The sequence below is a fragment of the Streptomyces luteolifulvus genome (genome assembly GCF_008806595.1).
Lineage (GTDB): Bacteria > Actinomycetota > Actinomycetes > Streptomycetales > Streptomycetaceae > Streptomyces > Streptomyces luteolifulvus.
Genome location: NZ_VZRB01000005.1, coordinates 147,343 through 203,835, shown reverse-complemented (window position 1 = coordinate 203,835; position 56,493 = coordinate 147,343). Strand labels below are relative to the sequence as shown.

Annotated in this window: 49 protein-coding genes and 1 pseudogene (1 of these 50 only partly in view); 31 read left to right on the top strand and 19 right to left on the bottom strand. The window is 71.6% G+C overall.

Translation table 11 applies throughout. The features are described from left to right. Positions 1-992: 992 nt before the first annotated feature. Together F7R91_RS09765 and F7R91_RS09760 are read right to left on the bottom strand one after the other, a co-directional pair. On the bottom strand, positions 993-1,628 hold the full coding sequence (locus tag F7R91_RS09765) for a CBS domain-containing protein (protein ID WP_225320584.1): 636 nt from the start codon (positions 1,626-1,628) through the stop codon (positions 993-995). A gap of 18 nt (positions 1,629-1,646) precedes the next feature. Next, positions 1,647-2,108, bottom strand: a complete 462-nt coding sequence (locus tag F7R91_RS09760) for a cyclic nucleotide-binding domain-containing protein (protein WP_150946622.1) — start codon at positions 2,106-2,108, stop codon at positions 1,647-1,649. 333 nt (positions 2,109-2,441) lie between these two features. Here F7R91_RS09760 and pflB point away from each other — a divergent pair, with 333 nt between their 5' ends. The 3 genes from pflB (at position 2,442) to F7R91_RS09745 (ending at position 7,942) form a co-directional block, all read left to right on the top strand. Beyond that, on the top strand, positions 2,442-4,703 hold the full coding sequence (gene pflB, locus F7R91_RS09755; protein ID WP_150946620.1) for a formate C-acetyltransferase: 2,262 nt from the start codon (positions 2,442-2,444) through the stop codon (positions 4,701-4,703). 5 nt (positions 4,704-4,708) lie between these two features. After that, the gene (gene pflA / locus F7R91_RS09750; protein ID WP_150946873.1) at positions 4,709-5,437 is read left to right on the top strand and encodes a pyruvate formate-lyase-activating protein; all 729 of its coding nucleotides are present in this window, start codon (positions 4,709-4,711) and stop codon (positions 5,435-5,437) included. A gap of 120 nt (positions 5,438-5,557) precedes the next feature. Next, complete coding sequence (locus tag F7R91_RS09745) at positions 5,558-7,942, top strand: phosphoketolase family protein (protein WP_150946618.1); 2,385 nt, start codon at positions 5,558-5,560, stop codon at positions 7,940-7,942. A 22-nt stretch (positions 7,943-7,964) separates the two neighbouring features. Here the strand turns inward: F7R91_RS09745 and F7R91_RS09740 are convergent, their stop codons facing one another. Together F7R91_RS09740 and adhE are read right to left on the bottom strand one after the other, a co-directional pair. Continuing rightward, on the bottom strand, positions 7,965-8,429 hold the full coding sequence (locus tag F7R91_RS09740) for a pyridoxamine 5'-phosphate oxidase family protein (RefSeq protein ID WP_150946616.1): 465 nt from the start codon (positions 8,427-8,429) through the stop codon (positions 7,965-7,967). A 107-nt stretch (positions 8,430-8,536) separates the two neighbouring features. After that, positions 8,537-11,215, bottom strand: a complete 2,679-nt coding sequence (gene adhE / locus F7R91_RS09735) for a bifunctional acetaldehyde-CoA/alcohol dehydrogenase (RefSeq protein WP_150946615.1) — start codon at positions 11,213-11,215, stop codon at positions 8,537-8,539. A gap of 282 nt (positions 11,216-11,497) precedes the next feature. Between adhE and F7R91_RS09730 the strand changes: the two genes are divergently transcribed. Beyond that, positions 11,498-12,184 (top strand): response regulator, encoded by a 687-nt coding sequence (locus tag F7R91_RS09730; RefSeq protein WP_150946613.1) that lies wholly within the window; start codon positions 11,498-11,500, stop codon positions 12,182-12,184. 156 nt (positions 12,185-12,340) lie between these two features. After that, positions 12,341-14,068, top strand: coding sequence for a sensor histidine kinase (locus F7R91_RS09725; protein ID WP_150946611.1), 1,728 nt, complete (start codon positions 12,341-12,343; stop codon positions 14,066-14,068). A gap of 34 nt (positions 14,069-14,102) precedes the next feature. On the opposite strand, the gene F7R91_RS09720 is transcribed toward F7R91_RS09725, so the two are convergent. Continuing rightward, positions 14,103-14,534, bottom strand: a complete 432-nt coding sequence (locus F7R91_RS09720) for a hypothetical protein (RefSeq protein WP_150946609.1) — start codon at positions 14,532-14,534, stop codon at positions 14,103-14,105. A 28-nt stretch (positions 14,535-14,562) separates the two neighbouring features. Next, complete coding sequence (locus F7R91_RS09715) at positions 14,563-16,371, bottom strand: PAS domain S-box protein (RefSeq protein WP_230989792.1); 1,809 nt, start codon at positions 16,369-16,371, stop codon at positions 14,563-14,565. A gap of 422 nt (positions 16,372-16,793) precedes the next feature. Here F7R91_RS09715 and F7R91_RS09710 point away from each other — a divergent pair, with 422 nt between their 5' ends. Together F7R91_RS09710 and F7R91_RS09705 are read left to right on the top strand one after the other, a co-directional pair. Next, positions 16,794-17,621 carry an SGNH/GDSL hydrolase family protein gene (locus tag F7R91_RS09710; RefSeq protein WP_150946605.1) on the top strand — a complete coding sequence of 276 codons (828 nt, stop codon included), beginning with the start codon at positions 16,794-16,796 and terminating at the stop codon, positions 17,619-17,621. Positions 17,622-17,645: 24 nt separating this feature from the next. Further along, the gene (locus tag F7R91_RS09705) at positions 17,646-18,230 is read left to right on the top strand and encodes a PadR family transcriptional regulator (RefSeq protein WP_150946604.1); all 585 of its coding nucleotides are present in this window, start codon (positions 17,646-17,648) and stop codon (positions 18,228-18,230) included. An 82-nt stretch (positions 18,231-18,312) separates the two neighbouring features. On the opposite strand, the gene F7R91_RS09700 is transcribed toward F7R91_RS09705, so the two are convergent. Then, the gene (locus F7R91_RS09700) at positions 18,313-19,758 is read right to left on the bottom strand and encodes a glyceraldehyde-3-phosphate dehydrogenase (RefSeq protein ID WP_150946602.1); all 1,446 of its coding nucleotides are present in this window, start codon (positions 19,756-19,758) and stop codon (positions 18,313-18,315) included. A 185-nt stretch (positions 19,759-19,943) separates the two neighbouring features. On the opposite strand from F7R91_RS09700, the gene F7R91_RS09695 reads away from it, so the two are divergent. Beyond that, positions 19,944-20,342 carry an SseB family protein gene (locus F7R91_RS09695; RefSeq protein WP_150946600.1) on the top strand — a complete coding sequence of 133 codons (399 nt, stop codon included), beginning with the start codon at positions 19,944-19,946 and terminating at the stop codon, positions 20,340-20,342. 10 nt (positions 20,343-20,352) lie between these two features. Here the strand turns inward: F7R91_RS09695 and F7R91_RS09690 are convergent, their stop codons facing one another. Both F7R91_RS09690 and F7R91_RS09685 read right to left on the bottom strand, forming a co-directional pair. Further along, positions 20,353-20,742 carry a MarR family winged helix-turn-helix transcriptional regulator gene (locus F7R91_RS09690; RefSeq protein WP_150946598.1) on the bottom strand — a complete coding sequence of 130 codons (390 nt, stop codon included), beginning with the start codon at positions 20,740-20,742 and terminating at the stop codon, positions 20,353-20,355. A gap of 58 nt (positions 20,743-20,800) precedes the next feature. Continuing rightward, entirely contained in the window at positions 20,801-21,169 is a 369-nt protein-coding gene (locus F7R91_RS09685; RefSeq protein WP_150946597.1) for a VOC family protein, read from the bottom strand. Between the two features lie 395 nt (positions 21,170-21,564). Between F7R91_RS09685 and F7R91_RS09680 the strand changes: the two genes are divergently transcribed. The 14 genes from F7R91_RS09680 (at position 21,565) to F7R91_RS44505 (ending at position 34,053) form a co-directional block, all read left to right on the top strand. Beyond that, the gene (locus tag F7R91_RS09680; RefSeq protein WP_150946595.1) at positions 21,565-21,852 is read left to right on the top strand and encodes a helix-turn-helix domain-containing protein; all 288 of its coding nucleotides are present in this window, start codon (positions 21,565-21,567) and stop codon (positions 21,850-21,852) included. Between the two features lie 71 nt (positions 21,853-21,923). Next, entirely contained in the window at positions 21,924-22,886 is a 963-nt protein-coding gene (locus F7R91_RS09675) for an SMP-30/gluconolactonase/LRE family protein (RefSeq protein ID WP_150946593.1), read from the top strand. Positions 22,887-22,987: 101 nt separating this feature from the next. Next, positions 22,988-23,449, top strand: coding sequence for a fluoride efflux transporter CrcB (crcB, locus tag F7R91_RS09670; protein ID WP_150946592.1), 462 nt, complete (start codon positions 22,988-22,990; stop codon positions 23,447-23,449). Then, on the top strand, positions 23,446-23,841 hold the full coding sequence (locus F7R91_RS09665) for a DUF190 domain-containing protein (protein ID WP_150946590.1): 396 nt from the start codon (positions 23,446-23,448) through the stop codon (positions 23,839-23,841). Before crcB (F7R91_RS09670) ends, F7R91_RS09665 begins: the two co-directional genes overlap by 4 nt. Further along, on the top strand, positions 23,838-24,212 hold the full coding sequence (gene crcB, locus F7R91_RS09660) for a fluoride efflux transporter CrcB (RefSeq protein WP_150946588.1): 375 nt from the start codon (positions 23,838-23,840) through the stop codon (positions 24,210-24,212). Before F7R91_RS09665 ends, crcB (F7R91_RS09660) begins: the two co-directional genes overlap by 4 nt. Before the next feature lie 70 nt (positions 24,213-24,282). Continuing rightward, entirely contained in the window at positions 24,283-25,119 is an 837-nt protein-coding gene (locus F7R91_RS09655; protein ID WP_150946585.1) for an undecaprenyl-diphosphate phosphatase, read from the top strand. 108 nt (positions 25,120-25,227) lie between these two features. Next, positions 25,228-25,959: a FadR/GntR family transcriptional regulator gene (locus F7R91_RS09650; protein WP_150946584.1), complete on the top strand. Its 732-nt coding sequence runs from the start codon at positions 25,228-25,230 to the stop codon at positions 25,957-25,959. Between the two features lie 28 nt (positions 25,960-25,987). Next, positions 25,988-26,119 carry a hypothetical protein gene (locus tag F7R91_RS43790; RefSeq protein ID WP_269144743.1) on the top strand — a complete coding sequence of 44 codons (132 nt, stop codon included), beginning with the start codon at positions 25,988-25,990 and terminating at the stop codon, positions 26,117-26,119. A 43-nt stretch (positions 26,120-26,162) separates the two neighbouring features. Then, complete coding sequence (locus tag F7R91_RS09645) at positions 26,163-27,179, top strand: asparaginase (RefSeq protein ID WP_150946582.1); 1,017 nt, start codon at positions 26,163-26,165, stop codon at positions 27,177-27,179. Between the two features lie 297 nt (positions 27,180-27,476). Then, a complete protein-coding gene (gene aspA / locus F7R91_RS09640) occupies positions 27,477-28,889 on the top strand; it encodes an aspartate ammonia-lyase (protein WP_150946580.1) in 1,413 nt (470 codons plus the stop codon). A 45-nt stretch (positions 28,890-28,934) separates the two neighbouring features. Continuing rightward, the gene (locus F7R91_RS09635) at positions 28,935-29,858 is read left to right on the top strand and encodes a glutaminase (RefSeq protein ID WP_408056020.1); all 924 of its coding nucleotides are present in this window, start codon (positions 28,935-28,937) and stop codon (positions 29,856-29,858) included. 58 nt (positions 29,859-29,916) lie between these two features. Continuing rightward, positions 29,917-31,236 carry a hypothetical protein gene (locus F7R91_RS09630; RefSeq protein WP_150946577.1) on the top strand — a complete coding sequence of 440 codons (1,320 nt, stop codon included), beginning with the start codon at positions 29,917-29,919 and terminating at the stop codon, positions 31,234-31,236. A gap of 103 nt (positions 31,237-31,339) precedes the next feature. Further along, a complete protein-coding gene (gene mptB / locus F7R91_RS09625) occupies positions 31,340-32,734 on the top strand; it encodes a polyprenol phosphomannose-dependent alpha 1,6 mannosyltransferase MptB (protein ID WP_150946575.1) in 1,395 nt (464 codons plus the stop codon). Then, positions 32,731-34,053: a glycosyltransferase 87 family protein gene (locus F7R91_RS44505; RefSeq protein ID WP_456243064.1), complete on the top strand. Its 1,323-nt coding sequence runs from the start codon at positions 32,731-32,733 to the stop codon at positions 34,051-34,053. The genes mptB and F7R91_RS44505 overlap by 4 nt, the downstream gene beginning before the upstream one ends. An 86-nt stretch (positions 34,054-34,139) precedes the next feature. On the opposite strand, the pseudogene F7R91_RS09615 reads toward F7R91_RS44505, so the two are convergent. Continuing rightward, positions 34,140-35,018: pseudogene (locus F7R91_RS09615) on the bottom strand (D-alanyl-D-alanine carboxypeptidase family protein); the annotation flags it as partial. 111 nt (positions 35,019-35,129) lie between these two features. Beyond that, complete coding sequence (rho, locus tag F7R91_RS09610) at positions 35,130-36,269, bottom strand: transcription termination factor Rho (protein ID WP_150946571.1); 1,140 nt, start codon at positions 36,267-36,269, stop codon at positions 35,130-35,132. Positions 36,270-36,661: 392 nt separating this feature from the next. On the opposite strand from rho, the gene F7R91_RS09605 reads away from it, so the two are divergent. Both F7R91_RS09605 and F7R91_RS09600 read left to right on the top strand, forming a co-directional pair. Then, the gene (locus tag F7R91_RS09605) at positions 36,662-37,906 is read left to right on the top strand and encodes a cytochrome P450 family protein (protein WP_150946569.1); all 1,245 of its coding nucleotides are present in this window, start codon (positions 36,662-36,664) and stop codon (positions 37,904-37,906) included. A gap of 195 nt (positions 37,907-38,101) precedes the next feature. Beyond that, positions 38,102-40,963 (top strand): SpoIIE family protein phosphatase, encoded by a 2,862-nt coding sequence (locus F7R91_RS09600; RefSeq protein WP_150946567.1) that lies wholly within the window; start codon positions 38,102-38,104, stop codon positions 40,961-40,963. 90 nt (positions 40,964-41,053) lie between these two features. On the opposite strand, the gene F7R91_RS41945 is transcribed toward F7R91_RS09600, so the two are convergent. Then, positions 41,054-41,713, bottom strand: coding sequence for a glycoside hydrolase family 16 protein (locus F7R91_RS41945; RefSeq protein ID WP_191971419.1), 660 nt, complete (start codon positions 41,711-41,713; stop codon positions 41,054-41,056). Positions 41,714-41,732: 19 nt separating this feature from the next. Here F7R91_RS41945 and F7R91_RS41940 point away from each other — a divergent pair, with 19 nt between their 5' ends. Beyond that, positions 41,733-41,969, top strand: coding sequence for a hypothetical protein (locus tag F7R91_RS41940; RefSeq protein WP_191971418.1), 237 nt, complete (start codon positions 41,733-41,735; stop codon positions 41,967-41,969). Between the two features lie 753 nt (positions 41,970-42,722). On the opposite strand, the gene F7R91_RS09590 is transcribed toward F7R91_RS41940, so the two are convergent. Beyond that, positions 42,723-43,127 carry a nuclear transport factor 2 family protein gene (locus F7R91_RS09590; protein WP_150946562.1) on the bottom strand — a complete coding sequence of 135 codons (405 nt, stop codon included), beginning with the start codon at positions 43,125-43,127 and terminating at the stop codon, positions 42,723-42,725. A 113-nt stretch (positions 43,128-43,240) separates the two neighbouring features. Here F7R91_RS09590 and F7R91_RS09585 point away from each other — a divergent pair, with 113 nt between their 5' ends. Then, positions 43,241-43,966, top strand: a complete 726-nt coding sequence (locus F7R91_RS09585) for a class I SAM-dependent methyltransferase (RefSeq protein WP_150946560.1) — start codon at positions 43,241-43,243, stop codon at positions 43,964-43,966. 17 nt (positions 43,967-43,983) lie between these two features. Here the strand turns inward: F7R91_RS09585 and F7R91_RS09580 are convergent, their stop codons facing one another. Beyond that, on the bottom strand, positions 43,984-46,062 hold the full coding sequence (locus F7R91_RS09580; protein ID WP_150946558.1) for an ATP-binding protein: 2,079 nt from the start codon (positions 46,060-46,062) through the stop codon (positions 43,984-43,986). Positions 46,063-46,165: 103 nt separating this feature from the next. Between F7R91_RS09580 and F7R91_RS09575 the strand changes: the two genes are divergently transcribed. Continuing rightward, positions 46,166-47,053, top strand: coding sequence for an MEDS domain-containing protein (locus F7R91_RS09575; protein WP_150946557.1), 888 nt, complete (start codon positions 46,166-46,168; stop codon positions 47,051-47,053). Positions 47,054-47,104: 51 nt separating this feature from the next. Here F7R91_RS09575 and F7R91_RS09570 read toward each other — a convergent pair whose 3' ends face one another. The 3 genes from F7R91_RS09570 to F7R91_RS09560 all read right to left on the bottom strand — a co-directional run bounded on the left by F7R91_RS09570 (position 47,105) and on the right by F7R91_RS09560 (position 49,773). Then, on the bottom strand, positions 47,105-47,839 hold the full coding sequence (locus tag F7R91_RS09570; protein ID WP_150946555.1) for a GntR family transcriptional regulator: 735 nt from the start codon (positions 47,837-47,839) through the stop codon (positions 47,105-47,107). 229 nt (positions 47,840-48,068) lie between these two features. Beyond that, positions 48,069-49,037, bottom strand: a complete 969-nt coding sequence (locus tag F7R91_RS09565) for an acetylxylan esterase (RefSeq protein WP_150946553.1) — start codon at positions 49,035-49,037, stop codon at positions 48,069-48,071. A gap of 154 nt (positions 49,038-49,191) precedes the next feature. After that, entirely contained in the window at positions 49,192-49,773 is a 582-nt protein-coding gene (locus F7R91_RS09560; RefSeq protein WP_150946871.1) for an Rv1733c family protein, read from the bottom strand. 422 nt (positions 49,774-50,195) lie between these two features. On the opposite strand from F7R91_RS09560, the gene F7R91_RS09555 reads away from it, so the two are divergent. Continuing rightward, positions 50,196-51,029 carry a putative protein N(5)-glutamine methyltransferase gene (locus F7R91_RS09555; protein WP_150946551.1) on the top strand — a complete coding sequence of 278 codons (834 nt, stop codon included), beginning with the start codon at positions 50,196-50,198 and terminating at the stop codon, positions 51,027-51,029. 54 nt (positions 51,030-51,083) lie between these two features. Here the strand turns inward: F7R91_RS09555 and F7R91_RS09550 are convergent, their stop codons facing one another. Continuing rightward, positions 51,084-51,842 (bottom strand): hypothetical protein, encoded by a 759-nt coding sequence (locus F7R91_RS09550; RefSeq protein ID WP_191971417.1) that lies wholly within the window; start codon positions 51,840-51,842, stop codon positions 51,084-51,086. A gap of 160 nt (positions 51,843-52,002) precedes the next feature. Here F7R91_RS09550 and F7R91_RS09545 point away from each other — a divergent pair, with 160 nt between their 5' ends. Beyond that, entirely contained in the window at positions 52,003-53,382 is a 1,380-nt protein-coding gene (locus F7R91_RS09545; RefSeq protein ID WP_150946549.1) for an RNA-guided endonuclease InsQ/TnpB family protein, read from the top strand. A gap of 138 nt (positions 53,383-53,520) precedes the next feature. Here F7R91_RS09545 and F7R91_RS09540 read toward each other — a convergent pair whose 3' ends face one another. Further along, positions 53,521-55,608 carry a SpoIIE family protein phosphatase gene (locus F7R91_RS09540; protein WP_150946547.1) on the bottom strand — a complete coding sequence of 696 codons (2,088 nt, stop codon included), beginning with the start codon at positions 55,606-55,608 and terminating at the stop codon, positions 53,521-53,523. Positions 55,609-55,937: 329 nt separating this feature from the next. On the opposite strand from F7R91_RS09540, the gene F7R91_RS09535 reads away from it, so the two are divergent. Together F7R91_RS09535 and F7R91_RS09530 are read left to right on the top strand one after the other, a co-directional pair. Then, a complete protein-coding gene (locus F7R91_RS09535; RefSeq protein WP_150946545.1) occupies positions 55,938-56,306 on the top strand; it encodes a hypothetical protein in 369 nt (122 codons plus the stop codon). 100 nt (positions 56,307-56,406) lie between these two features. Beyond that, on the top strand, positions 56,407-56,493 hold the 5' portion of the coding sequence (locus F7R91_RS09530; RefSeq protein ID WP_150946543.1) for an NADPH-dependent 2,4-dienoyl-CoA reductase. It continues 1,929 nt past the right edge of the window; only the first 87 of its 2,016 coding nucleotides appear in the window; it begins with the start codon at positions 56,407-56,409; its stop codon lies off the right edge, out of view.

Below are 56,493 nucleotides of genomic sequence, written 5' to 3'. Positions count from 1 at the left end.
GCGTGCGGGCGCGCTGGCTGCGGTGCCGATCCAGTCGGGTGGTTCGGCCGCAGGGGGTTTCGAGGCTTGGCTTGCGCGTGATCCCTCTTCCCCGGAGGGGGAGGCGCGGCGGTTGCCCTCGGTTGAGGGCCGCTTGCCGATTTGCCGCTTGCCGCGGCGACGGCTTGCACGGCGTCTCTGGTGCGGGGCCCCTGCTTTGCGGAGGGACGAGGGCGTCCGCCCGTCGGATCAGGGCTTGCCTGCCCAGTTCCGGTCTGTCGCGGCGACGGCGTGCGGGCGCGCTGGCTGCGGTGTCGATCCAGTCGGGTGGCTCGGTCGCAGGGGGTTTCGAGGCTTGGCTTGCGCGTGATCCCTCTTCCGCGCAGGGGGAGGCGCGGCGGCTGCCCTCGGTTGGGGCCCGCTTGCCGACTTGCCGCTGCCGCGGCGACGCCTTGTACGGCGTCTCTGGCGGGGGCCCCTGCTTTGCGGAGGGACGAGGGCGTCCGCCCGTCGGATCGGGGCCTGCCTGCCAAATTGCGGTCTGTCGCGGTGACGGCTTGCACGGCGTCTCTCGCGCGGGGCCCCTGCCTTGCGGAAGGGCGAGGGCAGCCGTCCGCGGGTCAGGGCCTGCCTGCCGGATTCTGTCGGCCGCGCGGCGCCTGGTATGCGTGCTTGCTGTGTTGCCGAACCGCGAGCGTCGTTCCTGCGCGGGCCCCGCGGCGCCTTGCGATTGGGGGCTCGGCGTCGCTCGCGCGGGGACCCTCGCCCCGCGCAAGGCGGCAGCCCTCGGATCAGTGCCCGCCTGCCGCATAACCGTTCCGCCGTGACGAAGCCTGGCGCGTGGTTGCCGCGTCGACGAAGCGCCCGCGTGGCTCGGCCACGCGGGCGCTTCGGCGCACCGCGATCGCACGCCGGCTTCGTGCGCACCAGGGAGCCCATGACGTCGCGCGCCCGCCCTCAGGGCGGACGCGCGGGTCAGAGCGGCGCGCCGCAGCCGCGCACGGCTGCCGGGCTCACGGATGGGACAGGTCGAAGCGGACGTCGACCACGCCTGCGATGCTGCGGACCGCCTGGGCCAGTACCGGGACGAGTGCGCGGTCGCGCAGGGTTCCGCTCAGGGTTGCCACCCCGCCCGTCACGCCGAGCGTCACCGCCGAAGCGGTCGGTACGCGGGCCAGGACGGTCCGGCGGATCTCGTCGGCCAGTTCCTCGTCGGACCGCAGGAACACCTTGAGCAGGTCACTGCGGCTGACCACACCCTGCAGCATGCCCACCGCGTCGACGACAGGCAGCCGCTTGACGCGGCGGCGCGCCATGATGCGGGCCGCTTCGGCGAGCGGGGCGTCCGCGTGCACGGTGACGGCCGGACTGCTCATCAGCTCGCCCGCGGTCACCGCTCCCGCCTTGACCAGGTCGGCCAGTTCGCTCATCGGCCCGGTGAGGCCGCGGAACTCCTCCTTCGCCAGCAGATCGGCCTCGGACACCACACCGACGACACGGCCCTCGCCCTCCAGGACCGGCAGCGCGCTCACCTTCCACTGGTCGATGAGCTCCACGAGTTCCTTGAAGGGGGCGTCACGGCCGACGGCGACGACGGTGTGGGTCATCACATCGCTCACCGTGCGTGGCGCATGCGAAGGTTCGGACATCAGTGCCTCCTCGGGTCGCTACCTGCTGCCACTGCCGTACGGGGCGTACAGGTCCAGCAGACGGGTCCGGGTCGCCTGGAGCCGGTGTGCCAGCACCTGGCTCACCCAGTGCTCTATCGCCTGCGCGAACTCAGGTTCGTCCGCGCACATCATCCGTACGGCGACGGCGTCGAACTCATGGGCGCGCACCGGTGTGGCGGCCTCGGCGCCCAGCTGCCAGGTGTACGGCTCGAACAGCCAGGACCAGCCGACGAGGTCACCAAAACCGAGGGTCTCGATGACCGGTGACCGGCGTCCGGGCACATGCATGTCGAGGGCGACGCAACCACTGCGCACGATCCAGAACCGGTCGGCACGCCCACCCTCCTCGAACAGGCGCGTGCCTTGCGGGATGTTGACCTCTCGTGCGATGCGCATCAGCCGGGAACGGTGCTCGGCGGACAGCGACCGGAGCAGGTTCGGAGTCACGGAAACGTTCATGGCTGTCTCCAGGGGTTAGGACCATCCGCTTCCAGCGTCTGCCCGCCCGCCGCCCCGGGCCATGGGCCACCCGGTCCCCCGCGAGGGCCCTTCGGCACCGACGGCGCGCCCAGGGCCTGTCGTTCGGATCACGCCTGGGCCCACACGACGGACCCTGGCCGTCCGCCGCCCGAACGCCTCGGTCGGCCGCCCTGGTCACCGGGGCCGAACGGCCCGCGCGGGAGGGGACGCGTGGCACCCGACCCGTACGCCGACGGGCCCTGCCCGTCACCTCGGCGGGCGACGAGCATCGACAGTGCAGAGATCCTGTGCCGATCTAGGGAGAGACTGGCGATGACGGCAACGGTGACGGCCGACCCCACCAGGGCGGCCGAGGCATGGCGAGGCTTCGCAGGCACCCGCTGGCAGGAACGCATCGACGTGCGTGACTTCATCCAGGCCAACTACACGCCCTACGAGGGCGGCGCGGCGTTCCTGGCCGGCCCGACCGAGCGCACGCTCGCCGTCTGGCGCAAGGTCAGCTCCCTGTTCCCCGAGGAGCGGCGCAAGGGAATCCTGGACGTCGACCCGGGCACCCCGTCGACGATCACCTCGCACCGGCCGGGCTACATCGACCGTGACCGGGAGCTGATCGTCGGTCTGCAGACGGATGCCCCGCTCCGGCGGGCGATCATGCCCAACGGCGGTCTGCGGATGGTGCAGAACGGCCTGGAGGCCTACGGCTACCGGGCCGACCCGTTCGTCAGCCGGGTGTTCGGGACGTACCGCAAGACCCACAACGACGGTGTCTTCGACGCGTACACCCCCGAGATGCGGGCCGCCCGCAAGGCGGGCATCATCACCGGGCTCCCGGACGCGTACGGCCGCGGCCGGATCATCGGCGACTACCGGCGCGTCGCGCTGTACGGCACGGACCGGCTGATCGCAGCGAAGCGTGCCGAGCGGGCCCTGCTGGACGCGCGGCCCTCCACCGCGGACGTCATCCGCGACCGGGAGGAACTGGCCGAGCAGATCAGGGCGTTGGGCGAGCTGACCCGGATGGCGGCGACCTACCACTGCGACGTCTCCCGCCCGGCCACCAACGCCCACGAGGCGGTGCAGTGGCTGTACATGGGCTTCCTGGCGGCGGTCAAGGAACAGAACGGTGCCGCGATGTCGCTGGGCCGCACGTCCACGTTCCTGGACGTCTATCTCCAGCGGGACCTGGACGAGGGCGCCGTCGACGAGTCGCGTGCGCAGGAGCTCGTCGACGACTTCGTGATCAAGCTGCGGATCGTACGGTTCCTGCGCACCCCCGAGTACGACGCGCTGTTCTCGGGCGACCCGACCTGGGTGACGGAGTCCATCGGCGGCATCGGTGAGGACGGGCGCCCGCTCGTCACCCGCACGTCCTTCCGCTACCTCCAGACCCTGTACAACCTCGGCCCCGCCCCGGAGCCCAACCTGACCGTGCTCTGGTCGCCGCGACTGCCGGCCGGGTTCAAGGACTTCTGCGCCCGGGTGTCCATCGACACCAGTGCCCTCCAGTACGAGTCGGACGAACTGCTGCGCCCGCGCACCGGCGACGACACCGCGATCGCCTGCTGTGTCTCCGCGATGGCGGTGGGCCGGCAGATGCAGTTCTTCGGAGCGCGGGTCAATCTGGCCAAGGCGCTGCTGTACGCGATCAACGGCGGCCGGGACGAGATGACCGGCGAGCAGGTCGCGCCCGCGATGCCCGCGCTGACCGGCGAGTACCTGGACTACGACGAGCTGACGGCGGCGTACGACCGGATGCTGGACTGGCTGGCCGCCACCTATGTGAACGCGCTCAATGTGATCCACTACATGCACGACAAGTACGCCTACGAGCGCCTGGAGATGGCCCTGCACGATCACCCCGTGCACCGCTTCATGGCATGCGGGATCGCCGGTCTGTCGGTGGCCGCGGACAGTCTGTCCGCCGTCAGGTACGGCCGGGTGAAGGTCATCCGGGACGCCACGGGACTGGCCGTGGACTACGAGACCGAGGGCGACTGGCCGGCATACGGCAACAACGACGACCGCGCCGACGCGCTCGCCGCCGAGCTGGTGGACTCGTTCATGGCGAAGGTCCGCAGGCACCCCGCCCACCGCGACGCCGAGCACACCCAGTCGGTGCTGACCATCACCTCCAACGTGGTCTACGGCAAGCACACCGGCAACACCCCCGACGGCCGGCGCGCGGGTGCGCCCTTCGCGCCGGGCGCCAACCCGATGAACGGCAGGGACCGGCACGGGGTCGCAGCCGCCGCGCTGTCGGTCGCGAAGCTGCCGTACGAGCACGCCCGCGACGGCATCTCCCTGACCACGACGATCACCCCGGAGGGTCTGGGGCACCACCCGGACGAGCGTGCGGGCAACCTGGTCGGCATCCTCGACGCCTACACGGCCTCCGGCGGATTCCACATGAACGTCAACGTCCTGGACCGGGCCACGCTGGAGGACGCCATGCAGCACCCGGAGAAGTACCCGGAGCTGACCATCCGGGTCTCCGGATACGCGGTGAACTTCGTCCGCCTGACCCGGGAGCAGCAGCTCGACGTGATCAGCCGTACCTTCCACGGAGCGCTGTGAGCACCATGGACACCGGCCGGATCCACTCCTGGGACCTGTCCACCGGCGTGGACGGTCCCGGGACCCGGTTCGTCCTCTTCGTCAGCGGCTGCCCGCTGCGCTGCCTGTACTGCGCGAATCCCGACACCTGGCACATGAGGGACGGGCGCGAGGCGACCGTCGACGAGGTGATGGCCGAGATCGAGAAGTACCGCGGCTTCATCACCGCGGCCGGGGGCGGGGTCACCGTCACGGGCGGCGAACCGCTGCTCCAGTCGGACTTCACCGGTGCCGTCCTGCGCCGCTGCAAGAAGGCCGGACTGCACACCGCCCTGGACACCTCCGGCTTCCTGGGCGCCCGCGCCACCGACGAACTCCTCGCCGACACCGATCTGGTGCTGCTGGACATCAAGTCCTTCGACGTCGCCACCTACCGGAAACTGACCGGCGGCGACCTGGCCCCCACCCTGAATTTCGCCACCCGCCTGGACCGGCTCGGGGTGCGCATGTGGATCCGGTACGTCCTGGTCCCGGGCTGGACGGACGACCCGGAAGCCATCGACGGCCTGGCGAAGTTCCTGGCGGGCCTGGGCAGCGTCGACCGGGTGGACGTGCTGCCCTTCCACCGGCTCGGCGCGCCGAAGTACGAGGCCCTCGGTATCCCGTTCCCGCTGCGGGACACCCGGAGCCCGGCGCCCGAGCTGGTCCGGCGGGTCCAGGAACAGTTCCGGGCGCAGGGGCTGACCGCCGTCTGAACGCGCGCGGGGGAGTGACCCGGTCGGCCCTGTCGGGAAACGGGCTGACTGACGGAGAGTGGAAGACACGGACCGTCACACAGCTCAGACCGGCACCCCGATCCGGAAGGGATCTCTCCCATGTCCGTCGACACGCAGCAGGAGCCCGTCCAGCTCACCGACGACGAGCTGAGCACGCTGGACGCCCACTGGCGCGCAGCGAACTATCTGGCCGTCGGCCAGATCTACCTGATGGCCAACCCCCTGCTCAAAGAGCCGCTGCGCCCGGAGCACGTCAAGCCGCGGCTGCTCGGCCACTGGGGCACCTCCCCGGGCCTGAACCTCGTGCACACCCACCTCAACCGTGTCATCAAGGCCCGTGGCCTGGACGCCCTGTGCATCTGGGGCCCCGGCCACGGCGGGCCGGCGGTGCTGGCCAACTCCTGGCTGGAGGGCTCGTACACCGAGACATATCCGGACCTCACCCAGGACGAGGCCGGCATGGCCCGTCTCTTCAGGCAGTTCTCGTTCCCCGGAGGCGTGCCCAGCCATGTGGCACCCGAGACACCGGGGTCGATCCACGAGGGAGGCGAACTGGGCTACGCCCTCTCGCACGCCTACGGTGCCGCCCTCGACAACCCCGGCCTCCTCGTCACCTGTGTCATCGGCGACGGCGAGGCGGAGACCGGTCCGCTGGCCGCCTCCTGGCACTCCAACAAGTTCCTCGACCCCGTGCACGACGGCGCCGTCCTGCCGGTCCTCCATCTCAACGGATACAAGATCGCCAACCCGACGGTCCTCGCCCGGCTTCCCGAGGCAGAGCTCGACGACCTCATGAGGGGGTACGGTCACGACCCGATCCATGTGACCGGCGACGACCCGCTGACCGTGCACCGGGCGATGGCCGCCGCGATGGACACCGCCCTGGACCGGATCGCCGCCGCCCAGCGGGCCGCCCGCGAGGACGGCGCCACCGAGCGCCCCCGCTGGCCGATGATCGTGCTGCGCACCCCGAAGGGATGGACCGGCCCGGCCGAGGTCGACGGCCTGCCCGTGGAAGGCACCTGGCGCTCCCACCAGGTCCCGCTGTCCGCCGTCCGGGACAACGCCGACCACCTGCGGCAGCTGGAGGCCTGGCTGCGCTCGTACCGCCCGCAGGAACTGTTCGACGAACACGGCCGCCCCCGCGCCCAGGTGCTGGCCTGCGTCCCCGCCGGAGACCGAAGGCTCGGCGCCACCCCGCACGCCAACGGCGGACTGCTGCTGCGTGAGCTGCCGCTGCCGCCGCTGGAGCGGCACGCCGTCGAGGTCGACAAGCCGGGCGCCACACTCCACGAGCCCACCCGGGTGCTGGGCGGAATGCTCGAGGACGTCATGCGGGCCACCACCGAGCGGCGCGACTTCCGTCTCGTCGGCCCCGACGAGACCGCCTCCAACCGGCTGCAGGCCGTCTACCAGGTCAGCGGCAAGGCCTGGCAGGCCGGGACCCTGGACGTCGACGAGCACCTCGACCGGCACGGCCGGGTGATGGAGATCCTGTCCGAACACACCTGCCAGGGCTGGCTGGAGGGATACCTGCTGACCGGCCGGCACGGACTGTTCTCCTGCTACGAGGCGTTCGCGCACCTCGTCGACTCCATGGTCAACCAGCACATCAAGTGGCTGCGCACCACCCGCCGCCTGTCCTGGCGGGCCCCCGTCGCCTCCCTCAACTACCTGCTGACCTCGCATGTGTGGCGGCAGGACCACAACGGCTTCTCGCACCAGGACCCCGGCTTCGTCGACCACATCCTCAACAAGAGCCCCGAGGCGGTCCGCGTCTATCTTCCGCCGGACGCCAACACCCTGCTGTCGGTGGCCGATCACGCACTGCGCAGCCGGGACTACGTCAATGTGATCGTCGCCGGCAAACAGCCCTGCTACGACTGGCTGTCCATGGATCAGGCCAAGGCCCACTGCGCGCGGGGCGCCGGTATCTGGGACTGGGCCGGCACCGAGGACGGCACCCGGGAACCCGACGTGGTGCTCGGCTGCGCCGGCGACGTACCCACCCAGGAGGTCCTGGCGGCCGCCCAGCTGCTGCGCCGTCACCTGCCCGAACTCGCCGTCCGTGTCGTCAACGTCGTCGACATCGCCCGGCTGATGCCGCGCGAGGAACACCCGCACGGCATGACCGACTTCGAGTACGACGGCCTGTTCACCCAGGACAAGCCCGTCATCTTCGCCTACCACGGCTACCCGTGGCTGATCCACCGTCTCGCCTACCGGCGCACCGGCCACCGGAACCTGCATGTGCGCGGCTACAAGGAGATCGGCACCACGACCACGCCGTTCGACATGGTCGTCAGCAACGACCTCGACCGCTACCGCCTGGTCATGGACGTCATCGACCGCGTCCCCGGCCTCGCGGTGCGCGCCGCCGCCGTACGCCAGGAGATGGAGGACGCCCGGCAGCGCCACCACGACTGGATCCGCGTCCACGGCGTCGATCTGCCGGAGGTCGCCGACTGGACCTGGGACGGCTGACCCTTCCTCGGCGTGGAGCCGTTCAGGCGTTGGCGCGCTGATCGGTCGCCACGAGCCGGATCCCGGTGATCAGGTCGGGGCGGATACGGATCGCGTAGTCCATCGACTGCTCCACCCAGGGGTGCAGCCTGGCCCGGTAACGCGCCAGCTCCTGCGGATCGGTCACGAGATGGGCGTAGCCGGTGACCACCACGCTCCAGCCGAGATGCGTGTCCGGGTCGATGGCGTCGGCCTCGTAGGCGACGACCACGCCCGGACCGCCGGCCGGACGGGTGCGGGAGGTCAGGGCCGCGCGCTCATGGGTGCGGATGACGATGTCGCCGCCGTCCAGGATGTGGTTGACCGGGCGGACGGTCGGCAGGGCGTGCTGGGTGAAGACGACCCTGCCCAGGGAGACGCTGCCCAGCAGCCGCAGGGCTTCGTCGCTGCCGAGCTCGATGCTCTGGCGTGGTCCCGCCGTGAGGGGCCGGAGGTTTTCGAGGGTCATGGATGCTTCCGTAAGGGGTTCGTCGCTCGCTGCCGATCAGGCCAGTGGAACGCGCCGGAGCAATGGTGTGCCAGGGCCGAACGGCCCTGGCACACCTCTGCTGGGCCCTACGATGCGGCGGGGGCCTGGTCCCGCCCGTAGTAGGCCGCGCGCATCAGGTCCCGCATGTCGTCGAGCACGGGCATACGGGGGTTGGCGGGCGCGCACTGGTCCTCGAAGGCGTTGAGTGCCTGCTGGGGAAGTGCGTCGAGGAAGGTCCGCTCGTCGACCCCGAGAGCCCGGAAGGACGGCTCGATGCCCGCGGTGTCGCGCAGCCGCTCCACGGCACCGGCGAGGGACTCCACGCCCTCCTGCGGGGTGGCGGCGGGCAGACCGAGGGCGCGGGCGATGTCCTGGAAGCGCTCGGGCGCGCGGTAGTGCTCGTACTTGGGCCAGCCCGTCAGCTTCGTCGGGACGGTGCCGTTGTAGCGGATCACATGCGGCAGCAGGACCGCGTTGGTGCGCCCGTGTGCGATGTGGAAGGTGGCGCCGAGCGTGTGGGACATGGCGTGGACGATGCCGAGGAAGGCGTTGCCGAAGGCCATGCCCGCGATGGTGCCGGCGTTGTGCATCTTCTCCCGCGCCTCGGGCGAGTTCGCGCGGTCGTTCACCGCGGCGTCCAGGTGGTCGAAGATCAGCCGTATCGCGTGCAGCGCCAGGCCGTCGGTGAAGTCGTTGGCGTACACCGACACATACGCCTCGATGGCGTGGGTGAGGGCGTCGAAGCCGCTGTCGGCGGCCAGCGCCGGGGGCAGCGCGGTGGTCAGCAGCGGGTCCACGATGGCCACGCTGGGGGTGAGCGCGTAGTCGGCCAGCGGGTACTTCTTGCCGCTCGCGGGATCGGAGATGACGGCGAAGGGCGTGACCTCGGCGCCGGTGCCGGACGTCGTCGGCACGCACACGAGCCGGGCGAGGCTGCCGAGCACCGGGAAGCGGAAGGCACGCTTGCGGATGTCGGAGAACTTGTGCCGCATGTCCGCGAAGTCGATGTCCTTGCCGAGCGCGTGCTGCTCGTACAGCAGCCACATCACCTTGGCCGCGTCCATCGGCGAGCCGCCGCCCAGCGCGATGATCGTGTCCGGGCGGAAGTCGCCCATCAGCCGGGCGCCGCGCTCGACGGAGTCGATGCTGGGCTCGGGTTCGACGTTGTCGATGACCTGGATCGTCACCGGCTCGCGGCGGCGCTGAAGGACACGGGTGACGCGGTCGACGAAGCCGAGGCGGGTCATCGTCGCGTCCGTGACCACGGTGACGCGGTGGACGTCCGGCATGGACGTCAGATAGCGGATGGCCTGCGGCTCGAAGTAGATCTTGGGCGGCACCTTGAACCACTGGAGGTTGTTGCGGCGGGTGGAGACCCGCTTGATGTTCAGCAGCTGGGCGGCGGACACGTTGTTCGACACCGACGTGCTGCCCCAGGAACCGCAGCCGAGCGTCAGCGACGGCAGCAGGCTGTTGTAGATGCCGCCGATGGCGCCCTGCGAGGACGGCGCGTTGACGATCACCCGCACGGTCTTCATGCGCTTGCCGTACGCCTCCGCGAGCCCGGGCTCCTCGGTGTGGATGACGGCGCTGTGCCCCTGCCCGTGGAAGGCGACCATGTCGGCGGCCAGGTCGAAGCCCCGCTGTGTGGACTCGGCGCGCAGCACGGTCAGGACGGGGCAGAGCTTCTCACGGGTCAACGGCTCGTCCGGGCCCACGTGTCCGGCCTCCACCAGGATCAGCGAGGTGCCGTCGGGCACGCTGAAGCCAGCCTGCCGCGCGATCCACTCGGCGCTCTGCCCGACGGCCGCCGCGTTGACCTTGGGCTCGCAGCCGCCGCCCGGGGCCTTGCCGGCCGGGAAGAGGAACTCCTCCAGCTTCGCCTTCTCCTCGGGAGTCGCCAGGTGGGCGTGCAGCCCGGCGAATTCGGTCAGGGCGGCGTCGTAGATCTCCTCGTCCAGGATGACGGCCTGCTCGGACGCGCAGATCATGCCGTTGTCGAAGGACTTCGACAGCACCAGGTCGTTGACGGCCCGGCGCAGCTTGGCGCTCTTGTGCACATACGCGGGCACGTTGCCCGCGCCGACGCCGAGGGCCGGCTTTCCGGCCGAGTAGGCGGCCTTGACCATCGCGTTTCCTCCGGTCGCCAGGATCAGCGAGACGCCGGGGTGACGCATGAGCGTGCCGGTCGCCTCGACGGACGGGGTCTCGATCCACTGCACGCAGTGCTCCGGCGCGCCCGCGGCGACGGCGGCGTCGCGCACGATGCGGGCGGCCTCCGTGCTGCAGCGCTGGGCGGAGGGGTGGAAGGCGAACACGACCGGATTGCGTGTCTTCAGTGCCATCAGCGCCTTGAAGATCGTGGTGGAGGTCGGATTGGTGACGGGGGTGATCGCGCAGACAACCCCCACCGGTTCCGCGATCTCCACCATGTCCTCGATGTCGTCGCGGGCGACGACGCCCACGGTCCTCATCGGGCCCATGCTGTGGGTGACGTGCTCACAGGCGAACATGTTCTTGGCCGCCTTGTCCTCGAAGACCCCGCGGCCGGTCTCCTCCACCGCCAGGAGCGCCAGCCCGGTGTGCTGGTCGAGAGCGGCGACCGAGGCCTTCTTCACGATGTGGTCGATCTGCTCCTGGGTGAGGGTGTCGTAGTCGGCGAGCGCTTTGAGACCGGCCGCCACCAGCTGGTCCACGGCCATGGCGATGTCGGACGGCGCGTCGGGGCCGGCAGTGACCGCGGAACCGTCGTCGTGTCGGGTCATGGGGGTGCGCCTCCGTTGTCGGGCGCCGCCGGGGTGACCGGCGGCGTGCAGGCGGCATCGGCGGGTCCGTGCCGCTCCGCCTCCACCCTGGCCCGGGCCGGGTCCGCGCCCCAGACGACGATGGACCCCAGTGCGGGCCGACCGGCCCCGGCCGGGGTGGGGTGGATCGGGGGCCGTTGGTCCCTGGCCGTTCGGCCCGGATGCGGGCAGGATCTTGGTGGGTAGGAGTGTTGTCGTCCGGTGGCCGGGCGGTGGTGTGCGAGGTGTGAGAGGTGGCGTCTGATGGCTCAGGGTGAGCGGCCCGGTGACCCGATCCGGGTCTTCCTGCTGGACGATCACGAGGTGGTGCGGCGGGGGGTGCATGATCTGCTGGACGACGAGCCGGACATCACGGTGGTCGGTGAGGCGGGGACGGTGGAGCAGGCGCTGGTGCGGGTGCCGGCGTTGCGTCCGCAGGTGGCGGTGCTGGATGTGCGGCTGCCGGACGGGGACGGGGTGAGTGTGTGCCGGGAGCTGCGGTCGCGGATGCCGGAGCTGGCGTGTCTGATGCTGACGTCGTTCGATGACGAGGAGGCGTTGCTGGACTCGATCATGGCGGGGGCGTCGGGGTATGTGCTGAAGCAGATCCAGGGGTCGGATCTGGTGTCGGCGGTGCGGACGGTGGCGGCGGGGCAGTCGTTGCTGGATCCGAGTGCGACGGCGAAGCTGATGGCGCGGCTGCGGGGTGAGCAGGAGAAGGAGCCGGAGCCTGATGCGTTGCCGGGGCTGACGGAGCGGGAGCGGGAGATCCTGGCGCTGATCGGTGAGGGGCTGACCAACCGGCAGATCGGGCAGCGGTTGTTTCTGGCGGAGAAGACGGTGAAGAACCACATCTCGCGGCTGCTGGCGAAGCTGGGGGTGGAGCGGCGTATCCAGGCCGCGGTGATCGCCACCCAGGTCCAGGACCGGCTCCGGCAGGAAGGACACTGACGCCCGGCGGCACCCACTTCCTCTGAACCGCGGCAACCGCCCCCGGGGCGGGCCGACCAGGGGCGATCCCGTACGCTCCCTCTGCCTGGACCGTTACCGTGGCACAAGACCGCAACGGACGGCCGGTGGCGTGTCGAGGGATTCGGAGGACCAGCGGTGGGAAGCCCTGAGGAGGCCCGGGAGGCTCGCGTACGCCTGCCGCAGCTGAAGCTGGACGAGCTGCTGGAGGAGCTGCAGGCCCGTCTGGACGCGGCACGCGGCACACGCGACCGGGTGCACAGCCTCCTGGAGGCGGTGCTCTCCGTGGGCCGGGAACTGGACCTCGAACAGGCCCTGCACAGTATCGTGGAGGCCGCTGCGGCGCTCGTCGACGCACAGTACGCCGCCCTCGGAGTGATCGGCCCCGACGGCAAGAGGCTGTCGGCCTTCTACACCGTGGGAGTCGACGAGGAACAGATCGCGAAGATCGGCCCCTACCCCGAGGGGCACGGCATCCTGGGCGAGCTGATCCGCCGTCCCGAGCCGCTGCGCCTGGCGAAGCTCTCCGAGCATCCCGCGTCCTACGGCTTCCCGCCGCACCACCCGCCGATGAACACCTTCCTCGGCGTTCCGATCCGGGTGCGCGACCAGGTCTTCGGCAACCTGTACCTCACCGAGAAGGCGGGCGGGGCGCAGTTCGACGAGGAGGACGAGTCAGTGCTGTCGACCCTGGCCGTCGCGGCCGGCGTCGCCATCGACAACGCCCGGCTGTACGAGGAGTCGCGGCTGCGCGAGCGCTGGCTCCAGGCGAACGCCGAGATCACCCACAGCCTGATGTCCGGCGGCCAGCACGGTGAGGCGCTCGCCCTGATCGCGGAGCGGGCCATGGAGATCACCGGCGCCGCGCTGGTCGTGGTCGCCATGCCGGTGGAGGACACCGACTCGCTCACCGTGGAGCTGGCCGTCGGCCAGGGAGCGGAGGAGCACCGCGGTCTGGTGCTGCCCGTGGACGGCACCCTGGTCGGCGAGGCATTCTCCGGCGCCGCTCCCGTCCACTGCCAGGACGTCACCCGTGACAAGCGGGCCTCCGACCCGACGCCGTTCCCTCCCGGGCTCGGTGCGGCCGTTGCCGTCCCCTTCGGCACCGGTGAGGTGCTCCGCGGCGTCGTCCTGCTGGTGCGTGAGGACGGCCGGCCGGCGTTCTCCGAGAAGGAGACCGAGCCGCTGCAGGGTTTCGCCGCCCAGGCCGCGATCGCGATGGAGCTGGCGGAGCGCCGTCGGGACGCCGAGCACATCGCCATGCTCCAGGACCGCGACCGGATCGCCCGCGATCTGCACGACCTGGCGATCCAGCGGCTGTTCGCCACCGGTATGACGCTGCAGAGCGCGGGCCGTTTCATCGAGCACCCGCAGGCGGCGGAACGCGTGGTGCGGGCGGTGGACGACCTCGACGAGACCATCAAGATCATCAGGTCGACCATCTTCGGTCTGCGCTCGCACGACGGCGCGGGCGGATCGGGTCTGCGCGCCCGCGCGGTGCGGGTGGTGGGCGAGGCGGCTCCGGTGCTCGGCTACGCGCCCAGCGTGCGGATGGAGGGCCTGGTGGACACCGAGGTCCCCGGCCGGATCGCCGACCACGTGGTCGCCGTACTGTCCGAGGCCCTGACCAACATCGCCCGGCACGCCCGCGCGGACCGGGCCGCCGTGGCGCTGGAGACCGACGGCCGCGAGGTCAAACTGACGGTCACGGACAACGGGGTGGGCATTCCGCCCGAGGGCCGTCGCAGCGGCCTGCGCAACATGGCCGAACGGGCCGAGCAACTGGGCGGAAACCTCGAGATCTCCAGCCCCGACGGCGGCGGCACCACACTGGTGTGGCGGGTGCCCGTACCGGACGAGGGATGAGCCGCCGCCCCGGTGACCCTCACTCTCCGCGCCGTCAGACGGCGGCCAGAGCGCTGACACCGAGGGTCACCAGCGCCGCGGCCTTCAGCACCTCGACCGCGACGTAGACGTAGTGGGCGCGTGAGCGCGGCAGTTCCTCGCCCGCGAGCACCCGGTCACTGCGCCGGTTGAGCAGGGGCCGTACGGCTGCCAGCTGGACGGCGAGCAGCGCCGCGACCCCACAGGTGGTGACCGTGACGGGCGCGGTGGGCGAACCCGCCGCGACCGCCACGACAACAGCCGCCGCGAGAACCGATTCGGCGATGTTCAGCGCCCGGAACACCAGCCGGCCGATGCCGAGGCCCAGCCGTACGGTGATGCCCGGCGCCCGGAACTTCAGCGGTGCCTCGATGAACGAGACGGCCACGACCATGCCGAGCCAGGTGAAGGCGGCCGCACCCGTCACGGCGGCCGAGGTGGTGTTCACGCGATGTGCCTCCCGGTCCTTCCGGATTTCACAACTTCAGTGTGAACCAGGTGGTTTTGCCCTCGTCGGTGGGCCGGACTCCCCAGCTCTCGGCGAGCGCGCGGACGAGGATCAGACCCCGTCCGGATTCCTCGACCTCGGTGGCGATACGGGGCTGGGGCAGATGCGGGCTGCGGTCGCTGACCTCGACGGTGAGGTCGGTGGCGGTGCGGGACAGATGCACCGCGATCGGGCCCTCGGCGTGCTGGACGGCGTTGGTCAGGGTCTCCGAGAGCAGAAGCAGAGCGTCGTCCGCCGTGTCCGCGCAGCTCCAGGCAGCCAGGGCCTTGGTGAGGAACGCGCGTCCCTCGGGGACGGAGCCGGGCACGGCGGGCAGTTCGGTGGCGAGGGTGGCCAGCGGGGCGGCCGGCAGCTGGGCGAGCAGCAGGGTGACGTCGTCGTTGTGAGACTCGGCATCCGGCAGCAGGCTGGCCAGTACATGCTCGGCGGCGGTCTCCAGACAGGGGTTGCCGGTGAAGAACTCGTCGAGGACGGTGGTGAGTTCGCTGATACGGTTCTCGATGTCGCTGCCGGGCGTCTCGATCAGGCCGTCGGTGTAGAGGACGAGGGTGGCGCCGGGCCGGATCTCCGTACTGGACTGCTGGTAGAGCACCCCGCCGACACCGAGAGGCGCGTTCACCGGTGCGGACAGGCAGTGCACGCCCTCGCCGGTACCGGCCACCAGGATCGGCAGATGCCCGGCGGAGCACACGGTCACGGTGCCCGCGTCCGGGGCGATGATCAGATAGCAGCAGGTGACGAGCTGGTCGGGAACGTCGAGATCGGCGACACAGGTGTCCAGGGCCTGCATCAGCTGACGGGGCTGCATACCGGTCTTGGCGAGGGCGTGCGCCGCCGAGCGCAACTGGCCCATGACGGCGGCCGCTTCCAGCCCGCGGCCCATCACATCGCCGATCAGGACGCCGACCCGCCCGGCGCCCAGCGGAATGAGGTCGAACCAGTCGCCGCCCACACCCGCGCCCTGTGTGGCGGGCCGGTAGCGGGCTGCGGTGGCGAGGCCGGGAATGGCGGGAGGGGTGCCCATCAGACTGCGCTGCAGCGTGAGCGCGATGTGCCGCTGCTGCTCGTACAACGCGGTGAGTTCGGCCTCGGCACGCTTGCGGTCGCTGATGTCCCGGACGATGGCGCACGCGCCGACGACCGTGCCGTCGGTGTCCCGGGTCGGCCACAGGGTGACGTCGACGTCCAGCAGTTGGCCCGTGTTGGTCACGCGAAGCGTCTCGAAGTGCTCGACCTTCTCCCCCTGACGCAGCCGCTCGAGGAGCACGCTGATATCGTCCCGCATCTCCTCGGGCGCCAGGACGGACACATGGCGGCCGATGACCTCCTCGGCCGTGTAGCCGTAGAGGGACTGGGCGGCCGCGTTCCAGTAGGTGATGTACCCGTCGAGCGTCTTGGCGAGGATCGCGTCCTGCGACGACTCGACGAGCGCGGCGAGTTCGTTGATGCGCCGCTCGGCGGCCTTGCGGTCGCTGACGTCACGCACGGCGGCGGACACGAGCAGCCCGTCCGCGGTCTCCAGGGGGCTGAGGCTGATCTCGACGGGGAACTCGGTGCCGTCCTTGCGCAGGCCGTGCAGATCGAGCCCGGCTCCCATCGGGCGTACCTGGCGGTTGGAGGCGTAACCGTTGCGGTGCCGTGTGTGGTGGGCCCGGAAGCGGTGGGGGATCAGCAACTCGACGGGCCGGCCGAGCAGTTCCTCACGCTGAAAGCCGAACAGGGCCTCGGTCTGGGCGTTGACTAGGCGGATGGTGCCCGTGTCGTCCACGATGACCATGGCGTCCGGAGCGGCTTCCAGCAGTCCCCGGAACCGTTCCTCCTCGGCCGCCACGGTGGCACTTCCACGCCGTGTGCCGCATTGGCAGAGGAGTCCCTCCGCCGCGCCGACGGACGATAGCGGCTGCGTTTCGAGAATGTCACCCATTGTTCGCCATGCCCGTCTTGTCCGGCCGATCCGTCGTCGGCGACGATTTCAGGCACTCTCGACCCATCTGGCCCGCGCCCGTGGCGCATGTCGTTTACTGTCCGCCCCCCGGCCGAACCTGTTCGACATCGGCTCACCGTCGAATCCTGTTCTGTTCCGTCGGGTTGTTTCGCATGCTGATATAGGCAATGATGCGCATAGTCAATTAATTGCCTAGGGTCGGGTTTCGTGGCGCAGGAGGCACTGGGACCGGCGGGGCGGAAGGCGGTCGACCGGTGCCGAACGGTCCGTATCTGCGCTACGTCGCTCTCGGGGACAGCCAGACCGAAGGGCTCGGCGACGGGGACGACATCCAGGGCCTGCGGGGCTGGGCGGACCGGCTGGCCGAGCAGATCGCGGGACACAGCCCCGGCCTGCGGTACGCCAATCTCGCCGTCCGGGGCCGTCTGACAGGTCAGGTGCACGCCGAGCAACTGGCCCCGGCTCTCGCGATGAGACCGGATCTGGTCACCGTGGTCGCCGGGGTCAACGACATCCTGCGCCCCCGGTTCGACGCCGACGAGGTGGCCGGCCACCTGGAGGCGATGTTCGCCGCCCTCACCGCACAGGGCGCGCGCGTCGCCACGCTCACGTTCCCCGACCTCGCCCGGATCACTCCGCTCGCCCGCCCGGTCGGCCACCGGGTCACCGCGCTGAACGAGCACATCCGGGAGGCCGCCGGGCGCCACGGCGTGATCGTGGCGGAGACATCCCCTCACCCGGTGGTCACCGACTCCCGTCTATGGAGCACCGACCGGCTGCACGCCAGTCCGCTGGGGCACGCGCGCATCGCGGCCGCGTTCGCCGACGCGCTGGCCCTGCCGGGCAGCGACGACTCGTGGACGCGGCCCCTGCCCGACGACCCGGCGGTCCGTTCGCGCCTGCGGGCCGTGGGCGCCGAACTGCGCTGGCTCGGTACGTTCCTCGGGCCCTGGCTCGTCCGGCGCGTGCGGCGCCGCTCCTCCGGCGACGGCCGACACGCCAAGCGGCCCGCCCTGCTCCCGGTCGCCCCGGTGGCCGAAGGACCCTCCCTGCTGCGCGCGGACAGTTACTCCGACGACTGATCAACAGGCTGTTAGATTGGGCGAATGGCTCTGCGTCATGCGGTGATGGCCGCACTTGTGGAGGGCGAGGCGTCCGGCTACGACCTTGCGAAAGGGTTCGAGGCCTCGGTCGCCAACTTCTGGATGGCCACCCCGCAGCAGCTCTACCGGGAGCTCGAACGCATGGAGAGGGCGGGCCTCGTCTCGGCCCGTGTCGTACGCCAGGAACGCAGGCCGGACAAGCGGCTCTTCTCCCTCACCGGGGCCGGGTTCGAGGCGCTGCGCGACTACGTCAGCGAAGGCCCCGCCAAGCCCACGGCCCTGCGGGACGAGCTGATGGTCAAGGTCCAGTGCGTCGACATCGGGGACATCGCCGCCGTGCGGGCCGCGGTGGCCGAGCGAGTGGAGCGGGCCACGGCCAAGCTGGCCCGATACGAGCGCATGAAGGAGCGTATGCTCGCCGGCCGCAGCGAGGAGGAGTACCTCGCCACGGCCGAGCGGATCGGCCCCTATCTGACGCTGCAGGGCGGCCTGGCTCTGGAACGGGCCAACGTCCAGTGGGGCGAGACGGCCCTGAAACGGCTCGACCAGCGCGCCGCGGCACTCGGCGACGCATCGGGACAGGGCTGAGGCGACCGTCCGGTCGAGGCATTGGGCCCGCCCCCGCCGGCATGCACCGGCAGGGGCAGGGAGAGCGGGCGGACCGCCGAGGTCAGACCGCCGGGGCCGGGTAGGTCGGGTACTCCGCTCCGGAGGCGTACTGGACAACGCGGATGACCTGGCAGGAGTAGCCGAACTCGTTGTCGTACCACAGGTAGAGGATCGCGTTGTCGCCGTCGACCTTGGTGGCGCCGGCGTCGACGATCGAGGCGTGACGCGAGCCGATGAAGTCGCTCGAGACCGCGTCGGGGGCCGTGGTGAAGTCGATCTGGCGCTTCAGCGGGGAGGTCAGCGAGACGTTGCGGAGGTAGTCGAGGACCTCCTCGCGGCTGGTCTCACGGCCCAGCCGCAGACTGAGGATCGCGATCGAGACGTCCGGCACCGGGACCCGGATCGAGCTACCGGTGATCGGCGCCTTGAGGTCGGGCAGCGCCTTGGCGACCGCGGAGGCGGCACCGGTCTCGGTGATGACCATGTTGAGCGGCGCCGAGCGGCCGCGTCGGTCGGCCTTGTGATAGTTGTCCAGCAGGTTCTGGTCGTTGGTGAACGAGTGGACGGTCTCCACATGGCCGCGCAGCACGCCGAACTCGTCGTCCATGGCCTTCAACGGCGGGACGATCGCATTGGTGGTGCACGACGCGCAGGACAGGACCTGCTCGTCGGGCTTGATCGTGTCGTGGTTGACACCGTGCACGATGTTGGGGACGTCGCCCTTGCCGGGCGCGGTCAGGACGACCTTGTCGATACCGGGACGCAGGTGCTTCGACAGGCCCTCCCGGTCGCGCCACTTGCCCGTGTTGTCGATGAGGATGGCGTCCTTGATGCCGTACGCCGTGTAGTCGACCTCGGACGGGTCGCCCGCGTAGATGACCTTGATCTCGTTGCCGTTGGCGCTGATCGTGCTGGTGGCCTCGTCGACGGTGATCGTGCCGTGGAACTGGCCGTGGATGGAGTCGCGGCGCAGCAGCGAGGCACGCTTGACGATGTCCTGCTCACCGCCCTGTCGGACGACGATGGCGCGCAGCCGCAGGCCGTTGCCGGAGCCCGCCTTCTCGATGAGCAGCCGGGCGACGAGGCGGCCGATGCGGCCGAAACCGTAGAGGACCACATCGCGGGCCTCGCGGCGCTCGATCTTGTTGGCGCCGGTGGCGCCGGCGACGGCCTCGGCGGTGAACTCCGGCACGGTCAGACCGCGGTCGTCGGTCCTGTACGTCGCGGCGAGCATGCCGATGTCGATCTGCGAAGGGCCGAGGTCGAGCTCGGTGAGCGCCTGCAGGAACGGCAGAGTCTCGGTGACCGAGAGTTCCTCGCCGGCGATCTGCCGGGCGAACCGGTGGGTCTTCAGGATGCTGACCACCGACTTGTTCACCAGGGAGCGGCTGTGCAGCAGGACCGTCACGTCCCGCTCCCGGTGCAGCTTCCCGATGATCGGGATCATCGACTCCGCGATCTCCTCGCGGTTGTTCCAGTTGGTGAACGAGTCCTCGTTGACAGTCACAGATTTATCTTTCGAGCTAGGCGGCGCTCATATGCTAAACCCCACGTTTTCCGGGTCGCTCAGGGGGTGACGTTCTTCGCCGCCGAAGGATTGCCCCGCGCAAGCTCGGGTACGCGAGGGAGACCGCGCCCGGGGCGATCATGCCGGGGGCGGGCCGTACGACCGCCGCTACCAGGGGATCTGCCATGGAGACACCCGCTCACGACAACACCACCCCGGCCCAGCGCGCGCTGGACGCGCTGGCGGTGAACACCGACGACACGGCGGCGCTGGACGCCCTGGCGAGCAGCGACGTTCTCGTACCCGTGCCCGATGACGCCGATCAGGCGGAGGCCGCCGATCCGTCGGCCGTGGCCCTCCCTGTGCTCGAACAGCCGGACGGCGGTCCCGTGGTCCCGGTGTTCACCTCGGAGCCGGCGATGGCCGAGCTGCTGCCGTTCGTCTCGCGCTACCGTCTGGTGCCGCTCGGCGCGCTCGCCGCGCAGTGGCCGGCCGACGAGCTCTCGCTGACCATCGACGCCGGCTCCCACCACCCGCTGACCCTGACCTCGGAGGGCGTCCGCACGCTGCTGGCCAGGCCGTAGATTCCCCTCGTCAGCTGCCCAGCATCCGGGCCAGTACCGCCCGCTGCAGCGGCAGCACCTCGGCGTGCAGTTCGCGTCCCCTGCGGGTCGGGGTCACCCACACGCCCCGCCGGTCCTCCGCGCACACGGACCGCTCCACGAGGCCGTCCTTCTCCAGCCGGCCGATGAGCCGGGACAGCGCGCTCTGGCTGAGGTGCACTCGGCCGGCGAGGTTCTGCACCCGGCACTGGTCGCCCTCCTCGGGCGACTCGACGGCGAGGACGTCGAGCACCTCGAAGTCGCTCGCGCCCAGCCCGTGCGGGTGCAGGGCTCGGTCGATCTCGCACATCGTGCGCGCGTGCACCGACAGGATGTCCCGCCAGCCTTCCTCGAGCCCGGCATCGTCCGTCTTGACTGCCATACGGGCACGGTAACACCGTTCCGCGCATTTGTTGACAGTGCAACTAGTGCGTGTGCAATCACATGGCGGAGGGGTCCTGCGGGGACGGATCCTGGGTGAGCCCGATCAGGTTGCCGTCCGCGTCCCTGACGAAGGCGATCAGCTTGCCGCCGCCGACGTCCAGGACGTCCTGCAGCGGCTCGGCGCCCGCCTCCAGCAGGGCCGCGAGGGTGGACCTGAGGTCGCTCACATGCCAGTAGGGAACCGGTCCGGTCATGCCCTTCGCGTGCCCGTTGGGGTCGAGACCGACGTCCTGCCCCGCGTCCTTGAACCCGACGTAGTACGGCTCGTCGGCATACGGCTCCACGCCCAGCAGGGCGCCGAACAGGGCCTTCGCCCGGGCGAGGTCCTTGACGGGGTAAATGATCGTCCTGAGACCGGCGGTCATGACGTACTCCTTGCTGCCGCGTGGACCGACGAGGCGTTCCGTCGTCGGACCGACGGTTTCCGTCGGTGCTTTCACGCTAGGCCGGGGGAGGGGGGAGTGGCTTCTCCGATCCTGACCGACCGGGGCGCGGGTGGGCGTGCTGCGACCCGTCGGGGCTCCTCAAGGAGCTCCCGGCGCTGTCGTGGTGAGGCCATCGCCGAGGCAACCACGAGGCGCCCGGCCGCCCGGGTGCGGCCGGGACCCTTCCGTTGTCCCGTACGGCCATCGCTCGAACTCCTTTTTGTCGCAAAGGAGTTCGGTACCGGACAAGACGTGCGGAGTCCCGGACGCGGTGCCGCCGTCTGCGGGACAGTGGGAGGACGCGGTTCGAGGAGGCCCGGACGGAAGGGGACGACATGCTGAGGACTTCCGTCAGCGCGAGGCGCCTGGACATCCTGGAATGGCTGAAGGACCCCGTTGCGCACTTCCCGCCGCAGCGGCACGGCGACCTCCTCGAGGACGGGGTCACCGCGGATGCCGTCGCCGGCAAGCTCGGTGTGCGCCGCTCGGTCGCGGACACCCATCTCGGCCTGCTCGCGAACATGGGCATGCTGCGCACCAGGAGGATCCGGCGGCGCACCTACTACCGGCGCGACGAGGTGCGGATCGCCGAGGTGGCGCGCATGTTCGAGAAGGGCTGGTAGGGAAGGGCCGCAGGGGGTACAAAGCGGCGAGGCTCCCGACCGGGCAACAGGACAGGTAAGGACAGGCACACATGGACCGTCCCAGGGCTCTCGTCCCACGCCATTACGTAGCGATCGGCGGCCGCGGCCCCGAGGACGTCGTCGCCGACGCCCGCGGCCGTGTGCTCACCGGAGTGGAGGACGGCCGCATCCTGCGCATCGACGGATTCACGGATCCGGCCGCGACCCGCATCGAGGTGCTCGCCGAGACCGGCGGGCGGCCCCTCGGCCTCGAACTCCTCCCCGACGACGCCCTGTTGGTGTGTGATGCCGAACGCGGCCTGCTGCGCGTCGGCCTCGGCGACGGCGTCGTGCGCGTCCTCGCCGACTCGCTGGCGGGGGAGCGCCTGAGGTTCTGCAGCAATGTCGTCGCCCTGCCCGACGGCAGCGTCTGCTTCACGGTCTCCAGCCGCCGCTACCCCCTGGACCAGTGGATCGGTGATCTGGTCGAGCACACCGCGACGGGCCGGCTGCTGCGCCTCGCCCCCGGCAGCGACACACCCGAAGTACTGCTGGAGGGGCTCCGGTTCGCCAACGGGCTCGCCGTCGGCGGCGACGGCTCCTTCCTGGTCGTCGCCGAGACGGGCGCGTACCGGCTGACCCGTTACTGGCTCACCGGGCCGGACGCGGGCCGGAGCGAGCCCTTCGCAAAGGACCTCCCGGGCATGCCCGACAACCTGTGGCGGGCCGGCCCCGACGGGCCGATCCTGGTCGCCCTCGCGGGTCCCCGGGTACCGCCGCTGGACCTGCTGCGCCGCAGCGCGCCGGCGGTCCGCCGCACCGCAGCGCGCGTGGCCGTACGGGCGCCCTTCCGCCCCACCGGGACGATCGGTGTCCTCGCGGTCGACGACCATGGGAACGTCGTCCAGCATCTCGCGCGCCGGCGCTCCGGCTTCCGTATGGTCACCGCCGTCTGCCAGGCCGCCGGCCACCTGGTCCTGGGGAGCCTGTGGGAGCGCGGGGTGGCCGTGTGCGAGGCACCCGCGCTGAAATGACCCGGGTGCGGCCCGGCGCTACCCTGTTCACCGGCCGCGATCACCCTCGCGGCCCGGCGGTGGGGCCCGCCGTACCGGCGAGCAGGAGACGCAAGCACACCATGACAGCCCGGGAAGCCGAGAACCTCCGCGTCCCGCCGCGCACCCCACGGCCGCCCGTCTGGCGCGGTCAGGCGCCCGTCGTCGCGGTGGTCGCGCTCGGCGGTGCCACAGGCGCCGTCGCCCGGTACGCGGCCCAGCTCGCCTGGCCCACCGAGCCGGGCCACTTCCCGTGGGCGACCTTCTGTACCAACGTCGTCGGCTGCGCGGTGATCGGTGTGTTCATGGTGGTCATCACCGATGTCTGGGCCGCCCACCGCCTGGTGCGCCCCTTCTTCGGCACCGGGGTGCTCGGCGGTTTCACCACCTTCTCCACGTACGCCGTCGACATCCAGCGGCTCGTCGACTCCGGCCGGCCCGGCACGGGCCTGGCCTACCTCGCCGCGACCCTCGTCGCGGCGCTCTCGGCGGTGTGGCTCGGGGTCGCGACCGCGCGCCGCGTTCTGAAGTGGAGGCAACCATGACCAGGCTCACCGGCCGCGCCCTGCGGCTGACCGTCTTCATCGGCGAGAACGACACCTGGCACCGCAAGCCCCTCTACACCGAGATCGTGCACCGCGCCCGCGCGGCGGGACTCGCGGGCGCCAGTGTCTTCCGCGGGGTCGAGGGGTTCGGCGCCTCCTCGCTGATCCACACCTCGCGACTGCTCTCACTGAGCGAGGACCTGCCCGTCGCCGTCGTCGTCGTCGACACCGAGGAGCGGGTCCGCGCCTTCCTGCCGCAGCTCGACGAACTCGTCAGCGAAGGTCTCGTCGTCCTCGACGACTGCGAGGTCATCCGGTACACCGGCCGCGACGCGACGACCGACGCCGGCACTCCGGGCGAAACGGGCAGGAAAGGTAAGAGGTCGTTGTGAACTGGCTGCTGGTCGTCGCGGGGGCCGTCGTCGGTGCCCCGCTGCGCTACCTCACCGACCGTGCGGTGCAGGCCAGGCACGACTCGGTCTTCCCCTGGGGCACCTTCGCGGTGAACGTCAGCGGCTCCCTCGTCCTCGGGCTGTTGACCGGCGCGGCCGCCGCCGGAGCCGCCGGTTCCCACCTGCAGCTGCTCATCGGCACCGGTCTGTGCGGGGCCCTGACCACCTATTCGACCTTCTCCTACGAGACGCTCCGGCTGGCCGAGACCGGGGCGGGCCTCTACGCCGCCGCCAACATCGCCGGGAGCGTGACGGCCGGACTCGGTGCGGCATTCGCCGGGGCGTCGATCGCCCAGGCCGTGTGGGCGTGAGCCACGGCCACACCCGGGCGTAGTAAGACTGCCTTCTGCACTGTCGGCCACCTCCTCAGAACTGGATCCCATGAGCGTCATCAACGTCGGTCAGGCCGTCGTCCTCGGAGCCGTCGAGGGGGTGACCGAGTTCCTGCCCGTCTCCTCCACCGGCCATCTGAAGATCGCCGAGGGGCTGATGGGGATTCCCGTCGACGACGACGCGGTCGTGGGCTTCTCGGCCGTCATCCAGGTCGGTGCCATCGCCGCCGTGCTCGTGTACTTCTTCAAGGACATCGTGCGCATCGTCTCCGCCTGGGGCCGCGGGCTGCGCGACAAGGAGGAGCGGTACCACCACGACTACAAGTTCGCCTGGTGGGTGATTTACGCGACGATCCCGATCGTCGCGGTCGGCCTGGCCGCCAAGCCCCTCATCGAAGGGCCGCTCGCCTCCCTCTGGGTGGTCGCCGGCTCGCTGATCGCCGGCAGCGGCGTGATGTGGGCGGCGGACCGGATGGGACGGCACAAGCGCGGGGAGGACGACACCTCGTTCAAGGACGCGATGCTCGTCGGCAGTTCGCAGATCCTCGCGCTGCTGTTCCCCGGCTTCTCGCGCTCCGGCGCCACCATGTCCACGGCCCTGATGCTCGACCTGGACCGGGTCGCCGCCACCCGTCTGTCGTTCTTCCTCGGCATCCCCGCCCTCACCGGCGCGGGCCTGTACGAGCTCAAGGACGCCCTCGGCACGGGCGTGGGGGCCGCGCCGCTCGCCGTCGGCACCGTGGTGTCGTTCGGGGTCGCCTACGCCTCCATCGCCTGGCTGCTGAAGTTCGTCGCCAAGCACTCCTTCAACGCCTTCGTGATCTACCGGATCGTCGTGGGTGTGACGCTGTTCGGGCTGCTGGCCACGGGTGTGCTCGACAGCTGAGCGTGCGGGGCGCGGGGCGTGCAGCAGAATTTCAGGCTCCACGCCCTCATGAATTTTTCTTTTCATCCGCCTTGACAGCCGCCTTCCGTCACCCGCAGGATCACTTCTGTGAACCTGTCAGACAGCCAGACAGGTGGAGGGGTGCCGCGGCGCGTCAGCGCCATGGAAGCGGTCCTCGCCCACCTTCGCGGCGCCATCGAGCGCGGCGAGTACCTCATCGGCGACAGACTCCCCTCCGAGGCGGAGCTCTGCCGCACTCTCGAGGTCTCCCGCCCCGTGCTGCGCGAGGCCCTGCGGGCCCTGCAGACCATGGGGCTGACCGTCTCCAAGACCGGCAAGGGCACCTTCGTGGTCGCCAACACCGTCGAGGACCCCACCTTCGGCGACTACGCGGCCAGCGACCTGCTGGAGGTCCGCCGCCACATCGAGATCCCGGTCGCCGGGTACGCGGCCCTGCGCCGAACCCCGGAGAACCTCGATCATCTGGCGCATCTGCTGGACCGTATGGAACGGGAGACGGACACCACCGCATGGGTCGCGATGGACTCGCTGTTCCACCTCGCGGTGGCCGAGGCCGCGCAGAACCCGGTCTTCCGCCGGGTCATCGAGGAGATCCGCGACGCACTGGCCCGCCAGTCGGCGTTCCTCAACGAACTCGGCGGCCGCCGGGAGCAGTCCAACCGCGAACACCGGGCGATCGTCGAGGCGCTCGCCGACGGCAGCGAACACGACGCGGTGGAGGCCATGGAACACCACCTCGACCGCGTCTCCACGACCCTCACCGACATCGTGCGCGCAACGCGCACGGACTCCCCCACGGAAGGCGGACCCGAGGCGTGAGCGAGCAGCACCTCCTGTCCTGGTCCTCATGTACGCCGACGGCGGCGCCGGACGCACCACCGTGCTGTGTCTTCCGCTGATCGTCGGAGCCCTGGTCGCCGGATGGTACGGCGTCCGCGGCCGGGTCGCACGCACGTCAACCACCGAAGCCGACGCCTGACATGCGCGTCCGCCTCCACGTCCACCCACGACAACAGGCAGACATGTACAGCAGTTCCACAGCGGACCCACCCCTTGTCCGTGAACCCCTCCACGCTCCCGTCGCCCACCTCATACGAGGCGGGGTGGTCGAGGGCATCCACTACGGCTCCGTGGTCGTCCTCGGCGCCGACGGCGACGTCCGACTCCAGCTCGGCGACGTCGAGGCGGCCTTCTACCCGCGCTCGGCCCTCAAGCCCGTCCAGGCCGTCGCCATGCTGCGCGCGGGACTTCCCCTCGACGGAGAGCTGCTCTCGCTCGCCGCGGCCAGCCACTCCGGTGAGGAACGCCACCTCGCCGGCACCCGGCGGATCCTGGAGCTCGCCGGGCTCACCGAGGGCCACCTGCGCAACGTTCCCGACCTGCCGTTCGACCCGGTCGTCCGGGACGCCTGGGTGCGCGAGGGGCGGCTGCCCAGCAGACTCGCCCAGAACTGCTCCGGCAAGCACGCGGCCATGCTGTACGTCTGCAAGCTGGGCGGCTGGTCCCTGGACGACTACCTCGATCCCGGGCACCCGCTCCAGCAGGTGATCGCGGAGACCGTCGAGGACCTCACCGGGCAGCGCATCGCCCAGGTGAGCGTCGACGGCTGCGGCGCACCCCTGTTCTCCGTCTCCCTGCACGGCCTGGCCCGGGCCGCCGCCCGTATCACCACGGCCCTCCCCGGCACCCCGGAGGCGCGGGTGGCGGACGCGATGCGCGAGCACGCCGAGATGGCCTCCGGCTCCGGCCGTGACGTGGCCGCGCTGATGCGGGCCGTACCCGGACTGCTCGCCAAGGACGGCTTCGAGGGCGTCCAGGTCGCCGCGCTGCCGGACGGCCGCGCCGTCGCCGTGAAGATCGCCGACGGGGCGAACCGGGCACGCGTCCCGGTCGCCGCGGCGGCGCTCGCACGCGCCGGCGTCGATCCGGCACGGCTGACCGAGTTCGCGGGCGAACCGCTGCTCGGCGGCGGCGTGCCGGTCGGCTCCGTGCGGCCGGTGCGAGCGCTGGATCCGATCACGATGCCGGCCTGCGCATGACCGGTCCACGGGACGGCCGCGTGAGCGGGTGCGGGTTCGTTCCCGCTGCCGCCCGCTCGTGGAGGCGTGGGCGGCCGTCGGCCCGCGGTCCGAGCCGGCCCGCGGTCGCCCGCGGCCCGAGCCTGCTGCTGCGCGCGGGACCCGTGTACGAGTCCACCGCGGCCGTGTGCCGTGACCGCCCGTGCCGCGTGGGTGGCTGTCGCGCCCACGCTGTGGAGCCCGTACCCGTCACAGCCCCGCGTCCCGTTCGCGGGCTGACGCCCACCCTCATCCCTCAGAAAGAGGCCCCACACAGCCATGACCGCCGCAGCCACCCGCAGTGAGCACGATCTGCTCGGCGACCGCGATGTCCCCGCCGAGGCGTACTGGGGTGTCCACACCCTGCGCGCCACCGAGAACTTCCCCATCACCGGGACGCCCATCTCCGCCTACCCGCACCTGATCGACGCCCTGGCCGCCGTCAAGGAGGCCGCCGCCCTCGCCAACGAGGAACTCGGCCTGCTGGCCCCGGAGAAGGCCGCCGCCATCGTCGCCGCCTGCCGCGAAATCCGCGAGGGCAGGCTGCACGACCAGTTCGTCGTGGACGTCGTCCAGGGCGGCGCCGGCACCTCGACCAACATGAACGCCAACGAGGTCGTCGCCAACCGGGCGCTGGAGCTGCTCGGCCATGAGAAGGGGCAGTACCGGTACCTGCACCCCAACGAGGACGTCAACCTCAGCCAGTCGACCAATGACGTCTACCCGACCGCAGTCAAGATAGCGACGGTCTTCGCGGTGCGTGGACTGCTCAAGGCGATGGCTGTACTGCAGGACGCGTTCGCCCGCAAGGCCGTTGAGTTCCGCGAGGTGCTCAAGATGGGCCGTACACAGTTGCAGGACGCGGTGCCCATGACGCTCGGTCAAGAATTCTCCGCGTTTGCCGTCATGATTGACGAGGACCGCAGCCGCCTTGACGAGGCCGTCGAGCTGATCCATGAGATCAACCTCGGCGCCACGGCGATCGGCACGGGCCTCAACGCCCCCGCCGGATACGCCGAGTCCGCCCGCCGTCACCTCGCCGAGATCACCGGACTGCCGCTCGTGACGGCCGCCAACCTGGTCGAGGCCACCCAGGACTGCGGCGCGTTCGTCCAGATGTCCGGCGTGCTCAAGCGGATCGCCGTCAAGCTCTCCAAGAGCTGCAACGACCTGCGCCTGCTGTCCTCCGGGCCGCGCGCGGGCCTCGGCGAGATCAACCTGCCGCCGGTGCAGGCCGGTTCGAGCATCATGCCCGGCAAGGTCAACCCGGTCATCCCCGAGGTCGTCAACCAGGTCGCCTTCGAGGTGATCGGCAACGACGTCACCATCACGATGGCCGCCGAGGCCGGGCAGCTTCAGCTCAACGCCTTCGAGCCGATCATCCTGCACTCCCTGTCCGAGTCCATCACCCACCTTCGCGCCGCCTGCCTCACCCTCGCCGAGCGCTGCATCGACGGGATCACCGCCAACACCGAGGTGCTGCGCCGGACCGTGGAGAACTCCATCGGCCTGGTCACCGCCCTCAACCCGCACATCGGGTACACGGCCGCCACGGACATCGCCAAGGAGGCTCTCGACACCGGTCGGGGAGTGGCCGAACTCGTCCTGGAGAAGGGCCTGTTGCCGGCCGACAAGCTGGCCGGCCTGCTGCGGCCCGAGGTCGTGGCGGGCAGCGGACCGGCCCTCGTCTGACCTGCGGACGCGCACCAGGACCGGCCCGGAGGCACAATAGTGATCATGACTTCGTCCATGACCTTCCAGCCGGTCCTGGAACGCATCGCCGACGAGATCGAGCGGACCCCCGGCCGGGGCCGCCCCGCCGACTACATCCCGGCCCTCGCGGCCCGCGACCCGCGCAGCTTCGGCATGGCCGTGGCGGAGCTGGACGGCACGGTGTACGGCGTGGGGGACTGGCGGGAGCCGTTCTCGACGCAGTCCATCACCAAGGTCTTCACCCTCGCGCTCGACCTGGCCCGCGAGGGCGACGAGCTCTGGGAGCACGTGGGCCGCGAACCGTCCGGCAACCCCTTCAACTCCCTGGTCCAGCTGGAGTACGAGAACGGCATCCCGCGCAACCCGTTCATCAACGCGGGCGCGCTGGTGGTCACCGACCGCCTGCAGACCCGTACCGGCGACGCGGCCGGGGAAATGCTGGCCTTCCTGCGGGCGGAGAGCGGCAACCCGACGCTGGACTTCGACAAGGACGTCGCCGCCTCCGAGTCCGCGCACGGCGACCGCAACGCCGCCCTGGCCCACTTCATGGCGTCGTACGGCAACATCGACAACCCGGTGCCGGCGCTCCTCGACCAGTACTTCCGCCAATGCTCCCTCATGGCCTCCTGCGCCGACCTGGCCCTCGCCACCGCCTTCCTGGCCCGCCACGGCATCCGCGCCGACGGCACCCGGCTGCTCACCCGCAGCCAGGCCAAACAGGTCAACGCGGTGATGCTGACCTGCGGCACCTACGACGCGGCGGGCGATTTCGCCTACCGCGTGGGCCTGCCCGGCAAGAGCGGAGTGGGCGGCGGCATCATCGCGGTGGTCCCCGGGCGCTGCACACTGTGCGTGTGGAGCCCGGGGCTCGACGAACGGGGCAACTCGGTGGCGGGGGTCGCGGCGCTCGACCGCTTCACGACGCTGACGGGGCTGTCGGTCTTCTGAACCGGCTCACCCCGTAATGCAGTTGAGGCGACCACGGACGTCTGTGAAGATCATGTGCATGTTCTCCCGCAGGAATCGCCGCCCGAAGTCCCCCGAACTGCTCAAGGCCTGGGAATGCCTGGACGGCGGGGACATCCCCGGGGCCCTGCGCCAGTTGAGGTCCGGCGTACAGACCGAGCCGCTCGGGGAGGTCGCCCTCGTGGTCGCACGGGCGGCCGGGGCGGCAGGCTTCGACGACCTCCAGCAGGCCGCAACGGCGCTGGCCGCACGCCCCGACAAGGCGCAGGAGCTCTACGACTTCGGATACGCGTGCATCGAGCGCGGCGTGTCCTACCTCGCGATACCCGCCCTGCGGCAGGCGCTGGAACAGGTTCCGGGCTCGGCGCGGGTGATGCGCGAACTGGTCGCGGCCTGCGAACGCGAGGGCCGGCATCGCGAGGCCGTCGAGGTGCTGACCGCCCGCGAAGACGGCTTCGCCGACTGGCCCGACCGCTATCTGCTGGTCTTCAACGCCCTCATGGCGGGCGATCTGCCGCTGGCCCGACGGCAGCACGCCCTGCTGACGGACCCGGACGACACCATATGGCTTCCCGCCCAGGCCCGCCAGCGCCGCATGCTGGAGCGCGCGGCGAGCGCCGAGCCCGTGTCCTCGCTGGACCTCACCGACCTGAGGGGATGGCAGTACGTCATCGGCGGCACCGTGCTGGGCACCCTGTCCCCGTACGGCTTCGACGCCGGCATGACCGGCCGGTACGCCTGGCTCCAGGACTCTTACGACCAGTGCCTGCGGGGCCTCCTGCGTCTGAAGGCGCTGCTCGAAGCCACCGGCGTACGGCCGCGTTCGGTGTCCCTGCTGCCCGATCGCGGCAGCCGCGTCCTGGGTCTGGCCGCCGCCGAGGTGCTGGGCCTTCCCGCGCAGCCCTTCGCGCCCGGTGGGCAGGACACCGTCGTCGTCGCGTACGACCTGAACGAGGTGGCGCGGGCGGACCAGGGCCCCGAGACCCTGGGGGAGCTCTTCGAGCGGGCGCCGGGACAGGTGCTCCACGAGCACGCGAGCAACTGGACCGATCCGCCCGTGGTCACCGCCGACAGCGTCACCCTGCTCCACCAGTCCGCCACGGCGCCCTGGGAGGGGCAGCTGCGGCAGGGCGACGACGGCAATGTCGAGCGGACGGCGCCCGACGAGCGCCCCGAGGCGGACCTTGCCGCGGAGATCGTCGGAGCCGATCCGACGGCGGACGAGGGCGACCGCGACTCCCCGGCCGACCCGGTCGAACGGCTCACCGCCTTCGCCCATGCCGTCCGCGGCTCGTGGCAGCAGGGCGACCGGGCCAGGCTGACGTCGTCCGGCCCGGTGCCCAGCTCTCGGTTCGCCTGACCGAACCCGCCGATCACACGTCGGTCATACGCAGGCCGTCCCCCGGAAGGCGGCACGTCGCCTTCCGGCCACCCGGTGTTGCCACGCTGACGGAGTGTTGGCCATGGCTTTCCCCGTCGATCTCCGCCGCTGCCAGATACTCGGCCTGGTCGGCACCGCCTTCCTCGCGGCAGGTGGCGAATCCGCCGGTGCTCTCCCCGTGCGGGAACTCCTCGCTCCGGCCGATGCGCGCGCCGCGCTCGGCCTGGTCGGCGTGTACTTCGGGGTCGTGCTGCTGATCGCCGCCTGGGCGCTGCTGGGGCGGGTGATCCGCGGGCCCGAGCCGCCGACGCCGCGCGCCCTGCTGCTCGTGCTCGCCGTGTGGGCCGCCCCGCTGTTGCTCGCGCCCCCGCTGTTCAGCCGCGACGTGTACAGCTATCTCGCGCAGGGCGCCATGGTCGACGCGCAGATCGACGTGTACGCGCACGGCCCGGCCCGGCTCGGCGGCCCGCTCGCCGACGAGGTCGCCCCGGCGTGGCGCGAGACCGGTGCGCCGTACGGCCCGGTGTTTCTCGTCGTGGCGGCCGCGCTGTCCGGTCTCACCCGGGGTGAACTCCCCGCCGGGCTCTTCGGGATGCGGCTCGTCGCGCTGCTCGGGGTGGCGCTGATGGCGGCCGCGCTGCCCCGCCTCGCCCGGCACAGCGGCGCCGATCCGGCCGCCGCGCTGTGGCTCGGCGCCCTCAACCCGCTCGTGCTGCTTCACCTGGTCGCGGGCGCCCACAACGACGCCGTCATGCTCGGCCTGCTCGGCCTCGGCCTGGTCGCGGCGCTCGGACGGTGGCCCGCCCTGGGCGGTGTGCTCGTCACGCTCGCCGCGCTCGTCAAGGCGCCCGCCGTGCTCGGTCTCGCCGCGGTCGTCGTCCTGCAGATACGCGCGGGACGCCGGCCGGCGAAGGCGGTCCTGACGACAGCGGCCGCGGCCTCGGCCACCACCGTGGCGGCAACGGCCGTCGCCGGCACGGGATACGGCTGGATACGCGCCCTCGACACCCCCGTCTCCCCGCACAACTGGGCCCTCACCAGCCTGCTCGGCCGCATCACCCGGGCCTGGCTGGAGCGGATCGGCAGCGACCTGGCGCCGCTCGCCGTGCCGGCCTGGCACGCCCTCGGCGTCGTGGCCGCCGTCGTCGCCGTCCTCCTCATCTGGCTGCGGCTGCGTCCGCGGCCCGTGTACGCGCTGGGACTCAGCCTGGCCGCGGTGGCGGCGTTCGGCCCGGCCATACGCCCCTGGTACGCCCTGTGGGGCCTGTTCCTCATAGCGGCCGCCGCACCCAGCGCCTCGGTACGGCACCGGGTGGCCGCCGTGACGGGCGTGCTCGCGCTCGCGGTCCTGCCCGGCGGCGGCCCCGCGGACACCGGACAACTGGTGCTGGCCGTCTCCGGCGGTGTGCTCGCGGTGGTCGTGCTGTGGCAGGTCCACCAGACGGCACAGGCGCCGGCGCTGGGACGTACGGCATGAGACTGCCCGCCACCGACCGCGGCCGGCTGCTGCTGGTGCTCGTCCTCGCCGCCGCCGTCAGCGTCTTCACCGCGACCGTTCCGCTGCTGCGCGACTGGTTCGACCTGCGCGTCTACTACGGGACCATCAACACCTGGATCCACCACGGCGGACGGATCTACGACTTCCGGATGCCCGGAACGTCGTACGGCTTCACCTACCCGCCGTTCGCGGCGGTCAGCATGCTGCCGATGGCGCTGCTCGGCCCCCGGACGGCGATCGCCGCCGCGCTGCTGCTCAACCTTGCCGCGCTGGCCGTGGTGCTGCGCATCCTCACCGGGCGGGCCTGGCGGCGGTACGGCTGGTACGGCTGCGCGCTGGCGGCTTGTGCGCTCGCGCTGTACGAGCCGTTGCGCGACACCTTCAGCTTCGGCCAGGTCAACGTCCTGCTGCTGGCCCTGGTGCTGGCCGACTGCCGGCTGCTGGCGACCGGCCGGGGGCGCTGGGCGGGTGTCGGGATCGGACTCGCTGCGGCGGTGAAACTCACCCCCGCCCTCTTCGTCGTCCTGTTGCTGCTGGCCCGGCGCCGGCGTGCCGCCGCTCTCGCCACGGCCGTGGCCACCGCGGCCACCGCGCTCGCGGCCTGTGTGGCGCCGGACGCGTCCCGCTACTACTGGACGGTGGCGATGTGGGACACGACCCGCGTGGGCCGTCTCGACTACGTCTCGAACCAGTCGCTCCAGGGCGTCCTGGCCCGGCTGGGCGAACCGGACCGCCCGGTGTGGGCGGTGGCGGTCCTGCTGGTCCTGGGCGTCTGGGCGGTGCGGGCGCGCCGGGCTGCCGACGCGGGGGACTGGACGGCCGCCTTCGCGCTCACCGGACTGACCGCGTGCCTGATCAGTCCGATCACCTGGGTGCACCATCTGGTGTGGCTGCTGCCCTCCTTCGCCGTGCTGGTCCGCGCCGGGCACCCGCGGACCGCGGGGGCTCTGTACGCGGTGCTGTGCACCAGCGTGGTGTGGCTGTGGTTCGACGACGCGTCCGGCATCGGCGGTCTCCTGGGCAGCAACATCTACACCTGGATCACCCTCGGTCTGCTCCTGTGGCTGCCGGCCGGTCAACTCCGCGCCGTACGGCCCGTCAAGAGCCGCAGCGCCAGCGTCATGACGCCCGCCCCGAGCACGGCGGCGGCCACGATGGCGCCCGGCCCTGCCCAGCCGGGTCCGCCGGACCGGGCGTTCCCGTCGTCCGGTGGGAGGACCGCGGCCGCGGGCAGCGCGGCCGGTCCGTGCCTCGGCCTGCCCCGCAACGCGTCGAGCGACCCCACCGGGTCGACGTGACCGGCCGCCTCGAAGCCCCAGTCGAGCAGCTTGCGGGCCTCCTCGTACACGGCGAAGCCGCCGCCCGACCGGGGCTTCATCACCGTGACGACGAGCGTGCGCCCGCCCCGGCGGGCCGCGGCCACAAGGGTGTTGCCCGCGTGGCTGGTGTAGCCGTTCTTGATGCCGATCAGCCCGCGGTACCGCTCCACGCCGTCGGCGCCGGTCAGCAGCCGGTTGGTGTTCTGGATCCCGAACGACGATCCCTCGCCGTCCGGGAACCGCGCCTGGGCCGTGCCGCAGTACCGCGCGAAGTCCGCGTTGCGCAGCCCCGCCCGCCCGAACACGGCGAGGTCGTACGCCGACGACACCTGGCCCGGTGTGTCGTAGCCGTCGGGTGACCGCACGTGCGTGTCCTTGGCGCCTAGGGCACGAGCCTTGGTCTGCATAAGGGCGGCCGTCTCGCGCCAGCCCCCGTTCAGTGCGGCCAGGACGTGCACGGCGTCGTTGCCGGAGTTGAGGAAGACCCCGCGCCACAGGTCGGCGACCCGGTAGGTCCGCCCCTCGGCGACCCCGACCCGGCTGCTGCCCTCACCGATGTTCGCCAGGTCCTTCCCGGTGACCTCGTGCCGGATGCCGCCGGGCAGCACCGGCAGCACGGTGAGCGCGAACAATGTCTTGAGGGTGCTCGCGGGCGGCAGTTTGCGGTGCGCGTCGTGCGCGGCGAGCACGTTGCCGGTGCGGGCGTCGGCCACCAGCCAGGACAGTGCGGAGACGTCCGGGACCCGCGGCGCCCCGTCACGGGGCCTGACCCGGGTACCGGGCCGGTACAGCAGGGAGGGCTGCGGAACCGTGGCCCGCGGAGTGCCGGGTGGGCCCGGGTCGGCCCCGGTGCGGGCGGCCGCCGGGGGCGTGAGCGCCAGCAGGCCCGTCACACACAGCGCGCAGGCCGATGCGGCCGCCCGGGAAGTAAATCCGATGGTCATGCGGTCAACCTAGGAACGGACCCGCCGCCCACCGCGCTGCCCCGGCCGAGCGAGGCCCGCGAGCACCCGGATGCCGCACGCCGCACGGGCGCTGCCTCTCGGCCGGCGCGGTCAGTCCGAGGGCAGCGTCGGCTGGATGCGCCGCAGGAACGTCGCGTTGTCCGGGGTCTCGCGCAGGCGTTCCAGAAGGGTTTCCAGGCCGCCCTGGCCGTCCCGGGTCTGCAGGACGCGGCGGAGCCGGCGCATCGTGGTCAACTCGGACGGGGACACGAGCAGTTCCTCGCGCCGGGTGCCGGACGGACTGATGTCGACGGCCGGGAACACACGCCGGGAGGCCAGTTCGCGGCTGAGACGCAGCTCCATGTTGCCGGTGCTCTTCAGCTCTTCGAAGAAGAAGTCGTCGGCGCGGGAACCGGTCTCCACCAGGGCGGTGGCGAGGATGGTGAGGGAACCGCCCTCCTCGGCCATGCGGGCGGCGCCGAAGAAACGCTTGGGCCCGGTCAGCGCGGCCGCGTCCACGCCGCCGCTCAGGGTGCGGCCGCCGGATGCGGCGGCGGTGTTGTGGGCCCGGCACAGCCGGGTCAGGGAGTCGAGGAGGATCACGACGTCGTCGCCCGCCTCCACCAGCCGCTTGGCCCGTTCGACGACGAGTTCGGCCAGCGCGATGTGCTGTTTCGCCGCCCGGTCGAAGGTCGAGGCGTACACCTCGCCCCGCACGGAGCGCCGCATGTCGGTGACTTCCTCGGGGCGCTCGTCGAGCAGCACCACCATCAGCCGGCACTCGGGACGGTTGCCGGCGACGGCGGCCGCGATCTGCTGGAGCAGAACGGTCTTGCCGGTCTTGGGCGGGGCGACGATCAGTCCCCGCTGACCCTTGCCGACCGGCGCGAGCAGATCGGTGACCCGGCCGGTCAGGCCTGCCGCCGGGTGCTCCAGACGGATCCGTTCGCGAGGGTGCATGGGAGTGAGGCCGCGGAAGTGACGGCGGCCGCGCAGTTCTTCGGGGGTACGGCCGTCGACCCCGGTCACCTCGGTCAGGGCGCGCTGGGTGCCGGGTACGCCCTCGACGAGGTCTCCTTTGCGCAGACCGTGGCGGCGGATGAGCGCGGCGGGGACCTGGAGGTCGCCGGGTGAGGGCAGGCAGTCCGTGGAGCGCAGGTGCCCCTTCCCGTTCGCGTCGATGTCGAGGACGCCGGTGACGGCCGGGGCCGGAAGCCGCTGGGCGGGAGGGTGTTCGAGAGTGGTGGTCATGGTGGTCGGTCGGTCCTTTCACGGACAGAGGTATGAGACATGCGGAGGGAAGGGAGAGACCGCGAGGGGAGGGCGCCCGGCGCACCTCGGCGGTGGGAACAGCACCTCGGCCGCGGCAGACTGCGCTACGGGTGGGTGAGGTGGCGCTGAGAAGCCGTCATGCCGGCCGGGAAGCGGTCGGTGGAGCGGCGGACTGAACGAGAACTGGCATCGGCGCCGGAAAACAGGGCGTACACAGATGCTGACGGCACTGTACCACGCCCATCGGTCGCGTTCGGGGCGACCGTCCGCCGCCGACCGGATGTTGGCCGAGGTACGGTCCTGCGCTCCGCGCCGGGAGCGGGCAGAATCGATCACCCGCTCGGCCTCGACCAGCCCGCAGGGAGCCCTCGTTGGACACCTCGCCCGGCACACCGCACCGCCTGGACCCCGCCGGCGGTTGCCCGCACGCCGCCAATGCCCGGCTGCTCTCCCGGGCCGTCGTCGCCCCGGTCGTCCTGCCCGGTGAGGTCGAGGGGATGGCCGTACTGGGCCATGACGCACTCAGGGATTTCCTCGGCCACCCCGAAGTCGCCAAGGGCGCACGCCACTTCACCGCGTTGCGGGAAGGACACATCGCCGAGGGCTGGCCGCTCAGGACCTTCGCGACCGTGCGGGGCATGACCACCGCCGACGGCGCCGACCACCGGCGGTTGCGGTCGCTGGTGAGCCGCGCGTTCACGGCCCGGCGCGTCGAGGAACTGCGCCCGCGCATCGAGGAGTTGACCGAGTCCCTGCTGGAGGACCTGGGCCGCGCGGCCCAGGCGGGCGGTGGACTCGCCGATCTGCGGCGGCACTTCGCGATGCCGCTGCCCATGGGCGTCATCAGTGAACTGCTCGGTGTCGCCGCCGAATACCGCGAGCGCCTGCACCAGCTGTCCCATCAGGTCGTCGCCACCGACATCGCGCCGAGCAAGGCCGTCGCCGCCAACCGGGAACTGGTCGCGGTCCTCGCCGAGATCGCCGCCGCCCCGGCCCGGCGGCCGGGTGACGACCTCACCAGCGCGCTCATCGCCGCGCGGGACGACGCAGGCGACCGTCTCAGCCAGGAGGAGCTGATCGGCACCCTGGTGCTGATGATCATCGCCGGTCACGAGACCACGCTGAACCTGATCACCAACGCCGTACGCGCGCTGTGCGGCCACCGCGACCAGCTCGGGCTCGTGCTGAAGGGGGAGGCGAGCTGGAGCGACGTCGTCGAGGAGACGCTGCGCTGGGACGCGCCCGTCAGCTACTTCCCCTTCCGGTACCCGGTGCGGGACCTGACGGTCGACGGGACGGTGATACCCGCGGGCACGCCCGTCCTCGCCGGGTACTCCGCCGCCGGACGCGATCCGGCCGCGCACGGCCCGGACGCCGACCGGTTCGACGTCACCCGGCCCGCCCGGCCGGACGCCGTACGGCACCTCTCGCTCGGGCACGGCGCCCACTACTGCCTCGGCGCGCCGCTGGCCCGGCTGGAGGCATGCATCGCGCTGGAGCGGCTGTTCACCCGCTTTCCCGGCCTGGACCTCGCCGTGCCCGAGAGTGAACTTCCCCGTCACTCCAGCTTTGTGGGCAACAGTGTGAGGGCGCTTCCCGTCCGGCCGACTCCCTGAGCCGCACACCTGCCGTACGAAGCCCGGGGCGGCCCTGCCGGGCAGTGGCCGTCGGTGTGGCTCAGGGCCCGGACCCGGGCCGACAACCGATGTTGTGATGTGTGTCACGGAGGGTCTAGGGTGAAGGCGCCCGGGGGACCCGCAGGCGGGTGTGCCGAGTGGCGGCGCGTGACCCGGCCGCCCCGGGCTAGGGAAGTGATCCCGTTGTCCGTCGCCTGGGACGACATCGGCGGTCTCGTCGATGCCCATGAGCGGTTTCTGGCCGGCGCGCGCGTCGACTCGGATGTCCGTGCCCCTGTGCTCGACTCCTGGAAGCGGTGCAGGTACGCGGGGCTCCGCCCGGACCGGCCGGCGGCCCGCTACGCGCCGGATCTCGTGCTGGACCACCGGCTCCTGCCGGCGGCCGATCCGGTCCTGAAGGACCTCAGCGAGTCGTTCGCCGATGTGGGCATGACGGTCGTGTTCTGCGACGCCCGGGGCCGGGTCGTCCAGCGGCTCGGCGGAGCCCCCCGGCTGCGCGACCTGCTCGACGAGGTGCGGTTCGCCCCCGGCTTCGACGCCTCCGAGCCGGTCGTGGGCACCAACGGTGTGGGCACCGCGCTGGCCGAGCGCGGCCCGGTCTACGTCGCCGGGCGCGAGCACTTCGCCGACTGTCTCCAGCCCTTCGCCTGTGCGGGCGCGCCCGTCCGCGACCCGCTCAGCGGGCACATCGAGGCCGTACTCGACCTCACCTGTCTGCGCGACCAGGGCGATCCCACGATGGTGCGGCTGGTCCGCGAGGCCGCCCATGCCATAGAGGCGCGGCTGCTGGAGCAGGCGACGCAGCGGGAGCGGGCGCTTCTCGCCGCGTACCGGCGGGCCGGGCCCCGCGCGGCAGGGCCCCTGACGGAGCCCGAGACCGCGGCGGTGGGCCGGGGGACCAGCCAGGACTGCGGGGAGCTAGGCCGGATCGACCTCGCCCTCCTGCGGGAGAGGGCCGAGGAACTCATCGCCTCCCCGCAGCGCACCCTGGAGGAGGTGACCCTGCCCGGCGGCGGTACCGCCGTCCTGCTGCGCCGCCAGGTGATGGGTGCGGCGGGTGAGACGGGTGTGGTCGTGGAGGTCCGTGTGCTCGGCGGTCCGCGTGTGCCCTGGGACGTGCCGGTCGTGCCGGTGGCCCCGGCCGCCTCTGCGGCGCCCGTGCCGGCCGATGCGGCGCCGGGGACCGTGCCGTTCGTGAGCATCGCCGCCGCACCGGGTGTCGCCCTCCCGTCGCCCCTCTCACCCACCTGGTCGGTGCCCCCTGCGGGACCTGGAGCGGTCGAGGACGGTGACGGGGACGGCCTCGGTGCAGACCGCCGGCTGCTCCTCGTCGGCGAGCCGGGCGTCGGCCGGCTGGCCCTCCTGGCCCGCAGGCGCCTGGAGCTGCTGCACGACGCCGGTGGCAGGATCGGCACCACGCTGGACGTCGCCCGCACCGCGGAGGAACTCGCGGAGGTGGCCGTGCCCCGGTTCGCCGACTTCGCCGCGGTCGACCTGCCGGACTCCGTGCTGCGGGGCGACGAGCCGGGTCCCCTCGGTGCCGAGAGCCCGCTGCGCCGGGTTGCCCTGGGCGCCGTGCACGAGGAGTCCCACCTGTACGGCGTCGGCGACAAGGTCCGCTACCTGCCGTCCACGCCACAGGCCCGCTGCCTGGAGAGCGGAGGGTCGGTGCTCGAACCCGCACTGACCGAGGCGACCGGCTGGACGGCCCAGGATCCGCCGGGGCTGGAACGGGTGCTCTCGGCCGGCATCCACTCCCTGATCACGGTGCCGCTGCGGGCCCGCGGCGCGACCCTCGGCGTGGTGAGCTTCTACCGCTCCGACAAGCCCGCCCCCTTCGAGGACGACGACCTGTCGCTGGCCCAGGAACTGGCCGGACGCGCCGCCGTGTGCATCGACAACGCCCGCCTGTACACCCGCGAGCACAACACCGCCCTCACCCTACAGCGCAGCCTGCTGCCACGGGGCCGGGCCGAGCAGAGCGCCGTCGAGGCCGCCTACCGCTATCTGCCCGCGCAGGCCGGGGTCGGCGGCGACTGGTTCGACGTCATCCCGCTGTCCGGCGCCCGCGTGGCGCTGGTCGTCGGCGACGTGGTCGGCCACGGACTGCACGCCGCCGCCACGATGGGCCGGCTGCGCACCGCGGTGCACAACTTCTGCTCGCTGGACCTGCCCCCCGACGACCTCCTCACCCACCTCGACGATCTGGTCGGACGGCTCGACCGCGGCGAGGGCTGGGAGATGGAGAACGCACCGCCGGACTCCGGAATCGTCGGAGCCACCTGCCTGTACGCCGTCTACGACCCGGTGTCCCGGCACTGCACCCTCACCCGTGCCGGGCACCTGCTCCCCGCGGTCGTACGGCCGGACGGAACGGCGGAGTTCGTCGACCTGCCGTCGGGGCCGCCGCTCGGGCTGGGCGGGATGCCCTTCGAGACGGTCGAACTGGAACTGCCCGAAGGCAGCCAGCTGGTGCTGTACACCGACGGGCTGATCGAGGACCGGCACCAGGACATCGACTCGGGACTGGACCGGCTGCGCTGCGTCCTGGCGCGCGCCGACCGGACACCGGAGGACACCTGTGAGGCGGTCCTGGACGCGCTGCTGCCGGACCGGCCGAGCGACGACGTGGCTCTCCTCGTCGCCCGGACGCACGCCCTGGGGCCCGAGCGGGTCGCGCAGTGGTATCTGCCCAGCGAGCCGATGGTGGTGTCCCGCGCCCGGGCGGCCGTCATCGAGCAGCTCTCCGCCTGGGGCCTGGACGAACTGGCCTTCACCACCGAACTCGTGGCCAGCGAGCTGGTCACCAACGCGATCCGTCACGCGACCGGCCCGGTCCAGCTGCGCCTGATCCGTGACCGCGCGCTGATCTGCGAGGTCTGCGACGGCAGCAGCACCTCGCCCCGGCTGCGACGCGCCAAGTCGGAGGACGAGGGCGGTCGCGGGCTCTTCCTCGTCGCCCAGTTCACCGACCGCTGGGGGACCCGCTACAGCCACGAAGGCAAGATCATCTGGGCGGAGCAGCCCTTGCCGTGAAGGGAGAGCCGTCGCTGCAGCAAATGGGCGTCACGGGCCGCGGCGAACGGCCCGTGACGCCCAGGGTATGCGGAGAGAGCGGCGCTCGGATCAGTGCTGCCAGACCCTCACATAGTCGACCATCATGTCGGCGGGAGTCAGCCTCGGACCGCCGTGCTGATCGCTGACGCCGTTGTTGAGGATCAGGTACATCGGCGCCGACGTGATTCCGGTGGTGATCTGTCCGACCTGCTTTCCGTCGTAGTAGTACGTGACGGAACCCGGCTTCCATTCGGCACCGTAGGTGTGCCATCCGGTGAAATCGCCGGAGGCGCAGCCGCCGGGGCCACCCGCAGGAGAATGGAAGTGGTAGCAGGCCTTGCCGCTCAGCCCTTCCATGACGTCCATTTCACCGTCGGTCGGCCAGTTCTGCCCGTCGGTCCAGAATGCGGGCCAGTTGGCGATCTGGGTGGTGCCGGGGGCGGCGGGCGAGTAGATCCTGGCCTCGAAGGCGCCGTAGGTGAACTCGGCCTTGCCATTGCTCTCGACCAGACCGGAACGGTACGCGTACGTCTGGCCGTTGTTGGCCGTGGTCTGCTGCTGAATGGCCGTGAGGTGCAGCGAGCCGCCGCTGACGCTCACCTGGGACGGGGCATAGGCACCGAGTTCGGCCGAATTGACCGGCTTTGTGATGCATGTGGGGCAGCCCAGCCAGTTCGGGTTCCACTTGGTGGAGTCGAGCGTGGTGCCGCTGAACTCGTCACCGAACACCTGCCGCCAGGTACCCGGGATGCCCAGCGGAGCGCCCGCGCTGCTCGCGGCGGGCTGGGTGGGCGTCGGCGTCGCTGTCGGCGTGGAGCTGCCGGACGTGGCGGTCGGGCTCGGGGTGCTCGGGGCGGGTACCGACGTCGGCGTCGGACTCGTGCTCGCCGTGGGGCTCGGGGACGCGGTTGCGCTGCCGGAGGTGAACGTCTTCACCGGGGAGAGGTTGTGCCACCTGCCGTCGGTCTTGTACGCCACGAAATAGGTGTACGTGCCTTGGGGGAATGTGCGGCTGCCCGAGGTGAAGGTGGTTCCGGCGGGGCGGATTTTCGTCGCGATCGCGCCGGGGAAATCGTAGTTCGTTCTGTCGGCGGAGCGTACCGCGATCGTCAGTGCCTGCACACTCATCGTGCGGGAGGAATGAACCTTCGCGGTCGCCTTGAGCTGGCCGCCTGCTGCCGGCGAAAGCGACAGGGAATCGACGGTCACTTTCGGCGACGTCGATGACGACTGGGTCGCCTGTGCCGTGGTGCCGGCGGCGATGATTCCCGCGGCGATCAGAAGTGGCGCAACCTTGTGGGCCGTGGTGAACCGGCGTCGGCGTCTTTTCGGATTGGTCATGTGCATGTGTGGTGGACCTTTCCCCCCGCGTGTCCGGCAGTGGGTCGCGTCGGGCGACCCCGACCGGACTGGACTTTGCGGGAGGTAATTTCCTGATCGCAACCACCGTTCATGCCGCAGGGGTGGGTTCGGTGGGTCCTCCTGTTCTCAATTGCGTAGGCATCGGGGGACGGTTGAGGGAATCCGGGGCGGCCTTGTGATGTGTGCCATAGCGGATTCCCTTTCCCTCTATAGGGGTTGAAATCGGGCAACCGGCCTAATTGCGAACGGAAGTGGGCCGAGGGGGGCTGGTTCGCCCCTGCTTGACGCCTGGCGGTGGATGTGTCCCTTTATATGCCTGGATGCTGTGGTTCGACAGGCGGCCGGGGCGCGCCGAAGCCGCCTGCCTGATGTGCCGTCAGCTGGTACCCGACCGTGCCTCCGCCTCCTTCGTGATCTCGTCGAACCGCGCGCCCATGGCCGTCGCCAGGGCCTGGGCACCCGACAGCGGGCGCACCATGACAGTCAGTGCGTCGATCTGGCCGTCCTCGTTCACATGGATGAAGTCACAGCCGGACAGCTCGCGGTCGCCCACCCGCGCCGTGAACACCAGCGCGTGGTCGCGGCCGTCGGAGCCGGCGAGCTCGCGCTCGTACCGGAAGTCCTCGAAGACCTGCGCGACAGTGCGCAGGATCGCCGCGGTGATCGCCTTGCCGGCGTACGGCTTGAACACCGCCGGGCTCGTGAAGACGACGTCCTTCGCCAGCAGCGCCTCGACGGCGTCCATGTCCCCGGCCTCGACCGCCTCGCGGAACGCGCGCATGACATCACCCCATAGTCAATTAATTGAATAGGTGCGGATGAGGCTAGTGATCGGCCGTTCCCCTGTCCATAGGTGCTTCGCCGGTGTGACGCGTTCCGCCTAAGCTGGCCCCGATGTTCAGCCCCGAAGGTCCCAGCCTGCGAGAACTCGCCGTCCAAGCGCTGTCGTCGGTCGAGCGCGGCTACGACCTGCTCGCCCCGAAGTTCGATCACACCCCTTTCCGTACGCCCGACTCGGTGCTCACCGCCGTGGCCTCGGCGCTGGAGCGGACGGGGGGGTTCGACGACGGCCTCGACCTGTGCTGCGGGACGGGCGCCGGGGCGGCAGTGCTGGCGAGGGTGTGCCGGCGCAGCGTCACCGGGGTCGACTTCAGTGCCGGCATGCTCGATGTCGCCCGCGTACGCACACCGGTCGCGGGGCCCCGTGTCGCCTGGGTGCGTGCGGACGCCCGTGCCCTGCCGTTCGGGCCCGCGTTCGACCTCGTGGTCAGCTTCGGGGCGTTCGGGCACTTTCTGCCGGGCGAGCTGCCGGGGCTGTTCGCCCAGGTCCACTCCGTGCTGCGGCCCGGCGGACGCTTCGTGTTCCCGGTCCTCGCGCCGCCCCGCCCGTCCTCGCGGGCCTTCTGGATGCTGCTCGGCTTCGATGCCGTGATGCGGCTGCGCAATGCCGTGTGGCGCCCGCGGTTCGTCATGTACTACCGCGCCTCCCGGTTCGGCGATGTGCTGCGGGAGCTGGAGCGCGCCGGATTCCGGGTGGATCTCCAGGTCCTTCCGGAGTTCGGGCGGCGGCCCGACGGCAGTCCGCGAGTGCGGATGGTGGTGGCCCGGCGACCTGCCTAGCCGACCGCGCAGCCGAATCAGAGCCCCATGGGCCCGGACACACCGCCCAGTGCCAGCGCGATCGCGGCGTCCGTTCCCAACTCGCCGCCCTCACGCACCGCTTCGGCGAACGGCGCCTCGCCCAGCAACGCCCGCAGCCGGCGCTCGTACTCCCGGTGGAAGACCGTCGAGCTCGGGTCGCCCAGCTGCGGCAGACCCGCCGAGTGCCAGAGGTTCCTGCTGACGCCGAGGAGACGTGCGGCCAGTTCCTCCTCGCCGTGCGCGGCCTGCGCGGCGACCAGCAGATCGGCCACTGCGGCCGCGCCGAGCCGGTCATGGACCCGCACCTTGGCGGCCAGCGCCTCCCGCGCCGGACCCAGTGCCTCCTCCGCCCGGCCCAGGCCGATCCCGGCCAGCGCGATGAAGAAGTCGCCCCAGGCCCGCATCCACAGCTCGCCGCGCCGGGCACAGTCCGCGCGCAGCCGCTCGGCGACCACCGCGCACCGCTCGAACGCTGCCTGGCTCGCCAGCAGATACGCCTGCAGGGCGAGCGTCAGCAGGTGGTGGAACTCGGCGCCTCCGTCGCCCGCGGGGCTCCGTCCCGCGGTGGTGCCGTACAGGACCGCCGAGCGTGCCGACTCGCCGCGCACGGCCAGACTGGCCCCCGTCAACGGCAGGGCGGACACCGGCAGACGGCGCTCCTCGGCGAGCCACACATAGGCGGCGCTCACCGACTCCGCCGCCTCCAGATCGTCCGGGACGACGGTGACCAGCCGGTGGGCCCACACGGCGCGGGAGTGCTCGGGCCCGCCGCCCTCGGGGGCGCGCCGCAGCGCCCGCTCCAGATAGCCGCGGCCCTCCTCAGCGAAACCGCAGGCGAACCAGAAGTACCAGAGGGAACCGGTGAGTTCGAGCGCGGTCTCGGGTTCCTCCGCCGCCAGGGACGCCTCGATCGACACCCGAAGGTTCGCGTGCTCCGCGGTCAGCCGCTCCGCCCACATGCGCTGTCCGGGGCCGAGCCACTCCGCCTCGCCCTGCCGGGCGACCCACCGGAAGTATTCCCGGTGGCGCCGTCCGACCGCCTCCTCCTCGCCGAGCCCGGTCAGCCACTCGGCGCCGAACGAGCGGACGGTGTCGAGCATGCGGTAGCGCACCGCCGCCCCCTCACCGTCCCGGGTCGTGATGGACTTCTCGGTGAGCGAGGCGAGCAGCGCGAGGATCTCCTCGGCGTCCAGCGGCCCGCCGTGGCAGACGAACTCGGCCGCCTCGACGTCCCAGCCGCCGGCGAACACCGACAGCCTGGCCCACAGCAGCCGTTCCAGCGGGGTGCACAGCTCGTGGCTCCAGCCGATCGCGGTGCGCAGCGTCTGGTGCCGGGCCAGGCGCGGCCGGGCGGGCGAGACCAGCAGGTCGAAGCGGGAGTCGAGCCCCTCCAGAAGCCGGTCGAGGGGAAACCCCCGCAACCGTACGGCGGCCAGTTCCAGGGCGAGCGGCATGCCGTCGAGCCGGGCGCAGACCGCGGCCACATGTGCCCGGTTGGCCTCGGTCAGTGTGAAGGACGGCACCGCCGCGGCGGCACGGGCCGCGAACAGCGCCACGGCGTCGTCGTGTTCACCGAGCGGCAGCGGGGCCACCGCCAGCAGATGTTCGCCGGGGACGCCCAGCGGCTGCCGGCTGGTGGCCAGGACATGCAACTCGGGGACGTGCGCGAGGAGTTCCTGCACCACCCTTGCGCACTCGTCCAGGACGTGCTCGCATGTGTCGAGGAGCAGGAGGAGCGGTGCCCCGGCGAGGTGCTCGCAGACCGCGTCGAGCAGCGGTCGCAGCGTCTGCTCCGTGAGCCGGGTCGCCTGTGCCACCGCGTTGGCCAGCAGGTCGGCGTCCCTGAGCTCCGACAGCTCCACCAGCCACGCACCGCCCGGGAACTCGTCCTTGGCGGCATGCGCGGCCCGCAGCGCCAGCCGGGACTTGCCCACACCCCCGGGCCCCGTCAGTGTCACCAGCCGCTCGGTCCCCAACAGTCCTGAGATCTCGGCGAGTTCGAGCCGTCGGCCGATGAACGCGTTCGCCTCGGCGGGGAGGTTGCCGATCCTGCCGCCGTGCACTGAGGCCGCCATCGTCCCCCCTCACCCGGAACCGATGGCGGCACCCTAACCCCTCACACGAGTCCCGCTCCCGGCGTAGCGTGGATGCGGTCGGCACACCCAGGGAGGTGCGGGCATGTCCGTCGCACCCGCTGTGAGAACCGTGGGACAGATGCGTCATGGCGACCATCTGCTCCTCGGCTACGACACGGACGAGGAACGCGAGACCGTCCTCGCCGCGTTCCTGCTCGACGGCCTGGACAGCGGCCATCGCGGACTGCTGCTGCCGCCCGTGGAGATCCCGGCGGGCCTTGCCCTGTCCTTCCTGGAGGCGCACGGCTGCCGGGTCGACGAGGAGATCGTGGCCGGCCGGCTGCGCGTCGACGCGCACCTCGCGGGACCGGAGGGGCTGTGGGACCTGGACGAGGTGGTCCGCAGCGAGGCGCGCCGCGCGGTCGGCGACGGGTTTCTCGGCCTGCGCGTGTGCGCGGAGATCCCGCGCGCCGGGGCCGGAGAAGGACTCAAGACACTGCACGACAGCGAGCTCCTGCTCGACCCCGTGTTCGCCTCCCTGCCCGTGCTCGGCATCTGCCAGTACGACCGCCGGATCTTCGACGAGAGCGAACTCGCCCCGCTGGACGGCCTGCACCACGGCCGGGCCGTCGCCGACCCTGTCTGGCGCGACGGCATCCTCGCCATCACCCGCACCTTCGCGCCCCCGGGCCTCGCCCTGGCCGGCGAGGTCGACGACACGAACGTCACGGCCTTCGCCCGTGCCGTGCACGCGGAGACGGCCCGCGCACGCACCCGTCCCACCGTCCACGCCCGCCTCGACCTGCGCGACCTGCACTTCATCGATGTCGGCGCGCTGCGCCTGCTGGTGTTCTCGGCGCTCGGTCTGAGTGCGGCCGGCGGCACCCTTGTGCTGACCGGCGTCGCCCCTCATGTCCGGCGGCTGATGCGGGTGACCGGCTGGGACCGGGTGCCCGGGCTGCTCATCGAGCCGGCGGAGCCGACTCGTTGACCCCTGGTGAGTCCCGGCGGCAGCGGGGCGCACCCCCGGCGCCCGTTGCGGTCAGTCCGTCCCCGGCAGCGTGAACTCGTAGACCAGCGCGTCCTGCTGGGCGTCCACGACCAGGTCGGTGACCTCCAGCGGCCGGGCGTACTGGTCGTGGACGCGCCGGGTGACCCGTACCGACGGCACGTCGGCGAGCGGGGTGATCGCGTCCCGGTGGTGCAGGGTGAGACCCGCCCGGCGCATCCAGTCGTAGACCCGCCGCAGCTCTGCCTCGGCCTCGCCGTCGGCGCGGTCGCGGTACCGGCCCAGTTCCTCCACCTCGGCAAGGGCCACGGCGGAGAAGGACGTCACGGCGCTGCGCCGGCCCCGCCCGTCGGCGCCCGCGGACTCGTAGCGGTGCACCAGGGTCGGCCGGTGCGGGGCCAGCCCGAGGACCTGGGCGTGCTCCGGCGGCGGGGTCTCCCAGGTGACGGTGGCCCGGTCGGCGCCGGGGTCCGCGTCCCGGGCGCCGACCGGGAAGGCGAGCGAGGCCGGGGTCTCGACCGGCAGGCCGGGCAGGGTGGCGTGACTGCCGCGTCGGTCCGTGGTGATCAGACCGTCGTGCCGCAGTACGTCGAGGGCCTGCCGTACGGTCGCCCTGCTGACCCCGAAGTGCTCCGCCAACTGCCGTTCGCCCGGCAGGCGTTCCCCGGGCGGGATGGTTCCGTCGCGCAGTTCCCCGAGCAACTCCCTGGCGATCCGCCAGTAGAACGGCTCCTCGGGGAGCGGGTGGTCATGGGTGGTGCGGGCCATGCCGCGCCTCCTGTTGGTGACGTGCGGTAGTCGTGCGGACTCGGTGCGCCACCAGATCTAGCATTGGTCTAAACCATCAGGGAAGGGTGGCCCGACAGTTCGGCCGAAACCGGATCCGCTGCATTCTGCGCGCATCCCAGTGATGCCCGTGCCTTCGGGGCGGCCGGACACCAGGAGCCGCCGAGGCCTTCGTGACCGAAAGCCCGCGGGTCGGGCCCGTACGGACCCGTCAGACGCGCGACCGCAGCCACTGCAGCTTGGCCGCCTGCTGGTAAGGCCCGCCGCCCTCGTGGTCGTTGAAGTCGTAGACCTCGATCGTCTTGTCGTCGTGCGTCCAGGCGTTGAAGGCCGCGAAGACGGTGGAGGGCGGGCAGGTCTGGTCCTCCAGGGCCGCGGAGAACAGCGCGGGTGCCCGGCCGCGCGCCGCGAAGTGCACACCGTCGAAGTAGGAAAGGGTGCGCAGGGCCTGCTCGGTGCGGCCCCGGTGCGTCTTGAGGTAGTTGCCGATCTCCCGGTACGGGTGCCGGTCCGTGAGCGTCGCCGCGCGCGGATAGTCGCACAGGAACGGCACGTCCGGAGCGACCGCCGCGAGATCCGGGACGAGCCCGCCCACCGCGATCGAGATGCCGCCGCCCTGGCTCGCCCCGACGGCCACCGTGCGCGCGGGATCGGCCAGCGGATGCGAACGGGCCGCCTCCACCGCACGCACCCCGTCCGTGAACACCCGGCGGTAGTAGTAGTTCTCGGGAGCGTCGATGCCCCGGGTCATGAAACCGGGGAACGCGGGCGCGCCGCCCACCGGGTCGGCGGTCCCGCCTCCACCGCCCCAGGCGCTGCCCTGGCCGCGGGTGTCCATGACGAAGTGCGCCCGCCCCGTGGACGCCCACAGCAGATGCTCGTGCGGCAGTCCGCGCCCGCCGCCGTACCCCACGAACTCCACGACCACCGGCACCGGCGCGGCGACCTCGGCGGGCAGCGTGAACCAGCCCTTCACGGGGTGACCGCCGAACCCGGCGAAGGTCACGTCGTACACCCGAACCGTCGTCAGTCCCGTGTCGACCGGTTCGAAGTGGGCGTTCAGGTCGTGCTCGCGCGCTTCCTGAAGCGTCTTGGACCAGAACGCGTCGAAGTCCTCGGGCTCGGCGGACTCGCTGCGGTACTCGCGGAGCTCGTCGATCGGAAGGTCGAACAGGGCCATGGAGAACCGCCTTTGCGGAGATCGAGTACGGATGATCACACCGTACGTGGACGGTCGGGCCACTCGCCAGGGCGCCCGCTGCGGGCCCGTCTGCGAGAGCACACCTTGGCCGATCAGCGTGGTCGGCACGGCCGGGACGGCCGAGAAACGCCCGTCACGCCCGACGGCGTGTCCACCGTGGCTCGGTGAAGGCCCACTCGCGTTCCCACTCGGCCAGCCGGTGCCGGACGGCCACGGCACGTACGGCGGACTGCCCGAGCAGGACCACCGCCGCCGCGCCTCCCGCCGCGCACGCGCCGATCGTGACGGTGTGCTGCCAGACCGCGGTCTCGTCGGGCGGTGGGGGCACACTCCGGTCCCGGGAGTCGAACCACACGACCACCCTGTCACCCCGGTGCGTACCCGCCGGAACACTCGCCGTGGCCGTCCGCGCACCGGTGCCGGGCTCGGTCCAGCGCACGGTCACCCGGTACGAGTGCTCCCGGCCGCTCACCGACGGCAGCGTGTCGGGGGTCCTGCCGACGACCTCGGCCCGCACCCGGTGGTGCTCGGCGCGCTGTGCCGCCGCCACGGCGCGCGCGTCGTCATGGGCCCACCAGCCTGCGACCGCCCCGGCCAGCGGAGCGCCCACCAGCAGCAACAGCGTGACGGCCAGCACCGTCCACGCCTCGACGACATCCGACCGGCGCCGCAGCGGATTGCGCCGCCAGCGCCAGCCGCGCACCCGGGTTCGCATGTCGACCTCCGCACCGCGCACGCCTGCGAGTGCTCGCACAGATTCAGTATCCGTCCGCAGTCATCGTTCACCAACGGGCGTACAGAACCGCCCGACGGCGTTTTCCACCGCCGGACAGGAGTGCCCGGCGGCGCCGCGGTGAAACGCCGGGCACTCAGCCGCAACGGCCTCGGGCATACGGCGGGACGGCGCCCTCGGTGCTGGCCATGACGTGGCGCGCGGCCGGGCGGTCGGCCCTGGCGCGGCCGCGTGCAGGTGTAGGGTGGCCGTCCGGCTGCGGACCGCCCCAGCCCCCGAGTCCGAGGAGGTGAGACCCATTACCGCTGTGTCAGGTCGGGTGCTCTCACCTCACGTCGGCGCGGCTCACCGGCAGTAGGTGTCCGCGAGAGCGCCCTTCGGCTCCCGAAAGGCTCTCGGCTTCCATGCCTCCACTTTCTCCCCCGTCGCCCTCGTCGCCCTCCTCACCCCCGTCGCTCCCGTCCCATGAACGGGTCGTCGCCGCGCTGCGTGCCGCCGGCTGTGTCTTCGCCGAGGACGAGGCGCGGTTGATCCTGGCCGCCGCCCGCACCCCGGACGAGCTGACCGCCCTGGTGGACCGCCGGGTGACCGGCGAGCCCCTCGAACTCGTGCTGGGCTGGGCCGAGTTCCACGGGCTGCGGATCGCGGTGGCCCCCGGTGTGTTCGTGCCCCGCCGCCGCACCGAGTTCCTCGTTGAACAGGCCCTCGCCCTGGCTTCGGACGCGTCCGTCGTCGTGGACCTGTGCTGCGGCTCCGGCGCCGTCTGTGCCGCGCTGGCCGCCGCTCTCGGCTCCGTCGAACTGCACGCGGCCGACGTCGACCCGGTCGCCGTGCGCTGCGCCGACCGTAATGTCGCCGCCGTCGGCGGGCATGTCCACCGGGGTGACCTCTTCGAGGCGTTGCCCGCCCGGCTGCGCGGCCGTGTGGACATCCTGGCGGCCAATGTGCCGTACGTCCCCACCGCCGAAGTCGGACTGTTGCCGGCCGAGGCACGCGATCACGAGCCCCGGGCCGCCCTCGACGGCGGCACGGACGGCCTGGACGTTCTGCGCAGGGTCGCCGCCGAGGCACCCCGCTGGCTCGCTCCCGGCGGCCGTCTGCTGGTCGAGACGAGCGAACGCCAGGCGGATGCCGCCCTCGACGCCTTCACCCGCAGCGGGCTGACGGCACGTCTGGCCGTCTCCGAGGAGCTCTGCACCAACGTCGTCATCGGCGCCATGCCCCCCAACGGCGCCTGACCGCTGCCTTGTTGAGGACGCTCCGACCCCGGGGCACGGAATCCGTGAACGCGGTCAGGCCGTTGCGCCGCTGTCCTGCGGGCTCGCCGAGGGGTCGGGGCCGCGCCAGTCCCGGGGGCCGTGGCCGGGGAGCCGGTCGCGCCAGTCGTCGTCCGGGCTGTCCGGGCCCTTGTCCTTCCAGGTGCCCGAAAGGACGTGTGTGGCGGTCCTGGTGCCGTCGTCGGAGCGGGAGCCGACGAGGTACGCCGTCTCGCCCTTGGTGAGCGCGTCCGCCCCGCTGTCCGGCGTGCCGTCGCCGAACACGCGGGTGTCCGCGGACACGGTCCACGTCCATGAGGCCCCGTCCTCGCTCTTGACGGTGACCTGGTCGCCGTCCGCCTTCTCGACGGTGCCCCGCTGCCAGATCCGTACCACCCACTCACCGGTGTCACGATCCTTCACGGTCGCCTCGCCATGGACGCCGGCGCCGCCGAAGCCGAACCACATGCCGTGGCCGTGCCGTTCACCGGGGCCGCCCGGTGACGGTGATGCGGAGCCGGAGGCCGCCGGCCCGGGCCCGCCGCCCGAGCCGCCCGAACTCGCGGCGTAGGCCACGCCGCCGACGGCCAGCACGACGACCGTGGCCGCCGCGGCCACCGCCCGCGCCCGGACGGACCGGCGTCGCCACAGCTGCCTCAGGCCCGGGCCCGGCGAGCCTCCAGGACCTGTGATCACCTCCCGGTCCGTGTCCGGGTGCGGAACGGACGGCGGGTCGGAGGGCCGGGCGGTCGGCTCGCCGCCCACGTTGCTTTCCTGGTGCGGATCGTCGGTCATCGAGGCTCTCCTTCGTGGATACCCCGGCCTTCAGGCCGGGGAGGAAACGAAGCTCCTGCGGAGCAGGGCAGAACAGTCGAATCGCCGGCAGGGCGATTCGGCGTCCACCGTCCACCGGTCGACACCCTTGGCTCACACGGAATCTGATAGGGTGTGAGGCATGACGCAGCAGGTCAAGCGGGCTTTCAAGTACCGCTTTTACCCCACGGACGAGCAGGCAGCGGAGCTGTCCCGCACGTTCGGCTGCGTCCGCCTCGTCTACAACAAGGCGCTGGAGCAGCGCACACGAGCCTGGTACGGCGAGCAGCGACGGATCTCCTACGTGCAGTCGTCCGCAGCGCTGACGCAGTGGAAGAAGACCGGGGAACTCGCCTTCCTTTCGGAGGTGTCCTCCGTCCCGCTCCAGCAGGCGCTGCGTCATCTTCAGACGGCGTTCGCCAACTTCTTCGCCAAGAGGGCCAAATACCCCCGCTACAAGTCGCGGAAGAAGTCCCGCGCGTCGGCCGAGTACACCCGCAGCGCCTTCACGTGGCGCGACGGGAAACTGACGCTGGCGAAGATGACGGATCCCCTGGATGTCCGCTGGTCGCGTCCGCTCCCACGGGGTGCGCAGCCCACAACGGTCACCGTGTCCCGTGACAGCGCGGGCCGCTGGTTCGTGTCCCTGCTGTGCCAGGACACCATCGCCCCGGCCCCCGCCACCGATGCGACTGTCGGCCTGGACGCCGGGATCACCTCCCTCGTGACGCTGTCCTGGTCGCGTCCGCTCCCACGGGGTGCGCAGCCCACAACGGTCACCGTGTCCCGTGACAGCGCGGGCCGCTGGTTCGTGTCCCTGCTGTGCCAGGACACCATCGCCCCGGCCCCCGCCACCGATGCGACTGTCGGCCTGGACGCCGGGATCACCTCCCTCGTGACGCTGTCCACCGGGGAGAAGGTCGCCAACCCCAAGCACGAGCGCCGTGACCGCGCCCGGCTGGCTCGCGCGCAGCGGGATCTGTCGCGCAAGGCGAAGGGCTCGGCGAACCGGGAGAAAGCCCGGCGTCGCGTCGCCCAGGTCCACGCGCGGATCGCCGACCGGCGCCGCGACTTCCTGCACAAGCTGACCACTCGACTCGTCCGTGAGAACCAAACGGTCGTGATCGAGGACCTCACCGTCCGCAACCTGCTGAAGAACGGCACGCTTGCGCGCGCCATCTCCGACGCGGCCTGGACGGACCTGCGCATGATGCTGGAGTACAAGTGCGCCTGGTACGGGCGCACACTCGTCGTGATCGACCGCTGGTTCCCCTCCAGCAAGCTGTGCGGGGCCTGCGGCACGGTCGCGGCGAAGCTGCCGCTGAACGTCCGCGAGTGGACGTGTGACTGCGGCAGCGTGCACGACCGCGACGTGAACGCGGCACGTAACATCCTGGCCGCCGGGCTGGCGGCGTCTGCCTGTGGAGACGGTGTAAGACCTCAACGGGAGTCCTCCCGGACGGGGCAGTCGTCGGTGAAGCAGGAACCCCAGCGGGCGACCGCTGGAATCCCCCGCCCTTAGGCGGGAGAGGAAGTCAAGGCTCGCTCCCATCGGCCCACGGCGCCCGGCATCTCTCTGCCATGCCTACTGTGATTGTGGGATGCGGCAGATAAGGAACCAGTAATCAGTTCCTGTGAATGCTTCGGTGAACCGGGACCGTCACCCCTCCTGACCCGGCGACTGCACCCGGGCGACGAGCAGTGCCACGTCGTCGGCGTTGTCCGGCTGGTGCAGGGTGCGCAGCAGCATGTCGCACAGCTCCTCCAGCGGACGGTCGGGGCCGCCGAGGAGGTCCAGCAGCGCGTTCAGCCGTTCGTCGAGAGGGTGCTGCCGAGTCTCGACCAGTCCGTCGGTGTAGAGGACGAGCCGGTCGCCGGGTTCGAGGTCGACCGTCGTGGTGGAGAACGCGACGCCGCCCACGCCCAGTGGAGCCCCGGTGGGCAGTTCGAGGAACTCCGGCGGGCCGCCGACGCGGATCCGGGCCGGCGGCAGATGTCCGGCGTTGGCGATGCGGCACTGCCGCAGCTGCGGATCGTGGACGGCGTACACACAGGTGGCGATGGAGTGGTCCAGCCCCTCGGTGATCTTGTCGAGGTGTTCCAGGAGCCGGGCCGGATCGAGGTCGAGCGAGGCCAGGGTGTTCGTCGCGGTGCGCAGCCGGCCCATGGTCGCGGCGGCATTGATACCGCTGCCCATCACATCGCCCACGACGAGGGCGGTCTTGCCGCCGTCCAGCGGGATCACGTCGAACCAGTCGCCGCCGACCTCCGCGGTGGCCCCCGCGGGCTGGTAGCGGGAGGCGACCTCGAGGCCGCCGGTCACCGGCGGATGGCTGGGCAGCAGGCTGCGCTGCAGGGTGAGGGCGGTGTCGCGGGCGTTCTGGTACCAGCGGGCGTTGTCGATCTGCACGGCCGCGCGGGCCGCCAGCTCACGGGCCAGCAGCAGGTCGTCCTCGGTGAACGGCAGCGGATTGCGGGTGCGCCCGAGTTCGAGGGCGCCGAGCACCTCGCCGCGCGCGATCAGGGGCACGGCGAGATACGAGTGGACGCCGGCCCGGGCCAGCAAGTCGGCCGCGTCCGCGGAGCGCGCGATACGGGGCAGGTCGGCGGGCCGGACCTGGGCCACCAGGACCGGGCTGCCCGTGCGCACACACTCGGTGACGAGCCGGTCGGGGTCGTACCGGGCCACGTGTCCGGGCGGGGCGGCCGCCCGGAGCACGTCGGGGGAGCGGTCCGCCGTGACGGCCAGGGAACGGATCACCGCCGGTTCTGCGGGGCCGAGGATGCTGCGTCTGCCCTCCACCACCGCGTCCAGCAGGTCCACGGCCGCGGTGTCGGCGAGTTCCGGCACCGCGACCCCGGCCAGCTCGCGGGCGGTGCGCTCCAGGTCCAGGGTGGTGCCGATCCGGGCGGAGGCGTCCGCGATCACGGCCAGGCGCCGGCGCGCGGCCTCCGCCTCGACACCCGCCCGGTGCTGGTCGGTGACGTCGAGTACCGAGCCGGCCACGCCCAGCACGTTTCCGAGCGCGTCCTCCAGCCGGTACAGCGACACCGACCAGGCATGCTCGTCGTCCGGATCGGCCGGGGTCACGCCCACGGTGTGCTGGTCGATGAGCGGCTGTCCGGTGGCCAGGACCTGGCGTGCGGCGGCCTCCAGGGCGTCCACGTCGAGGTGCGGCAGGACCTCCCGGATCGACCGGCCGATGTGCTCACCGGCCGGTATGCCGTTGAGCCGCTCCAGCGCCGGGTTCACCGAGACGTACCGCAGATCGGTGTCGAGGACCGCCAGCCCGATCGGGGACTGGGCGACCATCCGGGTGGACAGCGCCACGTCCCGTTCCAGCCGGCGTACGGTCGACTGGTCGGCGGCGAGGCCGAGGGCGTAGACGTCGCCGTGGTCGTCCAGCAGCCGCATGTTGCGGAACTCCACGATCCGGGTGCTGCCGTCCTTGTGCCGGACGGGAAACGCCCCGGCCCAGCCCTCTCCGGTCTCCATGACGTCGGCGAACAGCTTCACGACCAGGTCGACGTGCTGTTCGTGGATCATCAGCCGGGCCGCGAACTCGCCGAGGGCCTCCTGCGCCGTGTAGCCGAACAGCTCCTCGGCCTGCGGGCTCCACAGGACGATCCGCCCGTCGGTGTCCAGGACGACCGAGGCCACGCCGAGCACGTCGAGCAGCCCGGTCGGCCCCGCCACGCCGCGCACGGGCCCCTCGCCCTCGGGCACGGGAATCCCGGCTGCACTCATGCCTCGCACCGCCTCCGACCGTCCTCGCGGCACGCCATTCCCCCGTGCCGGCTGCCCTTGTTCCATCGCGCTCAACTGTTCTACCGCGCTCAGGCGCATCTGCGACGCCTCCATCGCACTCTTCCACCATCTCTCGACCGGTGACGGCCTTCCGGCGAAGTGGTGCGGCTGAAAAATCATGGTGTCCCTCGGTGCTGTCCGCCTTCCGCTGACAGTGATCGGTCGGCGCAGCGGGTGGTGCCCACCCGGAAAGTGGTGCTTTTCTGGGGGTGTGGTGTGGTTCGCGGGGAACCCGCGGTCCCGCGCCACCGCCCATGAGAGGAGCGACGATGGACCGCGAGCGACTGCACGAGGAGCCCGTCTCCGTCGAGATCAGCGGGTGCAGCAAGGAGGACGCCCGGATCGTGTTCGACGCGCTGTGCACGTGCTTCGAGTCCGACCGGGGCGCCGACGAGGTGCCGCAGCAGCTGCATGAGACCCGCCCGATGGTGTGGCTCGGCACGTTCGAAGTCACCGACGCGCACGAGTGCCCCCGCCCGGCCCGGCTCTCGTCCTCCGTCGAGGCCGACGCGCAGGGCGGCTACTGGGCGATCGAGCGGCTCCGCGCCACGCTGGACGACCTGTTCGCCGTGCGCGACCTCTCCTCGGCCTCCGGGGACCAGGAGCGTGAGCTGCACGTCCTGCTGGAAAGCCGGTGACCTGGCGCACATCACCCCGGGCCTGCTTGTGCAACTAGTTGCATAAACGGGGTGCGGTCCTCTAGAACAGAGGGGACGACACCGCGCACGGAGGCCTGCCATGAGCCGTTACCCGCATCTGCTCAGCCCGCTCGACCTGGGTTTCACCACCCTGCCCAACCGCGTCCTCATGGGTTCGATGCACGTC

What these genes read in the sequence shown, in the direction of transcription:
- pflB (WP_150946620.1), top strand. Translation starts at nt 2,442, where the DNA reads ATGACGGCAACGGTGACGGCCGACCCCACCAGGGCGGCCGAGGCATGG.
- F7R91_RS09665 (WP_150946590.1), top strand. Translation starts at nt 23,446, where the DNA reads ATGACCAGGCTCACCGGCCGCGCCCTGCGGCTGACCGTCTTCATCGGC.
- F7R91_RS09645 (WP_150946582.1), top strand. Translation starts at nt 26,163, where the DNA reads ATGTACAGCAGTTCCACAGCGGACCCACCCCTTGTCCGTGAACCCCTC.
- F7R91_RS09730 (WP_150946613.1), top strand. Translation starts at nt 11,498, where the DNA reads ATGGCTCAGGGTGAGCGGCCCGGTGACCCGATCCGGGTCTTCCTGCTG.
- rho (WP_150946571.1), bottom strand. Translation starts at nt 36,269, where the DNA reads ATGACCACCACTCTCGAACACCCTCCCGCCCAGCGGCTTCCGGCCCCG.
- F7R91_RS09585 (WP_150946560.1), top strand. Translation starts at nt 43,241, where the DNA reads ATGTTCAGCCCCGAAGGTCCCAGCCTGCGAGAACTCGCCGTCCAAGCG.
- F7R91_RS09535 (WP_150946545.1), top strand. Translation starts at nt 55,938, where the DNA reads ATGGACCGCGAGCGACTGCACGAGGAGCCCGTCTCCGTCGAGATCAGC.
- F7R91_RS09745 (WP_150946618.1), top strand. Translation starts at nt 5,558, where the DNA reads ATGTCCGTCGACACGCAGCAGGAGCCCGTCCAGCTCACCGACGACGAG.
- mptB (WP_150946575.1), top strand. Translation starts at nt 31,340, where the DNA reads ATGGCTTTCCCCGTCGATCTCCGCCGCTGCCAGATACTCGGCCTGGTC.
- F7R91_RS09555 (WP_150946551.1), top strand. Translation starts at nt 50,196, where the DNA reads ATGCCTCCACTTTCTCCCCCGTCGCCCTCGTCGCCCTCCTCACCCCCG.
- F7R91_RS09540 (WP_150946547.1), bottom strand. Translation starts at nt 55,608, where the DNA reads ATGAGTGCAGCCGGGATTCCCGTGCCCGAGGGCGAGGGGCCCGTGCGC.
- F7R91_RS43790 (WP_269144743.1), top strand. Translation starts at nt 25,988, where the DNA reads ATGTACGCCGACGGCGGCGCCGGACGCACCACCGTGCTGTGTCTTCCG.
- F7R91_RS09580 (WP_150946558.1), bottom strand. Translation starts at nt 46,062, where the DNA reads ATGGCGGCCTCAGTGCACGGCGGCAGGATCGGCAACCTCCCCGCCGAG.
- aspA (WP_150946580.1), top strand. Translation starts at nt 27,477, where the DNA reads ATGACCGCCGCAGCCACCCGCAGTGAGCACGATCTGCTCGGCGACCGC.
- F7R91_RS09545 (WP_150946549.1), top strand. Translation starts at nt 52,003, where the DNA reads ATGACGCAGCAGGTCAAGCGGGCTTTCAAGTACCGCTTTTACCCCACG.
- F7R91_RS09685 (WP_150946597.1), bottom strand. Translation starts at nt 21,169, where the DNA reads ATGACCGCCGGTCTCAGGACGATCATTTACCCCGTCAAGGACCTCGCC.
- F7R91_RS09760 (WP_150946622.1), bottom strand. Translation starts at nt 2,108, where the DNA reads ATGAACGTTTCCGTGACTCCGAACCTGCTCCGGTCGCTGTCCGCCGAG.
- F7R91_RS09575 (WP_150946557.1), top strand. Translation starts at nt 46,166, where the DNA reads ATGTCCGTCGCACCCGCTGTGAGAACCGTGGGACAGATGCGTCATGGC.
- F7R91_RS44505 (WP_456243064.1), top strand. Translation starts at nt 32,731, where the DNA reads ATGAGACTGCCCGCCACCGACCGCGGCCGGCTGCTGCTGGTGCTCGTC.
- F7R91_RS09590 (WP_150946562.1), bottom strand. Translation starts at nt 43,127, where the DNA reads ATGCGCGCGTTCCGCGAGGCGGTCGAGGCCGGGGACATGGACGCCGTC.
- F7R91_RS09715 (WP_230989792.1), bottom strand. Translation starts at nt 16,371, where the DNA reads ATGGTCATCGTGGACGACACGGGCACCATCCGCCTAGTCAACGCCCAG.
- F7R91_RS09560 (WP_150946871.1), bottom strand. Translation starts at nt 49,773, where the DNA reads ATGCGAACCCGGGTGCGCGGCTGGCGCTGGCGGCGCAATCCGCTGCGG.
- F7R91_RS09705 (WP_150946604.1), top strand. Translation starts at nt 17,646, where the DNA reads ATGGCTCTGCGTCATGCGGTGATGGCCGCACTTGTGGAGGGCGAGGCG.
- F7R91_RS09550 (WP_191971417.1), bottom strand. Translation starts at nt 51,842, where the DNA reads ATGACCGACGATCCGCACCAGGAAAGCAACGTGGGCGGCGAGCCGACC.
- F7R91_RS09635 (WP_408056020.1), top strand. Translation starts at nt 28,935, where the DNA reads ATGACTTCGTCCATGACCTTCCAGCCGGTCCTGGAACGCATCGCCGAC.
- F7R91_RS09630 (WP_150946577.1), top strand. Translation starts at nt 29,917, where the DNA reads ATGTTCTCCCGCAGGAATCGCCGCCCGAAGTCCCCCGAACTGCTCAAG.
- F7R91_RS09655 (WP_150946585.1), top strand. Translation starts at nt 24,283, where the DNA reads ATGAGCGTCATCAACGTCGGTCAGGCCGTCGTCCTCGGAGCCGTCGAG.
- F7R91_RS09675 (WP_150946593.1), top strand. Translation starts at nt 21,924, where the DNA reads ATGGACCGTCCCAGGGCTCTCGTCCCACGCCATTACGTAGCGATCGGC.
- F7R91_RS09565 (WP_150946553.1), bottom strand. Translation starts at nt 49,037, where the DNA reads ATGGCCCTGTTCGACCTTCCGATCGACGAGCTCCGCGAGTACCGCAGC.
- F7R91_RS09680 (WP_150946595.1), top strand. Translation starts at nt 21,565, where the DNA reads ATGCTGAGGACTTCCGTCAGCGCGAGGCGCCTGGACATCCTGGAATGG.
- pflA (WP_150946873.1), top strand. Translation starts at nt 4,709, where the DNA reads ATGGACACCGGCCGGATCCACTCCTGGGACCTGTCCACCGGCGTGGAC.
- F7R91_RS41940 (WP_191971418.1), top strand. Translation starts at nt 41,733, where the DNA reads ATGCCCAGCGGAGCGCCCGCGCTGCTCGCGGCGGGCTGGGTGGGCGTC.
- F7R91_RS09740 (WP_150946616.1), bottom strand. Translation starts at nt 8,429, where the DNA reads ATGACCCTCGAAAACCTCCGGCCCCTCACGGCGGGACCACGCCAGAGC.
- F7R91_RS09570 (WP_150946555.1), bottom strand. Translation starts at nt 47,839, where the DNA reads ATGGCCCGCACCACCCATGACCACCCGCTCCCCGAGGAGCCGTTCTAC.
- F7R91_RS09765 (WP_225320584.1), bottom strand. Translation starts at nt 1,628, where the DNA reads ATGTCCGAACCTTCGCATGCGCCACGCACGGTGAGCGATGTGATGACC.
- crcB (WP_150946592.1), top strand. Translation starts at nt 22,988, where the DNA reads ATGACAGCCCGGGAAGCCGAGAACCTCCGCGTCCCGCCGCGCACCCCA.
- F7R91_RS09690 (WP_150946598.1), bottom strand. Translation starts at nt 20,742, where the DNA reads ATGGCAGTCAAGACGGACGATGCCGGGCTCGAGGAAGGCTGGCGGGAC.
- F7R91_RS09695 (WP_150946600.1), top strand. Translation starts at nt 19,944, where the DNA reads ATGGAGACACCCGCTCACGACAACACCACCCCGGCCCAGCGCGCGCTG.
- adhE (WP_150946615.1), bottom strand. Translation starts at nt 11,215, where the DNA reads ATGACCCGACACGACGACGGTTCCGCGGTCACTGCCGGCCCCGACGCG.